The sequence below is a fragment of the Sphingobacterium spiritivorum ATCC 33861 genome, from assembly GCF_000143765.1.
In the GTDB taxonomy this organism is placed as follows: Bacteria; Bacteroidota; Bacteroidia; order Sphingobacteriales; family Sphingobacteriaceae; genus Sphingobacterium; species Sphingobacterium spiritivorum.
This window is the reverse complement of record NZ_GL379770.1, coordinates 1-57,671: the sequence shown is the minus strand read 5'-3', so window position 1 is coordinate 57,671 and position 57,671 is coordinate 1. Positions and strand designations below refer to the sequence as shown.

General features: G+C 40.2%; 57 protein-coding genes (1 of these 57 running past the window's edge). 30 read left to right on the top strand and 27 right to left on the bottom strand.

The window, feature by feature from the left end:
* Together HMPREF0766_RS00290 and HMPREF0766_RS00285 are read left to right on the top strand one after the other, a co-directional pair.
* A protein-coding gene (locus HMPREF0766_RS00290) for an MFS transporter (protein WP_002992722.1) crosses the window boundary here: on the top strand, positions 1 to 75 show its 3' portion. It extends 1,359 nt beyond the left edge of the window; only the last 75 of its 1,434 coding nucleotides appear in the window; the start codon falls outside the window, past its left edge; it ends in the stop codon at positions 73 to 75.
* 83 nt (positions 76 to 158) lie between these two features.
* Positions 159 to 1,778, top strand: coding sequence for an NADP-dependent glyceraldehyde-3-phosphate dehydrogenase (locus HMPREF0766_RS00285; protein WP_002992721.1), 1,620 nt, complete (start codon positions 159 to 161; stop codon positions 1,776 to 1,778).
* An 80-nt stretch (positions 1,779 to 1,858) separates the two neighbouring features.
* Here the strand turns inward: HMPREF0766_RS00285 and HMPREF0766_RS00280 are convergent, their stop codons facing one another.
* From HMPREF0766_RS00280 to HMPREF0766_RS00265, 4 genes are all read right to left on the bottom strand, one after another.
* Positions 1,859 to 2,641, bottom strand: a complete 783-nt coding sequence (locus HMPREF0766_RS00280; RefSeq protein WP_002992720.1) for a rhamnogalacturonan acetylesterase — start codon at positions 2,639 to 2,641, stop codon at positions 1,859 to 1,861.
* A 101-nt stretch (positions 2,642 to 2,742) separates the two neighbouring features.
* Complete coding sequence (locus HMPREF0766_RS00275) at positions 2,743 to 4,308, bottom strand: DUF5123 domain-containing protein (RefSeq protein ID WP_002992719.1); 1,566 nt, start codon at positions 4,306 to 4,308, stop codon at positions 2,743 to 2,745.
* Positions 4,309 to 4,329: 21 nt separating this feature from the next.
* On the bottom strand, positions 4,330 to 6,102 hold the full coding sequence (locus HMPREF0766_RS00270) for a RagB/SusD family nutrient uptake outer membrane protein (RefSeq protein WP_002992718.1): 1,773 nt from the start codon (positions 6,100 to 6,102) through the stop codon (positions 4,330 to 4,332).
* A 36-nt stretch (positions 6,103 to 6,138) separates the two neighbouring features.
* Positions 6,139 to 9,324 carry a SusC/RagA family TonB-linked outer membrane protein gene (locus tag HMPREF0766_RS00265; RefSeq protein WP_002992717.1) on the bottom strand — a complete coding sequence of 1,062 codons (3,186 nt, stop codon included), beginning with the start codon at positions 9,322 to 9,324 and terminating at the stop codon, positions 6,139 to 6,141.
* Positions 9,325 to 9,563: 239 nt separating this feature from the next.
* Here HMPREF0766_RS00265 and HMPREF0766_RS00260 point away from each other — a divergent pair, with 239 nt between their 5' ends.
* On the top strand, positions 9,564 to 10,574 hold the full coding sequence (locus tag HMPREF0766_RS00260; protein WP_002992716.1) for a LacI family DNA-binding transcriptional regulator: 1,011 nt from the start codon (positions 9,564 to 9,566) through the stop codon (positions 10,572 to 10,574).
* Between the two features lie 73 nt (positions 10,575 to 10,647).
* On the opposite strand, the gene HMPREF0766_RS00255 is transcribed toward HMPREF0766_RS00260, so the two are convergent.
* The 4 genes from HMPREF0766_RS00255 to HMPREF0766_RS00240 all read right to left on the bottom strand — a co-directional run bounded on the left by HMPREF0766_RS00255 (position 10,648) and on the right by HMPREF0766_RS00240 (position 14,006).
* Positions 10,648 to 12,288, bottom strand: coding sequence for an energy transducer TonB (locus HMPREF0766_RS00255; RefSeq protein ID WP_002992715.1), 1,641 nt, complete (start codon positions 12,286 to 12,288; stop codon positions 10,648 to 10,650).
* Between the two features lie 35 nt (positions 12,289 to 12,323).
* Positions 12,324 to 12,695, bottom strand: a complete 372-nt coding sequence (locus HMPREF0766_RS00250) for a BlaI/MecI/CopY family transcriptional regulator (RefSeq protein ID WP_002992713.1) — start codon at positions 12,693 to 12,695, stop codon at positions 12,324 to 12,326.
* Between the two features lie 154 nt (positions 12,696 to 12,849).
* A complete protein-coding gene (gene arfB, locus HMPREF0766_RS00245; RefSeq protein WP_002992711.1) occupies positions 12,850 to 13,260 on the bottom strand; it encodes an alternative ribosome rescue aminoacyl-tRNA hydrolase ArfB in 411 nt (136 codons plus the stop codon).
* 32 nt (positions 13,261 to 13,292) lie between these two features.
* Positions 13,293 to 14,006 (bottom strand): DUF1003 domain-containing protein, encoded by a 714-nt coding sequence (locus HMPREF0766_RS00240; RefSeq protein WP_002992709.1) that lies wholly within the window; start codon positions 14,004 to 14,006, stop codon positions 13,293 to 13,295.
* Positions 14,007 to 14,279: 273 nt separating this feature from the next.
* Between HMPREF0766_RS00240 and bshA the strand changes: the two genes are divergently transcribed.
* The 4 genes from bshA to HMPREF0766_RS00220 all read left to right on the top strand — a co-directional run bounded on the left by bshA (position 14,280) and on the right by HMPREF0766_RS00220 (position 17,874).
* The gene (bshA, locus tag HMPREF0766_RS00235; RefSeq protein ID WP_002992708.1) at positions 14,280 to 15,416 is read left to right on the top strand and encodes an N-acetyl-alpha-D-glucosaminyl L-malate synthase BshA; all 1,137 of its coding nucleotides are present in this window, start codon (positions 14,280 to 14,282) and stop codon (positions 15,414 to 15,416) included.
* A gap of 77 nt (positions 15,417 to 15,493) precedes the next feature.
* Positions 15,494 to 16,198 (top strand): UMP kinase, encoded by a 705-nt coding sequence (gene pyrH / locus HMPREF0766_RS00230; protein ID WP_037459803.1) that lies wholly within the window; start codon positions 15,494 to 15,496, stop codon positions 16,196 to 16,198.
* Between the two features lie 30 nt (positions 16,199 to 16,228).
* Entirely contained in the window at positions 16,229 to 16,792 is a 564-nt protein-coding gene (gene frr, locus HMPREF0766_RS00225) for a ribosome recycling factor (RefSeq protein WP_002992704.1), read from the top strand.
* Positions 16,793 to 16,893: 101 nt separating this feature from the next.
* Positions 16,894 to 17,874, top strand: coding sequence for a sugar phosphate isomerase/epimerase family protein (locus HMPREF0766_RS00220; protein ID WP_002992702.1), 981 nt, complete (start codon positions 16,894 to 16,896; stop codon positions 17,872 to 17,874).
* 42 nt (positions 17,875 to 17,916) lie between these two features.
* Here the strand turns inward: HMPREF0766_RS00220 and purE are convergent, their stop codons facing one another.
* The 9 genes from purE to HMPREF0766_RS00175 form a co-directional block, all read right to left on the bottom strand.
* Entirely contained in the window at positions 17,917 to 18,426 is a 510-nt protein-coding gene (gene purE, locus HMPREF0766_RS00215; RefSeq protein WP_002992701.1) for a 5-(carboxyamino)imidazole ribonucleotide mutase, read from the bottom strand.
* Positions 18,427 to 18,431: 5 nt separating this feature from the next.
* The gene (locus tag HMPREF0766_RS00210) at positions 18,432 to 19,574 is read right to left on the bottom strand and encodes a 5-(carboxyamino)imidazole ribonucleotide synthase (protein WP_002992699.1); all 1,143 of its coding nucleotides are present in this window, start codon (positions 19,572 to 19,574) and stop codon (positions 18,432 to 18,434) included.
* A gap of 15 nt (positions 19,575 to 19,589) precedes the next feature.
* Entirely contained in the window at positions 19,590 to 20,093 is a 504-nt protein-coding gene (locus HMPREF0766_RS00205; protein ID WP_002992697.1) for an NADH-quinone oxidoreductase subunit B, read from the bottom strand.
* Entirely contained in the window at positions 20,090 to 20,686 is a 597-nt protein-coding gene (locus HMPREF0766_RS00200; RefSeq protein ID WP_002992696.1) for an NADH-quinone oxidoreductase subunit A, read from the bottom strand. The genes HMPREF0766_RS00205 and HMPREF0766_RS00200 overlap by 4 nt, the downstream gene beginning before the upstream one ends.
* 123 nt (positions 20,687 to 20,809) lie before the next feature.
* The gene (gene ffh / locus HMPREF0766_RS00195; RefSeq protein WP_002992694.1) at positions 20,810 to 22,147 is read right to left on the bottom strand and encodes a signal recognition particle protein; all 1,338 of its coding nucleotides are present in this window, start codon (positions 22,145 to 22,147) and stop codon (positions 20,810 to 20,812) included.
* Positions 22,148 to 22,332: 185 nt separating this feature from the next.
* On the bottom strand, positions 22,333 to 23,025 hold the full coding sequence (locus HMPREF0766_RS00190; protein WP_002992692.1) for a zinc metallopeptidase: 693 nt from the start codon (positions 23,023 to 23,025) through the stop codon (positions 22,333 to 22,335).
* 271 nt (positions 23,026 to 23,296) lie between these two features.
* The gene (locus HMPREF0766_RS00185; protein ID WP_002992691.1) at positions 23,297 to 23,890 is read right to left on the bottom strand and encodes an RNA polymerase sigma factor; all 594 of its coding nucleotides are present in this window, start codon (positions 23,888 to 23,890) and stop codon (positions 23,297 to 23,299) included.
* 253 nt (positions 23,891 to 24,143) lie between these two features.
* A complete protein-coding gene (glyA, locus tag HMPREF0766_RS00180) occupies positions 24,144 to 25,415 on the bottom strand; it encodes a serine hydroxymethyltransferase (protein ID WP_002992688.1) in 1,272 nt (423 codons plus the stop codon).
* 178 nt (positions 25,416 to 25,593) lie between these two features.
* Positions 25,594 to 26,130 carry a DUF7935 family protein gene (locus HMPREF0766_RS00175; protein ID WP_002992686.1) on the bottom strand — a complete coding sequence of 179 codons (537 nt, stop codon included), beginning with the start codon at positions 26,128 to 26,130 and terminating at the stop codon, positions 25,594 to 25,596.
* 98 nt (positions 26,131 to 26,228) lie between these two features.
* Between HMPREF0766_RS00175 and HMPREF0766_RS00170 the strand changes: the two genes are divergently transcribed.
* The 7 genes from HMPREF0766_RS00170 to HMPREF0766_RS00140 all read left to right on the top strand — a co-directional run bounded on the left by HMPREF0766_RS00170 (position 26,229) and on the right by HMPREF0766_RS00140 (position 33,941).
* A complete protein-coding gene (locus HMPREF0766_RS00170) occupies positions 26,229 to 26,582 on the top strand; it encodes a HesB/IscA family protein (RefSeq protein WP_002992685.1) in 354 nt (117 codons plus the stop codon).
* 221 nt (positions 26,583 to 26,803) lie between these two features.
* A complete protein-coding gene (gene ileS / locus HMPREF0766_RS00165) occupies positions 26,804 to 30,259 on the top strand; it encodes an isoleucine--tRNA ligase (RefSeq protein WP_002992683.1) in 3,456 nt (1,151 codons plus the stop codon).
* Between the two features lie 3 nt (positions 30,260 to 30,262).
* Positions 30,263 to 30,649 carry a TraR/DksA family transcriptional regulator gene (locus HMPREF0766_RS00160; protein WP_002992681.1) on the top strand — a complete coding sequence of 129 codons (387 nt, stop codon included), beginning with the start codon at positions 30,263 to 30,265 and terminating at the stop codon, positions 30,647 to 30,649.
* Between the two features lie 54 nt (positions 30,650 to 30,703).
* Complete coding sequence (locus tag HMPREF0766_RS00155) at positions 30,704 to 31,354, top strand: lipoprotein signal peptidase (RefSeq protein ID WP_037459432.1); 651 nt, start codon at positions 30,704 to 30,706, stop codon at positions 31,352 to 31,354.
* Positions 31,355 to 31,508: 154 nt separating this feature from the next.
* Entirely contained in the window at positions 31,509 to 32,468 is a 960-nt protein-coding gene (locus tag HMPREF0766_RS00150; protein ID WP_002992675.1) for a M20/M25/M40 family metallo-hydrolase, read from the top strand.
* Positions 32,469 to 32,476: 8 nt separating this feature from the next.
* Complete coding sequence (locus tag HMPREF0766_RS00145; RefSeq protein ID WP_002992672.1) at positions 32,477 to 33,403, top strand: SDR family oxidoreductase; 927 nt, start codon at positions 32,477 to 32,479, stop codon at positions 33,401 to 33,403.
* Between the two features lie 10 nt (positions 33,404 to 33,413).
* Positions 33,414 to 33,941: an acyl-CoA thioesterase gene (locus HMPREF0766_RS00140; RefSeq protein ID WP_002992670.1), complete on the top strand. Its 528-nt coding sequence runs from the start codon at positions 33,414 to 33,416 to the stop codon at positions 33,939 to 33,941.
* A gap of 126 nt (positions 33,942 to 34,067) precedes the next feature.
* Here HMPREF0766_RS00140 and HMPREF0766_RS00135 read toward each other — a convergent pair whose 3' ends face one another.
* The 4 genes from HMPREF0766_RS00135 to HMPREF0766_RS00120 are packed head-to-tail and all read right to left on the bottom strand — an operon-like array spanning position 34,068 to position 36,446.
* Entirely contained in the window at positions 34,068 to 34,481 is a 414-nt protein-coding gene (locus HMPREF0766_RS00135) for an EVE domain-containing protein (RefSeq protein ID WP_002992668.1), read from the bottom strand.
* Positions 34,482 to 34,495: 14 nt separating this feature from the next.
* Positions 34,496 to 34,846, bottom strand: a complete 351-nt coding sequence (gene gldC / locus HMPREF0766_RS00130; RefSeq protein WP_002992666.1) for a gliding motility protein GldC — start codon at positions 34,844 to 34,846, stop codon at positions 34,496 to 34,498.
* A 5-nt stretch (positions 34,847 to 34,851) separates the two neighbouring features.
* Positions 34,852 to 35,094, bottom strand: coding sequence for a hypothetical protein (locus tag HMPREF0766_RS00125; RefSeq protein ID WP_002992664.1), 243 nt, complete (start codon positions 35,092 to 35,094; stop codon positions 34,852 to 34,854).
* Positions 35,094 to 36,446, bottom strand: coding sequence for a DEAD/DEAH box helicase (locus tag HMPREF0766_RS00120; protein WP_002992661.1), 1,353 nt, complete (start codon positions 36,444 to 36,446; stop codon positions 35,094 to 35,096). Before HMPREF0766_RS00120 ends, HMPREF0766_RS00125 begins: the two co-directional genes overlap by 1 nt.
* Positions 36,447 to 36,662: 216 nt before the next feature.
* Between HMPREF0766_RS00120 and HMPREF0766_RS00115 the strand changes: the two genes are divergently transcribed.
* The 4 genes from HMPREF0766_RS00115 (at position 36,663) to HMPREF0766_RS00100 (ending at position 40,256) form a co-directional block, all read left to right on the top strand.
* Positions 36,663 to 38,801 (top strand): S46 family peptidase, encoded by a 2,139-nt coding sequence (locus HMPREF0766_RS00115; protein WP_002992658.1) that lies wholly within the window; start codon positions 36,663 to 36,665, stop codon positions 38,799 to 38,801.
* Positions 38,802 to 38,925: 124 nt separating this feature from the next.
* A complete protein-coding gene (locus HMPREF0766_RS00110) occupies positions 38,926 to 39,105 on the top strand; it encodes a hypothetical protein (RefSeq protein ID WP_002992655.1) in 180 nt (59 codons plus the stop codon).
* 82 nt (positions 39,106 to 39,187) lie between these two features.
* On the top strand, positions 39,188 to 39,478 hold the full coding sequence (locus tag HMPREF0766_RS00105) for a hypothetical protein (protein ID WP_002992652.1): 291 nt from the start codon (positions 39,188 to 39,190) through the stop codon (positions 39,476 to 39,478).
* A gap of 88 nt (positions 39,479 to 39,566) precedes the next feature.
* Positions 39,567 to 40,256 carry a hypothetical protein gene (locus tag HMPREF0766_RS00100; RefSeq protein WP_002992650.1) on the top strand — a complete coding sequence of 230 codons (690 nt, stop codon included), beginning with the start codon at positions 39,567 to 39,569 and terminating at the stop codon, positions 40,254 to 40,256.
* A 55-nt stretch (positions 40,257 to 40,311) separates the two neighbouring features.
* On the opposite strand, the gene cysM is transcribed toward HMPREF0766_RS00100, so the two are convergent.
* The 4 genes from cysM to HMPREF0766_RS00080 form a co-directional block, all read right to left on the bottom strand.
* Positions 40,312 to 41,184 carry a cysteine synthase CysM gene (gene cysM / locus HMPREF0766_RS00095; RefSeq protein WP_002992647.1) on the bottom strand — a complete coding sequence of 291 codons (873 nt, stop codon included), beginning with the start codon at positions 41,182 to 41,184 and terminating at the stop codon, positions 40,312 to 40,314.
* Between the two features lie 2 nt (positions 41,185 to 41,186).
* Complete coding sequence (locus tag HMPREF0766_RS00090) at positions 41,187 to 42,014, bottom strand: serine O-acetyltransferase (RefSeq protein ID WP_002992644.1); 828 nt, start codon at positions 42,012 to 42,014, stop codon at positions 41,187 to 41,189.
* Positions 42,015 to 42,078: 64 nt separating this feature from the next.
* Positions 42,079 to 42,456, bottom strand: a complete 378-nt coding sequence (locus HMPREF0766_RS00085) for a DUF3037 domain-containing protein (RefSeq protein WP_002992641.1) — start codon at positions 42,454 to 42,456, stop codon at positions 42,079 to 42,081.
* Positions 42,440 to 43,237, bottom strand: coding sequence for a HipA family kinase (locus HMPREF0766_RS00080; RefSeq protein ID WP_002992639.1), 798 nt, complete (start codon positions 43,235 to 43,237; stop codon positions 42,440 to 42,442). Before HMPREF0766_RS00080 ends, HMPREF0766_RS00085 begins: the two co-directional genes overlap by 17 nt.
* Before the next feature lie 189 nt (positions 43,238 to 43,426).
* Between HMPREF0766_RS00080 and HMPREF0766_RS00070 the strand changes: the two genes are divergently transcribed.
* The 8 genes from HMPREF0766_RS00070 (at position 43,427) to gldG (ending at position 51,706) form a co-directional block, all read left to right on the top strand.
* The gene (locus HMPREF0766_RS00070; RefSeq protein ID WP_002992634.1) at positions 43,427 to 44,443 is read left to right on the top strand and encodes a hypothetical protein; all 1,017 of its coding nucleotides are present in this window, start codon (positions 43,427 to 43,429) and stop codon (positions 44,441 to 44,443) included.
* Positions 44,444 to 44,596: 153 nt separating this feature from the next.
* Positions 44,597 to 45,142, top strand: coding sequence for a DUF1599 domain-containing protein (locus HMPREF0766_RS00065; RefSeq protein ID WP_002992633.1), 546 nt, complete (start codon positions 44,597 to 44,599; stop codon positions 45,140 to 45,142).
* 7 nt (positions 45,143 to 45,149) lie between these two features.
* Positions 45,150 to 46,349, top strand: a complete 1,200-nt coding sequence (locus HMPREF0766_RS00060; RefSeq protein WP_002992631.1) for a BT_3928 family protein — start codon at positions 45,150 to 45,152, stop codon at positions 46,347 to 46,349.
* On the top strand, positions 46,349 to 46,882 hold the full coding sequence (locus HMPREF0766_RS00055; protein WP_002992629.1) for a shikimate kinase: 534 nt from the start codon (positions 46,349 to 46,351) through the stop codon (positions 46,880 to 46,882). Before HMPREF0766_RS00060 ends, HMPREF0766_RS00055 begins: the two co-directional genes overlap by 1 nt.
* Complete coding sequence (locus HMPREF0766_RS00050) at positions 46,879 to 47,823, top strand: glycerophosphodiester phosphodiesterase family protein (RefSeq protein ID WP_002992627.1); 945 nt, start codon at positions 46,879 to 46,881, stop codon at positions 47,821 to 47,823. The genes HMPREF0766_RS00055 and HMPREF0766_RS00050 overlap by 4 nt, the downstream gene beginning before the upstream one ends.
* Positions 47,824 to 47,832: 9 nt before the next feature.
* Positions 47,833 to 48,540, top strand: coding sequence for an ATP-binding cassette domain-containing protein (locus HMPREF0766_RS00045; RefSeq protein WP_002992625.1), 708 nt, complete (start codon positions 47,833 to 47,835; stop codon positions 48,538 to 48,540).
* Positions 48,541 to 48,607: 67 nt separating this feature from the next.
* Complete coding sequence (locus tag HMPREF0766_RS00040) at positions 48,608 to 49,186, top strand: hypothetical protein (RefSeq protein ID WP_002992622.1); 579 nt, start codon at positions 48,608 to 48,610, stop codon at positions 49,184 to 49,186.
* Between the two features lie 99 nt (positions 49,187 to 49,285).
* Positions 49,286 to 51,706, top strand: a complete 2,421-nt coding sequence (gldG, locus tag HMPREF0766_RS00035) for a gliding motility-associated ABC transporter substrate-binding protein GldG (RefSeq protein WP_002992621.1) — start codon at positions 49,286 to 49,288, stop codon at positions 51,704 to 51,706.
* A gap of 25 nt (positions 51,707 to 51,731) precedes the next feature.
* Here gldG and scpC read toward each other — a convergent pair whose 3' ends face one another.
* Positions 51,732 to 53,222, bottom strand: coding sequence for a succinyl-CoA:acetate CoA-transferase ScpC (gene scpC / locus HMPREF0766_RS00030; RefSeq protein WP_037459423.1), 1,491 nt, complete (start codon positions 53,220 to 53,222; stop codon positions 51,732 to 51,734).
* A gap of 358 nt (positions 53,223 to 53,580) precedes the next feature.
* On the opposite strand from scpC, the gene HMPREF0766_RS00025 reads away from it, so the two are divergent.
* Both HMPREF0766_RS00025 and HMPREF0766_RS00020 read left to right on the top strand, forming a co-directional pair.
* The gene (locus tag HMPREF0766_RS00025) at positions 53,581 to 54,393 is read left to right on the top strand and encodes a helix-turn-helix transcriptional regulator (RefSeq protein ID WP_002992616.1); all 813 of its coding nucleotides are present in this window, start codon (positions 53,581 to 53,583) and stop codon (positions 54,391 to 54,393) included.
* A 60-nt stretch (positions 54,394 to 54,453) separates the two neighbouring features.
* Positions 54,454 to 55,305, top strand: coding sequence for a 3-keto-disaccharide hydrolase (locus HMPREF0766_RS00020; RefSeq protein ID WP_002992615.1), 852 nt, complete (start codon positions 54,454 to 54,456; stop codon positions 55,303 to 55,305).
* Positions 55,306 to 55,417: 112 nt separating this feature from the next.
* Here HMPREF0766_RS00020 and rpsT read toward each other — a convergent pair whose 3' ends face one another.
* The gene (gene rpsT, locus HMPREF0766_RS00015) at positions 55,418 to 55,672 is read right to left on the bottom strand and encodes a 30S ribosomal protein S20 (RefSeq protein WP_002992614.1); all 255 of its coding nucleotides are present in this window, start codon (positions 55,670 to 55,672) and stop codon (positions 55,418 to 55,420) included.
* 108 nt (positions 55,673 to 55,780) lie between these two features.
* Here rpsT and HMPREF0766_RS00010 point away from each other — a divergent pair, with 108 nt between their 5' ends.
* Positions 55,781 to 56,314 carry an RNA methyltransferase gene (locus HMPREF0766_RS00010; RefSeq protein WP_002992613.1) on the top strand — a complete coding sequence of 178 codons (534 nt, stop codon included), beginning with the start codon at positions 55,781 to 55,783 and terminating at the stop codon, positions 56,312 to 56,314.
* 82 nt (positions 56,315 to 56,396) lie between these two features.
* On the top strand, positions 56,397 to 57,269 hold the full coding sequence (gene sucD / locus HMPREF0766_RS00005; RefSeq protein ID WP_002992612.1) for a succinate--CoA ligase subunit alpha: 873 nt from the start codon (positions 56,397 to 56,399) through the stop codon (positions 57,267 to 57,269).
* Positions 57,270 to 57,671: the final 402 nt, after the last annotated feature.

Genomic DNA, 57,671 nt, shown 5'->3' with positions numbered 1-57,671 from the left:
TGTGCCATAGCCTATCTTATTGCATGGGTAGTGATGAAGACTTTGGTTCCTAAAATGAAAATCGTAAATTTCTAAAAATAAAGATTATTCGGCATCCTTAATCTCCGTATGCCGAATACCTCATAACATAAAAATATATTAATCAACCTTTAAATATTATGTCCTTAAACCTAGAAGACATATTCCTTCAGGAGGAAGATATTCCTGACGAGTATGCACTGCATGAGCAGATTGACCAACGTGAATATCTCTCCAACGGAGAGATGAAAGCCTGGAATGGCCCTGTCAACGAAGTCTTTTCACCCATCTGTGTCAAGACCAAAGATGGCTTGCAGCGAAAGCGTATCGGTAGTTTTCCGGTATGTACGGAAAAAGAATCTCAGGAAGCACTGGATGCTGCTGTAGCCGCATATGACAACGGCAGAGGTCAATGGCCGACAATGAGTGTGGCTGACCGTATCACTTGTGTAGAGAACTTTACACATAAGATGATCGAGCAGAAAGATATCGTCGTCAAACTGATCATGTGGGAAATCGGGAAATCGTACACCGATTCCGTAAAAGAATTTGACCGCACGGTAGAATATATCTATGCTACTATAGATGCGTTAAAAGATATAGATCGCCAGTCATCGGGCTTCACAATCGAACAGGGGATTATCGCACAGATACGTCGCTCACCACTGGGAGTGGTACTTTGTATGGGACCATTCAACTATCCGTTGAATGAAACCTTCACGACGCTGATCCCTGCACTCATTATGGGTAATACGCTACTCTTCAAACCGCCTAAGCATGGTACACTTCTGCACTATCCTTTATTGGAAGCATTCCGTTCCAGTTTTCCGCAAGGAGTAGTCAATACCATCTATGGACGTGGTAATAATATTGTTCCGGGGCTAATGCAGTCTGGCAAGATCAATGTGCTGACACTCATAGGATCCAGTCGTGTAGCGGATGAACTGAAAAAGCTGCACCCTAAAGTAAACCGTCTGCGAGCTATTCTGGGACTTGATGCTAAGAATGCGGCTATCATCACCAAAGATGCGGATCTGGATCTTGCTGTATCCGAGACTTTATTAGGCGCTCTGTCCTTCAACGGACAGCGTTGTACAGCGATCAAAATCGTATATGTACATCGTAGCCTTGCGCAGGAATTCCTCAAAAGACTCTCTGCAGAAGTAGCCAAATTAAAATACGGTATGCCTTGGGAAAAAGGAGTTGCCCTTACTCCTCTTCCGGAAGTTGGTAAACCGGCATATCTGGAGTCCTGTATTGCAGATGCGATAGCTAACGGAGCCAAAGTTGTCAATGAGCATGGTGGAGAGACTCTGGAATCATTTGTATATCCGGCGATTGTATATCCGGTAAACCATGCCATGAAGCTGTATCGAGAAGAACAGTTCGGTCCTATTATTCCTGTAGTCCCTTTCGATGACCTGGAAGAGCCTATAGAATATCTGATCGGTTCACCTCATGGTCAGCAGGTTTCTATATTCAGCAACAATGCTTCTGTGGTATCATCCCTTATAGATCCATTAGTCAATCAGGTGAGCCGTGTCAATATCAACTGCCAGTGTCAGCGCGGGCCGGACGTCTTTCCGTTCACAGGACGAAAAGACAGTGCCGAAGGAACGCTTTCCGTAGTCGATGCACTTCGCTCCTTCTCTATCCGTTCATTAGTAGCCACCAAATTCACCGATAGCAACAAAAAGCTATTCAATGAAATTGTGAGTGAAAATGAATCTAATTTCCTAAGCACGAAGTATATCTTCTAATATTTAATTGTTTTAAAAATCAGAGCCTCGTTTACGATTGTAGACGAGGCTCATTTTTTGTTTATAACAGCAGAAATTTACTACCGAAGTGCAGTTGCAAGCGTAAGATTTAATTCCCGAATGCCATCAACTACCAGCTTCGCAAGTTGCTCTGCTCCTTTGGGTGATAAGTGCGTATTGTCCTGAATACCCTTTGGGTAATTCTCGTGACCCGGAGGCAGATGATTGAATAAGGAAACAGATCCTTCCTCTCCTAAACGGGAAAGTAAGCTATTTGTTTTAATCTGCATATCAATTAAGGGTACATTTAACTGTTTTGCCACCTCACGGGTTACATCAGGGTAACCGCCATGCGTCTCAATCAGCTTGCCGTTTATCCAGTTGCGTCGTTCTATAGGAGTCAACAGTACCGGAATAGCCCCTTTCTGACGCGTCTCTTCCACATACTCCGTAAGATTGGCTTTAAACTTTTCCAGAGAAGTACCTACAGTAGGTTTATGAATTTTTTCATCGTTGTGTCCGAATTCGATAAATACATAATCTCCGGGTTTTATTTTTTCCAGCACCAGCCTCCAATGATTGACCACCGTATGGGATTTGGTATTGTAATCATGCTTAAAGGAAGCCGTACTGCGACCATTCAAAGCCCTGTTGTCGACAATCACCTTCTGCTCATTAAACAGCTCCTGAAGTTTCATCCCCCATCCGGTTTCAGGGTAAGTTTTAGCCGTCTTATTTGCAGCTGTAGAATCTCCGATAATGTAGAGTGTAACAGGTTCCTTATCAGCAAAAGCATACAAACCGATGATCACAGCGATCATAACAAGGACCGATAATCCTCTCTTTAGTGTACAATAATTCATATTAACAGGTACTAAATCTTTTCTTCAAGCAATAAACAGATAAAGGAATATCCGATATGCTGAATACTCCTTTAAATTTATATGGATAACTAACTAAATCTCTATCTGATCCAGCGCGGATCTCCTATTCCATTTCCTTTGAGTGTATTGTTACTGATTGTAAAATCACCGTTTGCAGCATTTGCAAATCCCGGATCCAGGCTTGTACCATTTGCATCCACTTTAACAGTCCCTGATGAGGTAACCTGCAGACTTGTAGCATTGAAATAGTTATTTCCACTCAATGTCGTAATATTAGTCTGCGATTGATTGGCTAATAAACCTACTGTACCCGTAACTATATTTTTTGTAAATGAAATACTGTGATTTGCTGCCGGAATACGTACATAGAAAAATCTCCTGCTGGATGCATTGGCCAGTCCGACCAAAGTATTATTGCTCACCGAAATACTGACTCCACCAGCCGGATATACATTAGTGCCCGCCGCATCTATACGAATAAATTCCCGGTCGGCAACCCCATAAACCGTATTATTCGTAAAAGAGAGATTTAACGGAAAGCCGGTACGAAAATCAATAAACTCGCCACTGTTTCCATAATTGCGGAAAATATTATTATTCATCTTCAATGCTGCAACAGTACTTGATGAAGTTCCTGAGGTATTCATAATAATGACACCTGCTTTGTAATTCCGTATCTCGCTGCCTTCGATAATGATTTCCCCATATACCCCATTTCCGACAGTGATTGCATTATTCAGATTATTCCCTCCGTCAACAATTACATTTTGAAACTTCAACGCTGCTCCTGCGGATAACGTGAATCCGACATTATTCAATACAGGTTTTTCCGATACACGTGCAGCCACGATAGCTACAGGTTTGGATAATGCCAGTGATACACCGGTAGCTCCGACAAAATCATAGTTACCTCCCGTCAGCGCAAAAGTTTCCCCTCCTTTGGCAGATGCAATACCAGCTGTTAATTCTGCAACAGAAGTCACCAGAATAGCATCTCCTATATCTATCCCCGTTTTAAAGATCGCAGTACCTCTTGTTTTTGTTCCATTCAGCAATATCGCACTATAGCTTGTCTCCGGGATCAGGCCTTCAATCAATGCCGAACCTTTCGCTATCTCATTAGCCGTCAGTGTGCGTTGGATATTACCGGGAGAAAGACTTATACTGGTAACCGCAGCAGCGGCAGGCCAGCTCAATACCACAGACTTAGCTGTAATAGTGGTCAGATCCACCGGATTAAAAATCTGCTCAGATGCAGTCTTTAATGTTGTTGACACCCACTTCGAATCTTCCTTACCGGTCATAGTTCCCTTAACACGAATATGGTATTCCGTATCTCCGGACAGACCGGGAATAGTGTAAGGCAATTCGCTGATCTTAATATTTTCAATGGTCTTAAAAGGAGTTCCTTCAAAATTTGCACTTTCAGACAATTCAACCGTATAAGCCTCTGCATTGATCGCCTTTGTCCACGTCAATACGATAGAAGTCTTACCATCCAGAATAGCGGTTAAACCTACAGGTGAAAAAGACTGATCCGTATCCAGTGTTTTGATCACATCCAGAGCGTCTTTGGAACAACCCGATAAAGAGAGAGAAACTCCTAACAGCCCGTATATAGCGTATTTTTTTAAATGTACTTTCATAATATCTAATCTTTAAAACAGTTAGAAATTGTAACCACTATTTGTCAGTTGTCCGTTACTGGCCTCAATAAAGAACTGCCATATAGGCCAGAACTGCTGCAGATTCGGATCCCGAAGGAACATCGCGTCCCAGTAAGCGACCTGATCATTATCAGCAGCCAGCTTCCAGGTTTTAGATGTGCCGTATGTAGCTCCTATTGCATCCGTATCTCCGGATTCCAGACCATAAATTCCCACAGACTCACCATCTGCCAATGTTTTATAGTATATATTTTTAGGATAGCCTGCATATCTGCCCTGGCGGTTTTCCAGTAGTTGAAGCTTTTGTTTGGCTTCATTAAGCTTGGCAGAGAGCAGGTTCCAGCGGATCAGGTCTCCCTTTCTCAGCATCTCTCCTGTAAACTCTAAGGAGCGCTCGTCAACAATGGCATTAAAAAAGGCTTCTTTACTCACCGTTACAGCAGACATATATGCCGTTACTTTTTCGGGATGTGTCGGGAATGCACGATCCCGGATCATTTTGAGATATGCAGCAGCAGCCTGCGGACCATCCAGCTCATTTACCGCTTCTGCAGCCATGAGTACTACATCTGAATACCGCATATACATCCAGTTGAGCCCGTCATCATTGGTAGAAGTTACCACGCGCTTCATCCATTCATAACGGTACTTTCCAAAATACCACTTATTCAGATTTGTAGGTACCTGTTTGCCATTTGTCCACTCATAAGGCACCACAGATACAGCACGTCTTACATCATCCTTATCATACTCATACCACATAATCGGATTCGGACCATTGGTACCGCCTTTATTCTGCATAGTATATTTATCTGTAGTCGTATGTTTTACACCCAGATCAAACAATACACGCCCGCGGCCTTCAGAGAACGGGATCTCCCACATAGACTCTTTACCCGCCAGATTCGTTTCCTGACATAGTGTTCTGAACACTTCTTCAAAACCTAAAAGTCTCAATGTGCCGCTATTGATCACATCCAGACATTCTTCTTTCGCTATCTGATACATCTTTGTGCGTTCCAGATCCGGATCACGGCTCAGGCGCACCCCGTCGGCATGCTGTGCATATCCACCGGCAGCCAGCGCTATACGTGCGCGCAATCCCTTTGCAAATGCCTTATTCACCTTCTCTACAGACTGTGTCTTTGTATTGCCGTTAGGCCATGGAAGATAATTTTCGGCCTCTTTGAGATCGGCCAGTATTTGTTTGTAAATAATATCCCTGTCACTTCTCGGAACATACGTATTGGCAGATGTTAAAGGCTCAAATCGTGCCGGTACATCTCCCCATCCCTTTACAAGATCGTTGTAAACCACAGCACGCAAGACCAGCACTTCCCCAAGAATCTGAGCCAATTGTGCATTATTTTCAATATTTCCGTATGCACGCAATCCACGGATAGCCAGATTAGCACGCTCAATAGCCTCGTAAAATTTAGCCCAGGCATTATTGTCTGTATTCATCTGGGTATTATTTGCATTCGTCTGATAATTAGCTAACAGACTTTTTTCATCAGTCGTATTTTTCAGTGAATTTCCAACTTCATTATCGGTATTGATACCGTAATAAACAAGGTAACGCCCACGATATGAATTTGTCTCTCCGAATGACTGCAGGATTCCTGCTACTGCACCTTCTGCCAGTACAGGTGAAGAAAAAATAACAGACTCATCCATCGCTGACTGTACAGGTGCATCCAGAAGTTTATTACAAGACACCAGAGAAGTCCCCAATACTGCTGCAAATGCTATTTTATAAAATGTCTTTTTCATCTCTAAAATTTTTTGATCATTAATTGATATCAATCCTTAGAAGCTCAGATTTATCCCTACCACATACAAGCGACTTTTAGGATAAGCAGAGTAATCTACTCCCGGTGTAAGTGCAGATTGTCTTCTGGTAGATACTTCCGGATCAAAGCCACTGTAGTTTGTGATACGAAACAGATTATACCCTGTACCATATATACGCAGGTTCTTTACTTTGACCTTTTGTAGCAGTTCATTCGAAAATGTGTATCCCAATGTCAATGTACCCAACCGCAGGAACGAACCGTCTTCTACAGCCCAGTCACTGAAAATAAACTGTTTGGTAAGTGGCGACCACAGCGTTGTATTTGCATTCATGGCTGCCAGCTGAACAGGATCATTACTGATGGTTCCGTCAGGCAGCAGATTCGTCCAGCGCTGACCTTCTTCCATAATAGAGATCATATTACGGGAGTGATACTTACTGGTCTGGGTATATTCAATCTTATTGGCATTATAGATGTCATTCCCGAAGCTCCAGTTGAAAAGTGCTGTAAGATCAAAATTCTTATACCGTGTATTGATCGAGAAACCTCCGGTATGTTTAGGATTGGCATTACCAATAATCGTCTTATCACTTTCGTTTATTTTACCATCTCCATTCAGATCCTCCAGTTTCATAGATCCCGGACGAATCGTACCGATCACATCATTAGCTGTAGCAACTCCTTCTTTGAGTGTCCATATACCTTTTGCAGCATCGTATCCGGTAAAATCAGATACCTCATATCGGCCGGCTGACTTATAGCCATACATCTGGCCGACAGCAGCGCCCGGTTGCACCCAGTAATCCGACCCGATCTCTGTAGAAGCCCATCTCGAAGGCCAGTTAATCGCATTCAGAAGTCCCAGAGAATTAACACGGTTTCTGTTGAAACTAATATTTGCCGATACATTGAGATCAAAATCTTTAGATTTGACAGCAGCCCAGTTTAAAGCAACTTCAATACCTTTATTCTGCGTTTCTCCCATATTACGGTACTGGCTGTCATATCCCACTCCTGCAATAGGATAGTCTATCAGCAAATCTTTCGTTTTATTGAGATAAGCTTCTACTGTACCTGTTACACGACTATTAAATAAGCTAAAGTCTAATCCCAGATTTCGGGTAATAGTTGTTTCCCACTTCAGGTCCGGATTGGACATGATCTTGGAAGTAGACCAGAAACTGCTGTATCCGTTAATCCAGGAGGTAGGTGTTACGGTAAATGTAGGATCGATCTGTCCTGTAGGAATATTGTTATTACCTGCAGTACCATAACTCAGCCTTAGTTTCAGATCATTCAGCCAGGATTTTGAAGCATCCATAAACGCCTCATCAGAGATTCTCCATGCTCCGGAAACGGAAGGGAAATATCCCCACTTATTACCCGGACCAAATTTAGATGAACCATCAGCACGGAAGGTAGCGCTTAACAGATACTTTCCGCGAAAATCATAGTTAGCACGACCGAAGAAGGATAATAAAATATCATTTGCATTGAAAAAATTCTCGGTAGAAAATGGTTTACCCTGAGCGGTTAGTTTTCGGCTTTGATCAAAAGTAAAGGTCGACGGAAATCCGTGAACCGTATTTGTCAATGCATTGGATTTCGTAAAAATATATTCCTGACCCAACAGTACATTCAGATTGTGATCCTTATTCAGCAGGCTTTTGAAATCATAGTTCAGGGTATTCGCCGTCCGGATAGATTGCCGGGATATCTTAGACAAGATCACAGCAGGCAGATTTTGATTCTTATCTTCAGGAGTATTTCGCACATAGTAGGTCGTTTTACCATAAAAACGATCATTGGAATTGTTTCCGTCATCAAAGGTAAAATCAGTCTTGAATCGGAGATTATCCACGATCTCCCAACCTATACTACCATTTAAATTGTAACTGCGACGCTTCTGAAGCTGATCATTGTCAGCGATAAAAGTCAGCGGATCAAATAAATTAAAGCCCTCATCAGTCTCTTCCGAATCCGTTAAGCCCTGCACAGGGATACCGGGATATACCATTACCGCTTTCAAACGCGAATCTGCAGACGATTTTTCATTCTGCTCATTAGCACCTCCCCCGTCAATCTTCATATCCGAAAAACGGAAACCAAGATCCAGTGTTACGCGCTTATGCAGCTTATGATTGAGCTTAAAATTGATATTCTGGCGATTGTATCCTGAAGACACCATAATAGCCTTATCCTTGATAAAATTATGACTAAAGCTGTACTTCGTCTTCTCACCACCGCCACTCAGACTCACATTCTGATTAAAAGTATTACCTGTACGACCAAATACAATATCCTGCCAGTCATTCGTTGCCACTCCGTCATAGAGGTCTATATCCTGAAAGTTGCCAAAATATTTGGTATAGGTATCGATACTCCTGGTCAGTAAAGCACGTTCATACTGCCACCTGGCATAGTCCAGCGGCTGCAATACATCCAGCGTATTTGCAATATTACGAACACCGCCAAAAGCATTGTAACTCACAGAAAATTTACCTGTTTTGCTGGTCTTCGTCGTCACAATAATAACCCCATTCGCACCTCTGGAACCATAGATCGCAGTTGAAGATGCATCCTTGAGGACATCAATAGATTCGATATCCGACGGTGCAATATCAGCGATAGTCGTTACCGGGAATCCGTCCACAATGTAGAGTGGCGAGTTATCTCCTGTGATAGAGCCCCCACCCCGTACACGCACCGTCATTTCGGCATCCGGGGAACCTTCCGTACTGGAAATATTCACACCGGAAAGACGCCCTTGTATAGCTTCCAAAGCCGATGCGACCGGAGCTTTAGAGATGACATCCGCATTCACGGACGCCACAGCACCTGTCAGATCCTTTTTCTTGACAACGCCATACCCCACATTGACGGTCACTTCTTCCAGTGCATTCGTCACAGTCTGCAGAGAGATGTTGAGAGTTGACTCGGTTTTGAAGGGTACGGATTGTGTGGTATACCCCACATAGGAAAATTGAAGTGTCCCGCCCTGAACCGGCACATTAATTTTAAAATTCCCCTTATTGTCAGAACTGGTACTGACATTGGTACCAAGAACTTTTATACTGACGCCGGATAACGTTTGCCCCGAGTCTGCAGCCTTGATTGTACCTTGCAATTGTCTGTTCTGGGCAAAAGAAACCCCTATCGACAGACAAAAAGCAGTTAATAGCATAAGCACTTTACTCATAAGTGATTAGTTTGAATTAATAGATGTTATTATTTTTTTAATAAGAAGAAGGCAATTAGTTACGGTTATCTGTCTAATTCTTATAATCGGTTATCATATCACAAAAATGCGAAGTAAATTCCAGTAGAAGCCGTTTTTGAACCAAAAGTTATGCAATCGTTCCCGACATCGATTGCGGTCAGAAAATACGAAATCCCATTTTGCCGTAATCTTGCCAACATTGCTTATATTTGTTAGGAATGAAATTTGAAAACTATACGATCAAGGATATTGCTCAGGCACTTAATCTATCTACTTCTACAGTCTCCAGAGCACTAAGAGATAGCTATGAAATTAGTCCGGAAACTAAGAAAATCGTATTAGAGTATGCCGAAAAAGTTAACTACCGTGCCAACCCTATAGCCAGAAGTCTCAAAGAAAAAAGAAGCTATTCTATCGGGATTGTACTCAGTGAAATTGCAAACAATTTTTTCTCTCAGGTCATTAACGGCGTAGAGTCTGTTGCCTATCAGAAAAATTATAATGTGATGATCTCCCAGACCCATGAATCGGCTGAAAGAGAAAAACTCAATGTAGAATATCTGAGTTCCAGATCCGTAGATGGATTGCTGATCGCCTTAGCTTCCGAGACAGAAGATATCTCGTACCTAAGAAAACTATATGAAAGAGGATTTCCTATCGTATTCTTTGACCGGGTGCCGGAGGATTTCGATACGTTCAAGGTCATTGTCAACAATTATAAAGGAGCTTTTGCGGCCACAGAACAATTGATCCTGTCCGGAAAAAGAAAAATTGCACATCTCAACAATGCCAAAAATCTTTCTATTACACGGGAACGGTTAAAAGGCTATCAGGATGCATTGAAAAAATACCACATCCCGTTTAATGAGGATCTGGTAAAACATTGTTTGTACGGAGGTATGAACCTCAATGAACTGGAAAATGTTGTAGATGAACTTTTAGAACAGAATTTCGATGCCATATTTATATCAGGAGACCGTCTGTCTACCGGTTTCTTAATGGCTTTGAAATCTAAAAATCCCGAACTGGCTAATAAAATTGCGATATCAGGCTTTACCAATTCAAATGTCGTGAGTCTTTTCTCCCCGACTATGAATGTTGTCAGACAACCTGCGGTAGAGATGGGTAAAATAGCAACAGAACTGCTTATCAAAATGATAGAATCCAATTACCCAATTGAGGAATTTGAAACTATTACACTACAGACCGAATTAATCAAGGCCAACTAAAAATAAAAGCCACTACCATAAAAAATCCCGATACAATTCGATTGTATCGGGATTTTTTCAGCTAAGCACAAATTTAGTCCACTGTATTGAGTTGTATTGGCAGCGTATACATTACCCTGACCGGTCTCCCGTTTTGAACCCCGGGAGTCCATTTCTGATTGTATTTTTTTAACACAGCCAGTCCAGCTTCACCTGTTCCATATCCCAGGTCTTGTGCGATTTTGAAATCTGTCAGTGAACCATCTTTCTCCACGACAAAAGTGAGTAGTATTTTACCATTTACACCTGATTTCACGGCTTCACTTGGATACTGATAATTATTCCCGATAAACATCATAAATTTCTGAAAACCTTCTGTCGGCTCCGGACCTTTTTCAACTTTCGTTAAAACTATATACTCATCCGGAGGGCTAGGTACACCTGCTTTTGGAGAAATATCCCGCTGTTCTGTTTCGGTATTTTGTGCGGCGCTGGCAGCCGCTAATCTCAAAGGAATTGTATAAGCAACTCTTACCGTTTTACCATTATTTAATCCCGGCTTCCATTTCTCCGCCATTTTAAGTACTCGTATAGCTTCCTCTCCTGTACCATAGCCCATATCTTTTGTAATCTTAAAATTTGACAGAGACCCATCTTTTTCAACAATAAAGGCAATATTTACAAGCCCTGTTACTTTATTGTCAACAGCAGCTTTTGGATAGACATAGTTTTGTCCTATAAATGTCATAAAGGCTTTCATACCCCCCGGAGGCTCAGGAAGAACTTCGGCAGTCTTTACGACCGGTTCTTGCTGTTGCGCAGGTTTATCATACTGTAAATCTACCGCTTGTTGCTGCAGACCAGACGCATCTGGTAGAGGAAGATGCACATCCATTACCTTAGATACCAGATCTGTCTTGACAACATCTGATGTCTTATTAAAAGCTAATGCTGTAACGCCTAAGCCAACGGTTAAAGGAAGTAGCAACACGTATTTTATCCTATTGATGGATTTTGATCTGTTCTGAAATAACATCATAATTCTTTTCTTTAAAAATGATTGATTAGAAAACTCATGAAACATTACATGAGCAGGCACACTCATTGCGTTCGCTACCAATACTTCCGCATAGGAACGCTTGTCCTGTCCGGAGCAGATTTGATCAGCAATGCATTCGTGCTGAAATTTTAATTCCTTAATATAAAAGTATAGTACAGGGTTGAACCAGTTGAAAATGCGGACAATCTCTACAAACAGGATATCGTAAGTATGTCGTTGTTTCACGTGGACATCTTCATGTGCATAGATCAGAGAAGCATTTGCGACTGCATCACCAACATAGATCTGTTGCAAAAACGAAAAAGACATGTTCGGATTTTGCTTTTTGAATAATCTGAAAATACGCAGTAATCTGATTAGAAAATAAACAACGGCCACAGCTACAGTTATCCAGTACACCACAGTCATGCTGAATGTGAAAGGTTTAGGATTCAACACAATGACGTCTCCCTGCACAGCGATCATATTCATTTTGATTACAGGAATAATATCGGCGGCATATACGCTATCGGAAAAATCCATAAACTGCAGTGCTGGTACAATCAGGGAAACTAATAATGCTCCTATCAGATAAACTCTGTTCCACTGAAAAAAAGTAAGTTTTCTTAGCAGCAGGTAGTACAACATATACAATACAAGCATACTGCAATTGGCCATGATCAGGTAAGTCATCATAATACTTTTGTTTATAATAATGTAGATCCGCTTGGTTATTTTTTCTGTTTGGCGATTATCTCCAACAATTCATTTACATCTTTCAGATTCAGTTTATCCTCTTCAAGAAAGAAGGACAACATACTCTTCGCTGAATTATCGAAATAATTGTTCAACAATTTACCCGTAATTACTTTCTTATACTCTTCTTTGGAAATCTTAGGCAGATATTGATGACTCTTGCCATAGGATTTGTGCATCAGGAAACCCTTGGTTTCCAATATCCGCACGATAGTAGACACGGTATTATATGCAGGCTTCGGTTCCGGAAGGCGTTCGATAACGTCTTTTACAAATCCGCCATTTATCTCCCAAACCTCATGCATAATTTGTTCTTCTGCTTTTGTAAGTTCTTTGATTTCGTCCATAACTCTATGAATAATAAGACAATATTGCCAGTAATCGATTATAAAACAAGTTTAAAACTAAAAAAATAGTTTTACAACTAATTTTTTAGTTTTATTCATAACAAACTGAATATCAATAAAATAAATTTAAAAAAGAATTTTATTGTATCAACGATTAGTCATCAAATTTCTTGCTTCTGGATTTTTTTAGTTCAGACTGTCTCTTCTTCCTGTCCAGACGGTCAACGACTTTAGAATAAGGGATTCTCGTTTTTTTTCTGGCTTTAACTGGTATTAGCGCCGTGTCTACAATGGTCAGAAACCGCTGAATTGCGATTTCTTTATTTTTCAGCTGAGAGCGGTCATTATCACTTTCCAACTGCAATACTCCATCTTTATTAATTCGATTAGAGAGCGCATGAAAAAGAATAGCTTTTTGATCCTCAGAAAAAACTGTACTCCCGGCCACATCCCACTGCAGAAGTACCTTGGAAGATACCTTGTTGACATGCTGACCTCCGGCACCACCGGATCTGGAAAATTTGAATACAAGCTCTGTAAGCAGAATCTCTTTATTAGCTATCATTACACAAAAATAGAAAGTTTAACAGGCAGTTCCTATTTATTCAGTTTGCTTTCAAGTTTATCGATCTTTTCAATCAGATTTTTAATAACATCCACCTGAAACTGCTGCATTTCTACCAGCTCTTGTTCCTTATGGATAATCAGATGATCGATCTTCTCATGCAGTGCACGGATTTCAAGTTCAGCTTTCAGATTGACCATATAATCGTTCTTAGCCCTTTCACGGTCCTTCTCCTCCTGCCTGTTCTGACTCATCATAATCACAGGAGCCTGCAATGCTGCTATACAGGACAGGATCAGATTGAGTAAAATAAATGGATAAGGGTCAAAACCTTTGTTACTTAACCAGTATATATTCAGCAAAATCCACAAAATCAGAAAAGCAATGAAAGAAAGAATAAATGTCCAGCTTCCACCAAACTCAGCAACTTTGTCTGAGACTTTATCTCCAAAATTCATGGTATCCTGTTCCTGATCTAGAGACGCAGATATAAGCTCATTATTCTTCAGACTATCCAGTACCATCTGATCAAGTTGCGTGAGCTCTCCGATTTCCTTTTTAAGAATAGAAGACAGATATTTTTCTTTATAATAATCCAATTCACCTGTAGACAAGCATTTATCACGGTCAAATCCCTGATGATCTTCCTGAATCAATTGCACAATTGCATTTCTGAGAGTAGAGCCAAGCACCTTATCTCTTATAGGATACGGATTGCCTGAAAGATCGCTGACGAATGTTTTCATATATAATTTACTTTTCAATAGGCATCCACTAACCGGCAGATGCAGTTTATACGTGTAAGCGTTCATTCAGACACACATACATGTTTCATAAACAGATAAAATAATATCCCAATTTACATAATAAATCCTGTTAGCAAGTGGATTATATATTTACTATTTTAATCTATAGACCCGATTTACGTTACGATCTCAAAAATTTTGCAGAATTATGGCAATTAAGTTATCCTCTCCTGTCCAAAATAATCTTTAATTTGCATCAGATAAATTTTGAACATGAAAATAGGAATAGTTTGTTACCCTACATTTGGAGGAAGTGGTGTGGTTGCTACAGAATTAGGTAAAGCTCTGGCCGCAAATGGTCATGAGATACACTTTATTACATACCGTCAACCTGCCCGTCTGGATTTTTTCTCTGAGAATCTGTTCTATCATGAGGTTGCCGTATCACAATATCCACTCTTTGATTTCTTACCATACGAATCTGCCCTTGCCAGTAAACTGGTAGATGTCGTCAGGTTCGAAAATCTCGATGTACTACACGTACACTATGCTATTCCACATGCTTCAGCAGCCTTTATGGCAAAGCAGATCCTGGCCACTTATGGTATTAATATACCTGTCATTACGACCCTGCATGGTACGGACATTACCCTGGTAGGTAAAGATAAAAGCTTCAGCCCTGTCGTGACCTTCTCTATCAACCAGTCTGATGGTGTAACTGCAGTATCTGAAAATCTAAAGTCACAAACACTGGAATACTTTGATATCAATAAAGATATTCAGGTCATTCCTAATTTTATTGATCTGGAAAGATTCAGCAATAAAGATCGTTCACACTTCAAAAAAGCTATTGCTCCTTCTGATGAGCGTATCCTAATACACACATCCAATTTCCGTAAAGTAAAGAAGACAGATGATGTGATTCGAATCTTTCAGAAAGTTAATGAAAAAATCCCAAGCAAACTGCTCATGGTAGGCGACGGACCGGAAAGAAGAAACGCGGAAGAATTATCCCGTCAGCTCAATGTATGTCAGGATGTACGTTTCTTAGGTAAACAGGATGCTATTGAAGAAATACTTTCCGTTTCCGATCTGTTTTTGATGCCGTCCAGCTCCGAAAGTTTCGGACTGGCAGCCCTGGAAGCTATGGCCTGTAAAGTGCCTGTCATCTCGACCAATACCGGAGGTCTGCCGGAACTGAATGTCAATGGTGTGACCGGATATCTCAGTGACGTAGGTAATGTGGACGAAATGGCCGCAAATGCCATCAGCGTACTGGAAGACTGTGACAGACTTCTACAGTTTAAAGAGGCCGCACTCAACCGCGCTAAAGACTTCCAGCTGAGCAATATTATGCCCAAATATGAGAGTTACTACAATGAAGTAATTGAGAAGGTCAAAAAAGGTTGATTTTCTTCAAACAGGCAATAAAGGGATTAAAAAAATTATCATATCTTTGGCTTTTGGAAAACTTCCAAAAGAAAATCATGAAATATAAACGCATCCTACTCAAACTCAGCGGAGAAGCCTTAATGGGCGAACAGAATTACGGCATCGACATTCACCGTGTCAGACAATATGCCAATGACATCAAAGAAATCCATAGCCTGGGTATGGAAATCGCAATCGTTATTGGAGGAGGTAATATCTACAGAGGATTAAGTGCTGAAAAATCTGGTATGGATCGTGTTCAGGCAGATTACATGGGAATGCTGGCAACAGTGATCAACAGTATGGCTCTTCAGGATGCACTTGAAAAAGTCGAGTTAAAAACACGTCTTCTTACAGCGATCAAGATGGAACAGATCTGTGAACCTTTTATTCGCAGAAGAGCAGTAAGACATCTGGAAAAAGGAAGAATTGTCATCTTCGGAGCTGGTACTGGAAATCCGTACTTCACAACAGATACAGCAGCTTCATTAAGAGCTATCGAAATCAATGCAGATGCAGTACTGAAAGGTACACGTGTAGACGGTATATACACAGCAGATCCTGAAAAAGATCCTTCAGCCACCCGTTTTGACGAGATTTCTTTCACCGAAGTTTACGAAAGAGGATTGAATGTGATGGATATGACAGCATTCACACTTTGTCAGGAAAACAACCTGCCTATCATTGTATTCGATATGAACAAAGAAGGCAACCTGAAAAAACTGGCTAACGGAGAACACGTAGGAACTGTTGTCCGCTAATAATACATAAGAAAATATAACAAACATAATATGAACGAACTGATTTCTCTTCAACTTGATGACTGTAAGGATTCAATGACTAAAGCAGTATCATTCGCGGAGTCTGAATTGACAAAAATCCGTGCAGGTAAAGCATCCCCGTCTATGTTAGATGGTATTTCTGTAGATTATTACGGAAGCCCTACCCCATTAGCACAAGTAAGTAATGTCAATACCACAGATGCACGCACAATTGTTATCCAACCTTGGGAAAAATCATTGATAAGTGCTATCGAAAAAGCAATTATTGACTCTAATCTGGGTCTTAATCCACAAAATGACGGTATTGTAATTCGTCTGGTAGTACCGGCATTAACTGAAGAAAGAAGACGTGACCTTGTAAAAAAAGCGAAAGAAGAAGCTGAAAAAGGACGTATAGCTATTCGTAACATCCGTAAGGATACAAACGAGTCTATCAAAAAACTTAAAAATGACGGTGCTTCAGAAGATGAAATTAAAGTTGGTGAAGCTGAAGTACAGAAACTAACAGATAGTTTCATCGTACAGGTAGATAAACTGGCCGAATTGAAAGAAAAAGATATTATGACTGTCTAAGTCCTGATATTTCAGATAATGAGAGCCCTTAAAATTAAGGGCTCTTTTTATTTAGTTTTATATTGTGTAAATTGACATTGGATTATCTTAAAAAACAAACTATGAACAAATCTAGGAGAAAATTCTTAAAACAAGCTGGTGTCGGTGTTTCAGCAGCTTTTTTAAGTCCGTATCTTCTTTCCTGTGAATCCAAAAAGATCGCAGAAGGACCTTTCCAGCATATCGGAATCCAATTGTACACCCTAAGGGATGAATTGGCAAAAGATGCAAAGGGAACAATTGAGAAGATCGCAAAAATTGGTTACAAACACGTCGAGACATTTGGTGTAGATGTGGCCAAAGGAGAATTTTTCGGATTACCGATCAAGGATTTTAAAAAGCTATTAGACGATAATAATCTGGAAACACACAGTGGACATTATGATCTGTCAAAATACCTGAGCAAAAATCATGAAGATAAAGAAAGCGTCGAACGCTATGTAGAGATTGCCAAAGAATTAGGCCAATCTTATGTCGTCGCTCCGGTAACGCCTATGTTTGACATCAATGCTTTAAAATCTGCAGATTACCAATACGCCGCAGAACAACTCAATAAAGCCGGAGAAATATCCAAAAAATCCGGTATTAAGATGGGTTATCACAACCATTTCTGGGAGTTCAGAGATCAGCCTAACGGAACAAAAGGATTAGATATCCTGATTGCATTTACAGAACCAGAACTTGTAGATTTTGAACTCGATCTTTACTGGATTGAAAAATCAGGATTAAGCCCTCAATCTTACTTTGAAAAATATCCAAACCGCTTCTCTATGTGGCACGTGAAAGATATGGACAAAGCCTTTACCAAACCAATAGTAGGAGGTGAACAGGACAAACTCGGATTCGGGGATATTATAAAGGAAATCAAATATGCGGAAGTTGGTACCGGCAATATAGATTTTACGAACATTGTCAAATACGCAGACAAATCGGGTCTGAAGTATGCTTTCGTAGAGCAGGACGACATCTATATGGCTGACAAATTTGCCAGCATCAAAAAGAGTTACGATTACGTAGAAAACACCTTAACAAAGGTCAGATAAAAACAAAAAAGGGAAGTTCGCACTTCCCTTTTTTGTTTCTATTTAGAATTTCATGTTCTCGACTTCAAGGGCCGTTTCCTCAACCTTGTCTCCCAATTCCTTTTTGAATCGGATAAGTGCCTGCGTCAGTTCAGAATCCGATGTACCCAGAATCTGAGCTGCAAGAATACCGGCATTCTTTGCCGCATTCAACGCTACTGTTGCTACAGGTATACCATTCGGCATCTGCAGAATGGATAGTACGGAATCCCAGCCATCAATGGAATTTGAAGATTTAACAGGTACACCGATAACAGGCAAATGTGTAATAGAAGCTACCATACCTGGCAAATGAGCAGCTCCGCCTGCACCTGCCACTATCACTTTGAGACCACGCTCCGCAGCACTTGCAGCATAGTCAAACATACGCTGAGGCGTACGGTGTGCTGACACGATAGTCACTTCAAAAGATACACCCAATGTCTTAAGTACATCAACCGCATCCTGCATAACAGGAAGGTCTGATTTACTCCCCATTATTATACCCACTAAAGGCTTATTATCTAAACTCATTATTTTTATGCTTTTACTTTTAATATTTCCTGAACTTTGCGGGCATTACTGATCGCCAGTTCTCTGTTATCATTCACGATACAGACATGTCCCATCTTTCGGAATGGCTTTGTATATTTTTTACCATACAAATGCAGATATACACCTTCCATATCCAGGATCTCTTCTATTCCTTCATATTTTGCCAATCCTTCGTATCCTTCTTCTCCCAGCAGATTGATCATCACGGCATTGCTACGCGTACTGGTATTGCCTAAAGGCAAATTAAAAATAGCCCGCAGATGTTGCGCAAACTGAGAAGTATAGTTTCCTTCTATTGTCTGATGTCCGCTGTTATGAGGTCTTGGTGCAAGTTCGTTGACCAGAATCTCACCTTGCTTTGTCAAAAACATTTCGACAGCCAGTAACCCTACGATCTGCAGATCATTGGCGATCTTCTTAGCGATTTCCTCAGCCTGTTGCTGAATTTCAAAACTCAATGTTGATGGAGAGATCAGAAACTCGACCAGATTAGCTTGTGGGTTGAATTCCATTTCAACTAAGGGAAATGCAGAAATGTCCCCCTTATCATTGCGGGCAACGATTACAGCAATCTCCTTTTCAAAGTCAATCCACTCCTCAATCATGCTTGGTTCCTCAAAAGCATGTTCCAGATCCTCTTGTGAAGCAATCTTTTTCACACCTTTTCCATCATATCCGTCCTTTCTCAATTTTTGGATATACGGAATATTAATATTCGCATTCAGCAGATTTTCTTTTGTAGAAATCAGCTGAAAAGGCGCTGTAGGAATATCATTCTGTTTGAAGAACTGCTTCTGTAAGCCTTTATCCTGGATCAATCGGATAACACGTGACTGCGGAAATACCTGCACGCCCTCCTCCTCCAGTTTTTCCAGTGCATCCACATTTACCTTTTCAATCTCAATAGTAAGCATATCAAGATCTTTACCAAAATTATATACGGTATGGAAATCGCTTAATGATCCTACCTCAAACCGGTTACACAATTTGCGACATGGAGCATTCTTGTCCGGATCGAGGACGTGTATATTAACATTATAATTAATTGCTTCCTGGATGACCATGCGTCCCAATTGTCCGCCGCCCAAAATCCCTAATTGCAACTCACCATAAAAATCTTTTGCCATAAATAATTTTATCTTTTATACGCTAGCGTGAAACAAGGTTTCACCTAAAATACTTTCTTTTTCTATTTTCTTTTGTAATTCTAAAAATGCACCAATTAATGCTTCCGGACGTGGAGGACAGCCCTGTACATATACATCCACCGGTATGATCCTGTCCACCCCTTTTACCACATGATAACCATGCTGCCAGTAAGGACCTCCGCAATTAGAACATGAACCCATCGAAATTACATACTTAGGTTCAGGCATCTGCTCATAGAGCTTACGGATACGATCCGCCATTTTGAAGGTAACTGTACCTGCAATGATCATAACATCCGATTGACGCGGAGAAGGTCTTGGAAATACACCCAGCCTATCCAGATCGTATGTAGAGGCCATTGCCCCCATCATCTCAATTGCACAGCAGGCAATACCAAAACTGACAGGCCACATGGATGACAGTCTGGCCCAGTTAAGCAGGTCATCCAGCTTTGCGACTACTACACCGTTATTCTGTAATTGATTTTCTATGCTCATGATGATGCTCCCGGTTTTTTAAATGCAGGTCTGAACCCGATTTTCGGTTTGCTTTCTACCTTAGGTTGATCGGATGTCTCATCTGCAGTTTCTGCTGTCGCTTTATAATCACGGACAGCGTACGTCTTATTATTCAATGCTTCATAAGCTCCGGCGGGAATATTCACCTGTACGGATGGTGTCACATGCGTGGGTTTCACCCAATCCAGATCTCCTTTACGCCAAACATATACTAATCCTAAAACTAATATACCCAGAAACATAGCCATTTCGACCATCGTAAACCATCCCCAACGCAGGTCAGCATTGATAAATTCACTCTGACCGAACACAGTAGCCCAGGGGAATACAAAGATCAATTCGACATCAAATAATAAAAATACTAAGGCGATAACATAAAAACGCGGATTAAACTGAATCCAGGCGGTTCCCTGAGATTCCTCACCACATTCGTATGTACTCAATTTTTCGGGATTAGGCTTTTTAGGAGAAATTAATTTCGCAAGAAATATGGTCGCACACACCAACAGGATTCCTACCAAAGCAATGATAAGGATCTTGCCGTATTCTGATAACTGTGCGGGATCATCCATAACACAAAATTAGCATTTTTTTATTACTAAAATAAGCAAAGTCTGACAGACTTTGCTTATTTCCTGTAATTTTATAATCTCGTTTTTTAATGACTTAAAAAAACGTGTCCGTTGTTATATCATCTATCTGCCCGGCATTTTAGGCATATTACGCATCATTTTAGCAGCCATAGCCGGATTAGACATCTGCTTCATTACTTTACGCATATCCCCAAACTGTTTCATCAGTTTATTGACTTCATTAATGTCTGTTCCGGATCCTTTGGCAATACGAATTCGGCGTTTCTGATCGATAGCATCCGGATTTTCACGCTCAAACGGAGTCATAGAGTCAATAATCGCTTCAATAGGCTTGAATGCATTATCATCTACCTCTACATCTTTCAGCGCCTTACCTACTCCCGGAATCATGCCCATCAGATCTTTCATATTACCCATTTTCTTGATCTGTTGAATCTGGGATTTAAAGTCATTGAAATCAAATTTATTCTTACGGATTTTTTTCTGAAGTTCGGCTGCCTGTTTCTCATCAAACTGCTGTTGAGCACGTTCTACCAAAGATACAACGTCACCCATCCCCAGAATACGGGAAGCCATACGATCCGGATAAAAGACATCCAATGCTTCCATCTTCTCCCCTGTACCGATAAACTTGATAGGCTTATTGACAACAGATTTAATAGATAAAGCTGCACCACCGCGGGTATCACCGTCTAACTTAGTCAGCACCACACCTGTAAAATCCAGACGATCATTGAATGCCTTAGCCGTATTCACAGCATCCTGTCCCGTCATCGAATCCACTACAAACAAGATCTCCTGAGGTTTGGTCGCTTCTTTTACCGCAGTAATTTCAACCATCAGTGCTTCATCAATAGCCAGACGTCCTGCCGTATCGATGATCACTACATTATGACCGTTACGTTTTGCCTCTTCCACACCGGCCTGAGAAATAGCAATAGGATCATTAGATTCACGATTCACAAATACAGGAACACCGACCTGACCACCCAATACTTCTAACTGGTCAATCGCTGCAGGACGATATACGTCACCTGCAACCAACAAAGGTTTCTTTCCTTTTTTATCTTTCAGATAATTGGCAAGCTTTCCTGAAAAGGTAGTTTTACCTGCCCCGTTAAGACCAGCAATAAGGATAACGGTCGGATTTTTTGATGTATCTAATTCCGTAACTGCACCGCCCATAAGTTCGGTCAGCTCATCATTCATGATTTTGGTCAGCAACTGACCCGGAGAAATACTGGTCAGTACATTCTGACCAAGCGCTTTCTGTTTTACATCATCTGTAAAACTCTTAGCTGTTTTATAGTTAACGTCCGCATCCAGTAAGGCCTTACGGATTTCCTTCATTGTCTCCGCGACGTTGATTTCTGTAATATTACCCTGACCTTTTAATACTTTAAAGGCTCTATCTAGTTTATCCTGAAGATTCTGAAACATGATAATTGAAAGTCTTTTTCTTGATAAGGGACAAAGTTACAAAATTGCCTTGAAATGAATAACATACTTTACACGTAAAGATTTGCTTCGGACAGCTCTGTATCAATCAACCCTTGTCTGTTTTGAAAACAAAAAGGCAAATGATAGTCATTTGCCTTTTGAATATTAAACAATGATGAAGGAGTTTAGTCTCTTCGTCCCCCCATCAGAATGGACGCATAATAAAGTAACGTGACTAATGCAGATAATGCAGCAACTACGTAAGTCATTGCAGCCCACTTCAGTGCATCTTTTGCTCCGTCATGTTCTTCCCTGCTATGCGTAATACCAGCGGTATTCAACCAGGCCAGTGCACGGTTAGAAGCATCAAACTCAACTGGAAGAGTGATAAAACTAAATACTGTCGTAATAGCCAAAGCACCTACACCAATTGCAAGCAACCAGTAGTTACCTCCCTTAGATATGGCAAACATAATAACACCCGCCATCAGAATCCAGGAAGTCAGTTTAGATGCAAATCCCACTACCGGCACCATCGCCGATCTGAACTGCAGCCATGAATAAGCCGTAGCATGCTGAACGGCGTGACCGCACTCATGGGCAGCAACAGCTGCCGCAGCCACACTTCTACCCTCGTACACTTCAGGGCTTAGGTTTACAGTTTTATTCTGTGGATTATAATGGTCAGTCAGCTGTCCGTCCACAGATATCACCTGCACATCATAAATACCATTATCATTTAACATCTTCTGCGCGATCTCTTTTCCGGAAAGCCCGCTGGATAAAGGTGTCTCCGAATACTGCTTAAACTTATTCTTAAATCTCCACTGGACAACAAAACTAACAATCATGATGCCCACAAATAATATTATATACATATCTTTTCTGTTTTCTGTTTATATCTAAATCTTATCAAATCGTATTCCAATCCTTACAGATCGCAACTTTTGCAACCCCTAAGATACAAAAATGACAGAATGTCTCAAAAAGAACTCTTACTTGTGAGTTACACATGACGAATGTTCATCTTGTCCTATTCCGAAAATGATGAAAATATAAGGAGAGGTAAAAAAAATCGTCCGGCAGAATTATCAACCGGACGACCTTGATCATTAAATACTTAATAATACTAATATCTGAAATATATTCTTATCCTGTCTGAAGAATCATATTATGTTCTTCAATCATTCGTCTGAGATTGCTCAATGCGTAGCGCATACGTCCTAAAGCTGTATTGATACTAACTTCAGTAATATCCGCAATCTCTTTAAAACTCATCTCACAAAAATGACGCATAATCAGCACCTCTTTCTGATCGTCAGGCAACAGTTGTATAATTTTACGCAAGTCGATATCACGTTGATTTTTCACCATCCTGGACTCTGCATTATCATCTGCAAACTGAAGCACTTCGAAAATATCGAAACCATCTGCATTTACAACAGAAGGAGCTCTCTTTTCGCGTCTGAAATGGTCGATTACCATATTGTGTGCTATACGCATCACCCAGGGTAAAAACTTACCCTCGTCATTATAACGACCAGCCTTTAATGTATTGATTACCTTAATAAAGGTTTCCTGAAAGATATCTTCCGCAAGATGTTCATCCTTAACCTGAAGATAAATAGAAGTATAGATTTTTGATTTATAACGGTCCAGCAAAACTTCCAAACCCGATTCATCACCACCTATATAAGCATGAATTAACTCTTGATCACTCTTCTTTTTATTTAATAGTTTCATAACGTTTTCCCCAACATTTAACAGTTAGCATTCTATTAATAAGCACTGAATTTTAAGAGTAAATTTTCCCTATAGGCGATTTTATTTTAGTTTTTTGTTCTGTTTGATACTTCAAATCAAAAGAAAATAATTGGTTATTCAAATTTAAGAACTGTTTTTTAACATTTCTTCACATTTGCTTTACACTTGTATTTTATCAAAAAAGGCATTGTAACGTATTACAATGCCTCTTTCATTAATGTATCGCTATTCCTTATTTGTAAAGCGGAAATTCAGCCATCATTTCTCTCACTTTGCTGTGGATTTTATCCAGTTCAGCATCGTTAGCATGGTTGTTGATAGCACTGTCGATCAGTTCACCGATCTGAATAATCTCTGTTTCCTTGATTCCGCGGGTAGTGATAGCAGCAGTACCAAAACGTACACCTGAAGTGACGAAAGGTGAACGCGTATCAAAAGGAACCATATTTTTATTTGTTGTGATTCCGGCTTTACCTAATACAGCTTCAGCCTCTTTACCTGAAATATCTTTATTACGAAGATCAACCAACATTAAATGGTTGTCCGTACCACCTGAAATAATATTATAATCTCTTTCTACGAAAAACTGAGCAAGAGCTGCAGCATTTTTCTTCACCTGCACGATGTAGTTCATATAATCATCAGATAATGCTTCGCCGTAAGCAATAGCTTTTGCAGCGATAGTATGCTCCAATGGTCCACCCTGTGTACCCGGGAATACAGCCAGATCTAACAATTGAGTGATCGTACGGATTTCTCCTTTTGGAGTCTTGATTCCCCAGGGATTTTCGAAATCTTTCCCTACCATAATCATTCCTCCGCGTGGTCCGCGAAGTGTTTTGTGAGTAGTAGTAGTAACGATATGACAATGAGGAAGCGGATCATTTAACAAACCACGTGCGATCAATCCCGCAGGGTGAGAGATATCGGCAACAACCAGCGCTCCGATCTCATCCGCTATGCTACGAATACGTGCATAATCCCAGTCACGTGAATACGCTGAAGCACCACAGATAATTACTTTTGGTTTTTCGCGACGTGCTGTTTCTTCCAATTGTTTATAATCGATAAGTCCTGTTTCTTTTTCTACACCGTAGAATACAGGCTCATACAATTTACCTGAAAAGTTTGCAGGAGAACCGTGAGTAAGGTGTCCGCCGTGAGAAAGATCAAAACCTAAAATCTTATCTCCCGGTTTTAAAATAGCAAGGAAAACCGCAGCATTCGCCTGTGCTCCTGAATGTGGTTGAACATTTACCCATTCAGCACCAAACAATTGCTTTGCGCGATCGATGGCAATCGTTTCAATTTCGTCAACGACTTCGCATCCGCCATAGTATCTTTTGCCCGGAAGGCCTTCTGCATACTTGTTGGTCAATACTGAACCTGCCGCTTCCATAACTTGCTTCGAAACAAAGTTTTCCGATGCAATTAATTCAATGCCCTCTTCCTGACGCTTCAACTCGTCGTTGATAAGATTAAATATGGCCTGATCTCTTTCCATTTTATTCTTTTAAATAGTGAATTATTATACTTTTAGATTGAAAATGCAAATATAGTACAATACTTAAAAATATTCAGTGTCAAGATTTTATTTATTTCAATCAATCGTCAAAATAATTTTGATTTTGGCATAAAATCATCTTTTAACAAATTTTCTCTAACAGCAGCAAGGCTACGTTTTATCGGTTAGCTTCCTGTCTGATGATCAATTGGGTAGTCTGGTAAGGATCAGGACGCAAATTACTCAGAAATTTCAAAACCTCTTCCGCATATACTTCCTGTGTATCTGTATGATCTTTCATCGCATTATTCAACAGAATCACTGTATTTTCTTTTAGCAGTCTGACAGCTTCCCACGCATCTGCAGAAACATACAGCTGCTGTGTAAAATTATATTGAAATTCATTTTCCACTTCCTGGATCAACCGTAAATGCAAGGTTCGCACATGCTGATTATCCTCCAGATGACGGGCTATTAAGTTACGGGGTTCTATTCGGCTTGTAAACAACAGCAACCTTTCATATGCTCCGGCTTTTAACTGTTCTCTTTCTCCTCCTGTACTTCCCTTTTGCCCCGACATTTTCTTATCCAGCATTTTTGTTTTGATAATCAGCGCTTCTACCTTGGGCCACACAAGCCTGAATGCAAGGATTAATCCTGCACAAACGCCAAAAGCAATTAAAAATAAATTCTTAAAAAATTCAATATAATCCATACTCCCTATAATGTTTACAAAGTGTCAAAAATTGTGTTTCATCACAAAACTGGCTAAAAATATGTATTTTTGTTTAGTTGACTTTAAAATAAATAACGATGAGTACAGAGAATATTGTTGAGAAAGCTCCGCTTACCCTGACAGAAGGTGCTGTTAAGGAATTAAAGAAGCTAAGAGACCAACAAGAGATTTCGGAAGACTTCGGTTTACGTGTTGGTGTCGAAGGCGGTGGATGCTCAGGCATGAGCTATATATTAGGTTTTGACCAAAAGAAAGAAGGAGATAGTGAATACGAGATCGAGGGGATCCGTATTTTTATGAATAAAGCACACGGCTTATATCTGGCTGGTATGGAAGTAGATTTCAGAAATGGTCTGGATGCAAGAGGATTTACGTTTAACAACCCCAATGCGACCAGTACCTGCGGGTGCGGAAGTTCATTTTCTGCATAAAAAGTAATTTTACATAAAATAAACAGCGCCCTGAATTTAAAGTTCAGGGCGCTGTTCGTTTATATCATCGCAGTCTCTTAAAAAATAAAAGGATTTAAAACCCTGTTTATCAAGCAATATTATTGATTATCTGGTTAGCTCAACACAGCAAAACCCCTTGTTTTTATTAATAATTTGTTTTTTCATGGATATTCATCTAAACTTAGCACCTTTCATTAAAAATGCGTAAATTTGCAACCTTAAAAACAGAAGACAAATTACTGATGTACAAGGAATATAAGCAGCTCAATTTGCCTGAGATCGGCAAAGAAATATTAGAACGATGGGAACGTGAAAATATCTTTGAAAAAAGTATTAGTAACCGTCCCGCGAGTAAACCATATACTTTTTATGAAGGACCTCCGTCTGCAAATGGTATGCCCGGAATTCACCATGCCATGGCTCGCTCTATCAAAGATATTTTCTGCCGCTATAAAACACTGAAAGGCTATCAGGTCAAACGTAAGGGAGGATGGGATACTCATGGACTTCCGATAGAACTGGCTGTTGAAAAAACATTAGGTATCACAAAAGAAGATATTGGCAAAAAAATATCCGTAGAAGAATACAATGCGGCTTGTCGTAAAGAAGTCATGAAATACACTGATGTATGGAATGATCTTACGATTAAAATGGGATATTGGGTAGATCTTGAAAATCCATATATCACTTATGAAAATGAATACATTGAGACGCTGTGGTATCTGTTGAAGGAACTGTATAAAAAAGGACTTTTATATAAAGGATATACGATACAACCCTATTCACCTGCTGCAGGAACGGGACTTAGTTCTCACGAACTGAACCAGCCGGGAACATACAAAGATGTAAAAGACACCACAATCGTTGCGGAATTCAGACTGATCAAAGATCAGATCCACCCGGCAATGGAAAAACTGGTGGAAGATGCTGTAGAAGATGTGGCATTTATTGCCTGGACTACTACACCATGGACTTTGCCATCGAATACAGCTCTTGTAGTTGGCAAGAAAATCTCTTATGTCAAAATAAAAACGTTCAATCAATACACCGGAAGTCCTGTATCTGTTATCCTGGCAAAAGATTTGATTACCAAACACTTTAAAGCTGAAGGTAAAGAAGCCTCCTTTCAGGATTACAAACTAGGGGATAAAATCATTCCATGGGAAATTGCAGCAGAGTTTACGGGCGAAGAGCTGGTAGGCTTACGCTATGAACAGTTACTGCCTTATATCACAAGTGAAGAATTACAGGAAAAAGCTTTCCGTGTCATTCCGGGCGATTTTGTAACAACGGAAGACGGTACAGGTATCGTACACGCTGCTCCTACCTACGGTGCGGATGACTTTAGAGTCGCCAGGGAGAATGATGTACCCGGCATTCTGGTAAAAGATGAAAATGGTAAGGAAGTTCCTACAGTAGACAGAACAGGACGTTTTGTAAAAGAGATCACTGACTTTGCAGGACGTTTTGTAAAAGAAGAATATTATTCGGATGCAGTACGTGCAGACAAAGACTTCAGACCTACAGATGTATTGATCGCCATCAAACTGAAAGAGGACAACAAAGCATTTGATGTAAAAAAATACGAGCACACCTATCCGCATTGCTGGCGTACAGACAAACCCGTATTGTACTATCCGCTGGATAGCTGGTTTATCCGTACGACTGCCGTAAAAGAAGATCTGGTATCATTAAATAAAACGATCAACTGGAAACCCGAAGCAACCGGATCAGGACGATTTGGTAACTGGCTGGAAAACCTGGTTGACTGGAATCTTTCCCGTTCACGTTATTGGGGAACACCGCTTCCGATATGGAGATCTGAAGATGAAAATGAAGAAATCTGCATAGGTTCACTTCCGGAGTTAAAATCATTACTCGAGGCTTCTTTGACTTCAGCAGTACTATCGGAAGATGAAAAAGCAAAAAATAAAGCTTATCTGGATAAGTTCGGTACTGAAACGCTGGATCTTCACCGTCCTTATGTAGATGATATCGTATTGGTATCTGATGGCGGTCAGAAGTTGTTCCGCGAACCCGATCTGATCGATGTCTGGTTTGATTCCGGAGCAATGCCTTATGCACAATGGGGACTGGATCACGACAAGCTGGCTCGTGGTGAAGAATACCCGTTCAAAGAGGGCTTTGAGTCCGCATTCCCTGCAGATTTCATTGCTGAGGGTGTCGATCAGACCCGCGGATGGTTCTTTACCCTTCATGCTATTTCTACAATGCTGCGTAAATCCGTGGCCTTCAAGAATGTAGTTTCTAATGGACTGGTACTGGACAAAAACGGCAATAAAATGTCCAAGCGTCTCGGAAACGGGGTAGATCCGTTTGCCACAATCGACCATTACAGTGCTGATGCTACGCGCTGGTATATGATCAGTAATGCCGCTCCATGGGATAACCTTAAGTTCAATACAGAAGGACTGGATGAAGTACGACGTAAATTCTTCGGAACATTGTATAATACTTATGCGTTCTTCGCTTTGTATGCAAATATTGACAAATTTGCCTATACAGAACCTGATATTGCAATTGAAAACCGTCCTGAAATAGACCGTTGGATTATTTCACTGTTAAATAGCCTAACGAAAGAAGTAGACGAGTATTTTGCGGACTACGAACCTACAAAAGCAGCCCGTGCAATTCAGAATTTTGTGGATGAGCACTTAAGCAACTGGTATGTACGTCTGTGTCGCAGACGCTTCTGGAAGGGTGAATATTCAGAAGACAAGATCTCCGCTTACCAGACACTGTACACCTGTCTGAATACGATAGCCAAACTGATGTCTCCGATCTCGCCGTTCTTCTCGGATCGTTTATTTCTGGATCTGAATGAAGTAACGAAAAAAGAAACCGTTGAATCTGTACATCTGGCCAATTTCCCGGAATACCATGAGCATTTGGTAGATCGTGAACTGGAAGAGAGAATGGCTCTTGCGCAGGATATTTCGTCATTGACCTTATCGTTAAGAAAGAAAACGGGTATTAATGTACGCCAGCCGTTAAATAAAATACTCGTTCCGGTACTGGATAATGCGTTTCAGGAAAAAGTTGAAAAAGTAAAGGATCTTATTCTTTCTGAGACGAATATAAAAGATATAGAGTTTATCACAGACACGACGGGGATTATTAAGAAAAAAATAAAACCCAATTTCAAAGCTCTTGGCTCGAAAGTTGGTAAGGATATGAAGTTAGTAACAACGGCAATTAATAATCTGACTCCTGACCTTATAAGTGCACTGGAAAAAGAAGGGTCAATTGCATTAGCAGATACGCCTTATACCATTACAACGGAAGACGTGGAAATCATTGCAGAAGATGTGGAAGGATGGCAAGTGGCTAATCTGGCTAAATTGACTGTTGCGTTAGATGTACATATCACGGAAGCATTGAAAAAAGAAGGATTGTCCCGTGAACTGATCAACAGACTTCAGAATCTGAGAAAAGACAAAGGACTGGAAGTAACGGACAGAATTAAAGTAACCTTAACTTCAGATGCGGAAATAACTGCAGCAGCCACAGAAAATTTATCGTATATTTGCGCTGAAATTCTGGCAGATACACTGGATTTTGAAGAAACTCTTGTATCAGGAGACAAAATAGAAATTGACGAAAAAGAACTAACAGTATTAATCGTAAAAGTTTAAATTATGGCAGATAACACAGAAAAAACTCGCTACAGCGATGTAGAACTGCAAGAGTTCAAAAGCATTATTTTGGAAAAATTGCGTGTTGCTAAGGAAGAACTTTCTTCGTTAACAAAATCATTAAACAACAGCAACGCAAATGGTACTGATGATACGGCTGGTACGTATAAAACATTAGAAGATGGTTCTGCCACTTTAGAAAAAGAACAGACAAATCAGTTAGCGGCCAGACAGAAGAAATTTATTGACAATCTGGAAGCAGCATTGGTACGTATTGAAAACAAGACTTATGGTATATGCCGTGAAACAGGAAAATTGATTCAGAAAGAAAGACTGAAGGCTGTTCCTCATACCACGCTAAGTATTGAAGCAAAAAACAAACAATATTAATTAAACAAACCCTAAGTGGATCCGGCGGATAGCCGGATCCACTTTTTGACATATATGAAAGGCTATACCAAACCCATTCTTCTTATTGTTATTATTCTGCTGATAGATCAGATCTCCAAGTTCTGGGTCAAACTCAACATGACCATTGGTCAGAGTTACAAGATTCTGGGAGAATACTTTCAAATACATTTTATTGAAAACAATGGAATGGCCTATGGTATGGAATTCGGTGGTGAAGCAGGCAAGTTATTTCTGACACTGTTCAGAATAATAGCTGTAGCCGGTATCGGATACGGACTTCATTACATGATCAAGCACAAATACAACAGAGGGTTTATTATGAATGTGGCACTGATACTGGCCGGAGCTACCGGAAATATCATTGATTCCACTTTCTACGGAATGATCTTTAGCGAAAGCTCCTGGTATAATACGGCAACATTGTTCCCTGCAGGAGGCGGTTACGAAACCATCTTCCATGGAAAAGTTGTAGACATGCTTTATTTCCCGTTGATCAGCGGACACTTCCCTACCTGGTTTCCGGTATGGGGAGGAGAAGAGTTCTTATTCTTCCGTCCTATCTTTAATATAGCTGACTCGGCTATATCAGTAGGTGTGGTGTTAATACTCTTGTTCCAGAAAAGATACTTCAAAGTAGAACACGAGGAAAAATCAAGTGTCCACAGCGAAATGCTGGAAGACTAAATTCCTCTGAAACATAATCCATGAATATTCAGGATAATTTGATACCCCATAATTGTCCTGAATATTTATCCTTATCAGGTAAAAGAATTGCAACAGTTCTGTTAAAGCAATCCTTTATTCTCCATCAATCCGCTAACATTCCTATCTTTGCGCTATGTTAAAACGTCATCTAACCCTAACAACTGTTTTTATTTTTTTCCTGTTACAACTGGGAGTAAAAACGGGCTATGCACAAGAAATCGATCAAAGTATATTGAAGAAACACATTTATTTTCTGGCTTCAGACAAGATGAAAGGACGAGGTACAGGGAGTAAAGAAGTGAAAAAGGCTGCTGATTATATTGAAAAACAATTCAGGAAGTACGGACTGACCCCGAAAGGAGAAAAAGGCTACCGTCAGACATTTACAGCAAAGGTACGCCGTGTAGTAGTGCCGGACAGCATCCGAAAGGCAGACAATATCATTGGATTTATAGATAACGGAGCACCATATACAGTAGTAGTAGGCGCACATTATGACCATCTTGGCACCGGACATCAGGGAAGCTCAAAAGATTCTTTGGGCGTAGGCAAAATCCACAATGGTGCTGACGACAATGCCTCAGGTACAGCAGCTCTGCTGGAAATGGCTCGTCATTACAGCACAAATAATATAAAAGAAAATTACAACCTGCTGTTTATAGCTTTCGGTGCGGAAGAGTTAGGACTCGTCGGCTCCAGATATTTTACAGAACACCCTACCCTGCCATTAGATCAGATCACAGCTATGCTGAATATGGATATGATAGGACGCTATAATCCGCAACAGGGAGTAGCTGTAATCGGATATGGTACGAGCAAAAAATGGCCGGAAATATTTGAAGGGATCAAACCTGCTATCAAATATTATACAGGTCACGACGGCAATGGCGGATCAGATCAGACTTCTTTCTACAAAAAAGATATTCCGGTACTATTCTTTCACACCGGAGGACACCCTGACTATCATATGCCGACAGATGATGCTGACAAAATCGATTATCTGTCCTTAAAAGGTATTATCGAACTGGAACTTATGGTTATAGATAATATCATGAAACAGCAACAAAAATTAGATTTTCAGTTTACCAATTAATCCAGCAGATGAGCAAGACTACAGTACTGATCACCGGCGCAAACGGCTTTTTAGGACAAAAACTGACAGATCTCTTATCTGCAGATTCCCGGTATAAAGTCATTGCTACTTCTAAAGGAGAGAACCGTAATCCCAATAAAGCAGATTACACATTTAGACAGCTGGACATTCTGGATACAGAGGCATTAGATAATATACTGCAACACTATAAGCCGGCATCTATCATCCATACCGCAGCATTAACAAGCGTAGAGGCCTGTGAGGAACAACCTGAACTATGCCAGCGTCTGAATATTGATGTTGTAGCACAATTAGGAAGATATGCAGCTCTGAATAACAGCTATATTGTCCATCTCTCCACTGATTTCGTATTTGACGGAAAAAACGGCCCTTATAAAGAGGATGATCCGACGAATCCCTTAAGTGCTTACGGTAGAAGTAAAGTCAATTCGGAAAGCGCTCTTGCGCTGACTCAATGCAAGTATGCAGTACTTCGTACTATCCTGGTATATGGGATTATTGCCGATGAGAAAAGATCTAATCTGGTATTATGGGCCAAAGATAAACTCAGTAAACAAGAAGCGATAAAGGTGGTCAATGACCAGTGGCGTATGCCTACATTTGTGGATGATCTGGCAAGAGCCTGCAAATCTGCTATTGAAAAGCAACCAACAGGTATCTTTCATATCTCCGGTGAAGAAATGATGAGCATTGCAGAGGCCGTATACACGATAGCTGATTTCTGGAATTTTGACCGTACATATATCAGCGAGATATCAGCCGCTACGATAGGACAAACAGACAACAGACCCCGCAAAACCGGATTTGATCTGTCAAAAGCAAAACGTCTGTTAGACTACCGGCCTACTCCTTTTAGAGAGAGTCTGCATCTGATTGACCAGCAATTCAAAACATTCAGACCATTGAATGGTTAAGTAAAAATATATGAAATCAAAAACTGCAAAGGAATCTTACATGGTGATGAACGAGCTTGTTCTTCCCAATGATACCAATACATTTAATAATCTGATGGGAGGGCGTCTGCTCTACTGGATGGATATATGTTCTGCAATGGCAGCTCAGAAACATGCAAATAGTCCTGTGGTCACCGTGTCTGTGGACAATGTATCTTTCAAAAGATCCATCAAACTGGGAGAAGTGCTAACAATAGAAGCTCAGGTGACACGCGCTTTTAATACATCCCTGGAAGTCCGGATGGAAGTATTCGCTCAGAATCTGCCATTAGGTACAAAAGTAAAATCTAATGAAGCGTATTATACATTTGTAGCTGTAGACGAGCATACACAACCACAGCCTATACCTGAGCTGATTCCGGAAACAGAAAAAGAACATAAACTATATGATGAAGCTTTGCAACGTCGGGAGCTCAGACTGATACTTGCGGGAAAAATCAAACCTCAGCATGCTACGGGGATCAAAAAGCTGCTGAAAATGCTGGAACAAAAGGATTAAATCAGACTATAGATATGAGTATTCTATAATGATATATACTCATACCTATAGCTTTTTAAAAGTCAGAAGACCTGCGGGTGGAAATTTATATTAAGCGACGGAGAAGACAATTCCCCCATCATCATACTAAATACCCTGATTACCCAGCTCTACTATTCTGTCGAATTCTTCCGGCTTCAACGGCATAACCGAAAGTCTTCCCTGACGTACTAATGCGACATCCTGCAACAGAGTATCACTTTTAATCTGTTCCAGTGTCACGGGATTTTTAAACGTCTCCACAGGAGCAAGATCCACCACTACCCAACGTTCATCTTCCGTCGTTGGATCATGATAAAATTCTTTGACTACTTTAGCGATACCGACTACTTCTTTTCCTTCATTGCTATGATAGAAAAGTACCAGATCACCTTCTTTCATAGCCTTTATATTATTTCTGGCCTGATAATTACGCACTCCGTCCCAAAAGGTCTGTCCGTCTTTATTAAACTGCTCCCAGCTATATTTGAAAGGCTCAGACTTTACTAAAAAGTAATTCATATACTAAATATCTACTATTGTTGTTGTTCCAGAACTTCCATTTTCTCTGCAAAATGCGCGCAATAATCACGAAGATCACCGATCACTTTATCAGCCATAGGATCGCCGCCAGCCGAACGGATAAACGTATCTCCTAAAGTCTGCAAGGTCTCATAAAAGAAACGTTTCATTTCATCATATGGCATATCCTTGGTCCAAAGATCAATACGCATGGAGTTTTTATACTGCGCATCCCACAGTGCCAAAAACATGGCCTTAGCAGGAAGCTCATCTGAAGACTCACCATCACTGGATGTCCAATGAATAGTCTCAGGGACATTCTGTTCGTCTAGTTCTATCTGTAATTTAATTTCTGCCTTTTTCATATTCTTTATATTCTTATCAATACGGTGACAATACCTACCACCAAAATAAATCCTATTTCAAACATCCACACACGTTTCAGATCCTTTATCCACACTCTGAATAAAAGATCCACAACAGCCAGCACTACCACCAGCACTCCTAACCAGGGGATGGAGATCATCGCTGTTTCCGGATGTCCCAGTTCACTAAAAAACCAAACCAGAATACAGGCAAGCGTGATATTTAACGGTGTAAGTTTCAGTCCCATTATTTACTAGGCTTGAAAGCCTTTCCTTTTTTCTTTTTTCCTGTTGCTGTCGTCTTCTTTGCCCCTGTTTTCTTGACAGGCTTAGGTTTTCCGCCTCCATTGAGCATATATTTTTTCTCATGAAAGGCTCCTTTGAAATCAGGATCATCTTTTTTCTTCTGATTGTCGATTTCACGGGCAATAGCCTGACGTTCCTCAAAGCCTGTTTTTTCAACAAAAACTTCTTCAGGAATTTCGAGAACCGGAATCGATTGACGGATAAGTTTTTCGATCTTCCGAACATAATAATCTTCGGCAGGATTACTGAACGTGATTGCATCTCCTTCATTGAATGCACGTCCTGTACGTCCTATACGATGCACATAATCTTCAATAACTATAGGCACTTCAAAATTGATCACATGACTCACATTAGAAACGTCCAGCCCGCGTGCAGCTACATCTGTAGCAACCAGGATCCTGATATTACCTTCTTTAAATGCATTGATTGAATTGATACGTGTATTCTGCCCTTTGTTGGCATGAATCACTCTTACCTGCTCTGTACCATATTTGCGTTCCAGAAAGTGGAATACATTATCTGCTACTGTCTTTGTTTTACAGAATACAATAAGACGGTGAAAAGATTCATCATCCTTCAGAAGATGCTGTAAGAGATTGAGCTTTGTTTTTTGATTAGGCACTTTATAGACAGCCTGCTGTACTGTCTTAGCCGGAGTAGCCTGTTCTGTAACTTCTATTACTGTAGGAAAGGCCAGAAAATCTCCTGCAATTTTGCGGACAAGTTCACTCATTGTTGCTGAAAACAACAGATTTTGTCTTTTCCGGGGTACGACTTCCAGTATACGGTGAATCTTGGAGATAAACCCCATATCCATCATTTTATCGGCTTCGTCCATGACCAGAAATTTCAGTGACTTGACATTGATATGCCCTTCCAGATAAAGATCTAAAAACCTTCCAGGTGTAGCTACAATAATATCTACCCCTTTTTCCAGGTTTTCAATTTGCGTTTTAGGTCCCAGGCCACCATAAAGTACTACAGTACGCAGATCAAGATATTTTGAAAACAATTGTATATGTTCTTCGATCTGCATGGCCAACTCCCGCGTAGGAGATAAGATAAGCGCACGCATATCCTTACCTTGCGCATATTTCAGCTTCATCAACATAGGCAACACGAACGCGGCTGTTTTACCCGTTCCCGTCTGCGCTATCCCCATAATATCCTGCCCTGCAAGAACAGGGGTAATAGCCTTCTGCTGTATCTCCGTCGGAACGGAATAACCAGCTTCTGAGATAGCATTGAGGATCTGTTTATTGAACTTGAAATCTTCAAAAGAGTTTTGCATTTGGCAAAGATAGCGAAAAGCATTTATATGAAAAGGTCACATTACCATCAGATTTGACGGAGTAACTACACAATAAAGTACTACCACAGGCTACGGACAGTGATTTGAGAGCCGATATAAAACTCAGATTTTTCTGATTATGCAACCCTCAGATTTTGATTTACACCTATTTTAAAGCAACTTTGTCCTAGATATAAAAGAACTTAAAAGGTTGATATGAAAAAATTATGGATTTTCGTACTGCTATTTGCAGTAAGTCTAAGCTCATTTGCCGACGAGGGGATGTGGTTTTTAATGCACATCAAACGCCTGAATATGGCAGATATGCAGAAAAAAGGCTTAAAATTAACAGCTGAAGAAATTTACAGCATTAACAATTCCAGTCTTAAAGATGCGATCGTACAATTCAACGGAGGATGTACAGCAGAGATCGTGTCTAATCAGGGCCTGGTATTTACCAATCACCACTGTGGTTACGGTGCTATCGCTGAGCTGTCTACACCAGAGAATGACCACCTGACTAACGGTTTCTGGGCTAAAACAAAAGCGGAAGAATTAAAGCCTAAATCTTTATTTGTACGCTTTTTCGTACGCATGGATGATGTTTCAAAGCGTATTCTTGGTCTTGTAAATGATAAAATGACCGAAAAGGAACGTGAGAAAATCATTAATCAGGAGATTGCAAAAATCCAGACAGAAAACAGCGAAGGTGGTAAATATGTAGTATCTGTAAGATCTTTCTACAATGGAAATGAGTATTACTACTTCGTTTATCAGGATTATACAGATGTTCGTCTGGTAGGTACGCCTCCTAACAGCATAGGTAAATTCGGTGGCGATACAGATAACTGGGAATGGCCACGCCATACCGGGGATTTTTCTATCTTCCGTGTCTACGGAGACAAAGACGGTAATCCTGCACAGTATTCCAAAGAGAATGTTCCGTTGAAACCAAAACACTTTCTTCCTGTCAGTCTGAAAGGTTTTAAGGATAACGACTTTGCAATGATTCTGGGATATCCGGGCCGTACAAACAGATGGATGCCTTCAGCAGGTATTGAGCAAAATGTAAAATTTGCTTATCCGGCATGGGTGGAATCTTCAAAAACAGGTCTGGATGCCATGAAAAAATACATGGATCGGGATCAGGAAGTAAAAATCAACTATGCTTCCAAATACTCGGGTGTAGCCAACTACTGGAAAAACCGTCAGGGTATGATCGATGCACTGACCTTCCATAAGACAGCAGCTACAAAAGCAGTAGAAGAAGCTAAATTCAATAAATGGGCTAACAAAGCAGCTAATAAGGCTAAGTATGGGGATGTTATCAAAACCATCAACGATTATTACGCAGCTACTAATGAAAAAGCAAAACACGACAATTACCTTACCGGTATGATCCGTTCTTCAACTTTCGCTGCACTTCCGGCAAATCTGGGTGGAGGTCTTGCTCAATATGCAAAAGAAAATGAAGCAAAAAGAGCAGAGATGCTTCCTAAGCTAAATGCTTTCGTTCAGGATTCTTATGAAAAACTGTATCAGCCTCTGGAGATAGAAGTATTGACACAAGAACTTAATCTGTATGCTAAGAAAGGTGGCGCTATTGCTCCTTACATTGCAACATTAGCAAGCAAAAATGGCGGAGATTTCAGTAAGGATATAGAGCAGGCATTTGCGACAAGTATCTTTGCTTCATCTGAAAAAGTAAATGCTTTTCTTGCCAACCCTGATGCTGCAGCCGTTGCACAAGATCCGTTGTTCCTTATTTCTTCAGCTTTAATGACCAAATACCGTGAAGTATTACCGGGTCAGGAAGAAGCCGAAGGAAAATTCCAGGCCGCACACCGTAAATACATCGCCGGAGTACTGGAATCAAACCCAAAAGGAAAATATTATCCTGATGCGAACAGTACTTTACGTTTAACATATGGTTCGATAATGGCACTCCCTCCAAATGCAAAAAATGATGCAGCGGAAAATTACTATACCACACTAAAAGGAACGATTGCGAAGTACAAAAAAGGAGACGAAGAATTCGACCTTCCGCAGCGTCTGATTGATCTGTACAATACAAAAGACTTTGGTCGTTATGCAGACAAGAAAGGATACATGCCTGTTAATTTCCTGAGCAACAACGACATTACCGGAGGAAATTCAGGATCTCCTGTAATTAACGGCAATGGTGAATTAATTGGCCTGGCTTTTGATGGTAACATTGAAGCAATGGCCGGAGATGTGATCTTCGATCCAAAACTACAACGTACAATATCTGTAGACATCCGTTATGTATTATTTATCATTGATAAGTTTGCTGGAGCTACAAATATCATTGAAGAACTGAAAATTGTAGAATAACTGCTATTAAATAACTTTTTCAGCAAAAAAAGATGAAAAAATATTTATGCTTTCATTGCTTTTTGTATATTTATAACATCGTTTGAGGATTAATTAAAGAAAACTATAATTATATTAATTAAAAATGGAAAACTACACTAAATTAAAAGAGCTGGTAGCTTCAATCGAAGCAGATGCGGACAAATTTTTCAACAACGGAAACGCTGCTGCAGGTACGCGTGTACGTAAAGGTTTACAAGAAATCAAAACTTTAGCGCAAGACATCCGTAACGAAGTTACTGCTAAGAAAAACGACGGAAAATAATTTCAATTTTCGGAGATAGAAAATCCTTATCCTTTACGGGTAAGGATTTTTTATTTTAAACGAGTTTGTCTAATTTAATCCTATGAAACGTTCTACATTTGATGCGTCTCTGTTGCATCCTGAACCACCCGCAGATTTTTCTGTTCATCTTCAATCATTATGGTATGATGCTAAAGGGGATTGGCAGACCGCCCATGATCTTATAGATCAGTTACACGATACGGTATCCGCACATATACATGCTTATCTCCACCGCAAAGAAGGAGATCAATGGAATGCCAATTACTGGTATAACAGAGCAAAACAACCTGTTTTTTCCTCATCTCTGTCAGCAGAATGGGAGCATTTGTTCGATCTGTACGGCGGCAGATAGCAAGCTCAGATTCTTCATTCCCTTCTCTTCCGGCAAACAAAAGCATAGCTTCATTCGTATATTAATGGATAACCAATAACTATACGTCATGAGAACTTTGCTTTTTACACTTATCATTGCGCTATGTAGCCTGTCTCCTGTTTCTGCTCAGCAACCAACGTTAGAAGGGGCTTATCTATCAACAAAGGATGGCACTACGGAGCTCTGGTTATTTAAAGATCAGTATTGTACCTATACTCAATTCAGTGAAAATAATTTTGTTTACACATGGGGAGGGCCCATTCAGGCTGATAGCAAGGGAATACAGGTAGCGGTAGAATTTAATTCTCAGGATTCTGACAAAGTGGGTAGTAAGCAGCTATACAAATCAAAAATGACCGGAAATAAGTTGACGCTGAATGAGCAAACCTATACAAAAGCGGTCGGAAAACCCCAAAATTTGGATGGTTTATGGAGAATCACAGGCAGAAAAGAAGGAGAAAACATCAACAGCATTAAAAGAGGGGACCGCAAAACCATTAAAATATTGGTAGATGGTTATTTTCAGTGGATCGCTATCAATCCTGCTCAAAAAGGATTCTACGGCACAGGAGGTGGTAACTACTCTTTCCAGGATAACCAGTACACAGAAAAACTGCTATTTTTCTCCAGGGATAATAGCCGTGTGGGCGCTACGCTCAGCTTCCGGGGAGAAATAAAAGGTAATGACTGGCATCACAGCGGCAAAAGCTCAAAGGGTGATCCGATCTTTGAAATCTGGAGCAGAGAAACAGAATAAACCAAAAGCGCTGCCCGGTAAACGGACAGCGCTTTTAGATAAAACGTCATTTATTTTATCCGAATAGGTCAGAGCTCAGATACCGGTCTCCGCGATCACAGGCAATAAATACAATTACCCCTTCCTCAAGTTCATTAGCAACCTTGAGTGCTGCAGCAAAAGCACCCCCTGTACTCATTCCTGCAAATATTCCTTCTCTTTTTACAAGCTCACGGGCCATCTGTGTAGATTCAGCCTGTGAAATATCAATGACCCTGTCCACACGGGAAGCATCAAATATTTTAGGCAGATATTCCTGAGGCCACCTGCGAATACCGGGAATAGAAGATTCCTCCGTAGGCTGACAACCGACAATCTGTATATCTGCATTTTTCTCTTTCAGAAACATTGAATTTCCCATAATCGTGCCTGTCGTTCCCATTGCACTCACAAAGTGGGTAATCTTTCCTTCTGTATCTCGCCATATCTCTGGTCCGGTTGTCTTGATATGTGCTTTATAATTATCCGGATTCGCAAATTGATTAAGAATAAAATACTCACCTGAAGCCGCTTTATCCTCCGCATAATCCCTGCAAACCTCCATAGATTCCAGAAGTGTCACTTTAGCTCCAAAGGCTTCCATTGTGAGTGTCCGTTCACGAGTAGAAGTACTCGGCATCACCAATTCCAGACTTAAGCCATACATACCTGCAATCATAGCCAATGCAATACCAGTATTACCACTGGTCGCTTCTATAAGTTTGGACTCCCCTGTAATCTCACCCCGTTTCAGTGCCGAGCGGATCATATTCAATGCAGCCCTGTCTTTAACGGATCCGGCCGGATTATTTCCCTCCATTTTGGCGTAGATTTTTACCTTTGGATTGTTATGAAACTTGGTAATCTCGACTAAAGGTGTATTTCCTATGGTATCTATTATATTTCCCATAATTATGTAAGTGGTTTAGCGTCTATAAATTTAGAATTAGCCTGATGGTAGACGGTAGTGTATGGATCTATACTGGAAGTCAGCCATACATTACCTCCGATAATGGAATGGTGCCCGATAACGGTCTCCCCACCCAGAATCGTTGCTCCGGAATATATGATCACATGATCTTCTATGGTCGGATGACGTTTCAGATTAGCCATATTTTTTTCCACACTTAACGCGCCCAGAGTAACGCCTTGATACAGTTTGACATGATCTCCTATCACACTGGTCTCACCGATTACTAATCCCGTCCCATGATCGATATACAGATACTGTCCGATCGTCGCGCCCGGATGAATATCTATGCCAGTCTTGGAATGTGCATACTCCGTAAGAATCCGCGGGATCAGCGGTACACCTTGCTTATGAAGCTGGTTGGCTAACCGGAATACACTGATCGCCATAAATCCGGGGTATGTACGTATCACCTCACGAATACTTTTCGCAGCAGGATCTCCGGCTAAGATAGATCGTGCATCCGTCAGCATAATTTCATAGAGCCCGGGTAAACAGGTAAAAAACACACTTGAAATCTCCTGGTTATCACATTGTGAACAAGCCTTTGTACGGATCAAAAGATCAAAAAGTTCATTTTCAGATTGCTGAAAAGCAACTCTGATCTCTTCTACAGACTGGTAACTATTGGAGTTTCGCTCCGGAAAAAGCAGGTGTAAAAGATTCATGGCCCACTGGGCTATCCGTTTGTTAGAAGGCATATCCTGTACTTCCAGTTGTTTTGCATACAAATGGGTGTAGAAGCTTTCCATATTTTTATCAGCAGACATATTTTATTTTTTTGAACAAGTCAGCTATTTCCCATTATCAATGGTGAATACCTTCCATCTTGTCTCAGATTACTAGTTTTTCAAAAAGGTCCTGAAGTGTATCTGCAGGATTTTCCGTTAAGCCCGGATGTACAGGCGAGCACTGTATAAGTGTACTGCGTCGGGCGGTCAGCCATCGAAACCGTTCCGCCTGATCTAATTCAGCCAGTTTACCCCCATCGCTTGAACCATTACAGATCTGTTCAAATGAATGCAAATGCTGACGAATCATGGCAACATCCAAATCTCTGCACAATACACTGCATTTATCGTCATTCAATTGCCATAAAAATCCGGAATAGCGCGTCCTCTTAGAATACAATATCACACCGACATTGATAAACTCTTCCCTCTCCACTCTCGGTACGAGTCTCACTACAGCATATTCAAATACGTTCTTCACGTGCTTCTATAATTTGATTAACAAACAATTCTGAATGTGCCAGCCTGTTACATAAAAACTGAATATAGACAGAACGGGCATCCTCCGCACTCAACTCTCTTACTTCATCCTGCAGCCATTCATCCGGCACGACAGATAACACTTTACGGATGATTTCTTCAGTAAATAAAGGTTTGTATATCTCATCGGTCTTCTTTACCTCCGTCGCATATTTCAACAATACATGATCTTTAATCTGCACAAAAGGTTTTACGGATTGTTCCTCCCAATTGTCCCAGCTATGATGAAAATATAGCGAAGCACCATGATCAATCAGCCACAGTTCTTTGTGCCAGATCAGCATATTCGTATTCTTTACCGTACGGTCTACATTCATCAGCAACGCATCCAGCCAGACAATTTTTGAGGCTTCTTCACTACCTATATGATCTACATTAGCATCAAAGGTAATAGCTCCGTTCAGAAAATGTAAACCCAGATTTTTACCAACACTGAATTTGAGGAGATCCTGTATCTCTTCATCAGGTTCTGTACGACCGAAAGAATCATCCAGCTCAGCAAAGACAATTTCAGGAACACGAAGTCCCAGTAGCCGTGCCAGTTCACCTCCTATCAATTCAGCAATCAAAGCTTTACGCCCCTGCCCCGCTCCGCGAAATTTGATAACATAACTAAATCCGTCATCTGCATCTACAAGAGCCGGTAAAGATCCTCCTTCCCGGAAAGGTTGTACGTATCGGATAATGTTTACTTCACGGATATCCAATTCTTTAATATTCATCTGCAATTACTTATGTAATAAACGACCTTATATTTATACGCACTTCCCGCAGGAACTATGTATAGAAGGCTCATTTTGTAAATATCATAAAAATAAAACATAAGCGTAGTAAGAATTCTGCAGATTTGTCCCTCACCCCTCTTCATCGATTGTAAAAATCCGTACTTTAGATATAATAAACAGATCTTTATGAAATCCATAAATTATGCTTTCCTATTATTACTAAGTCTTTCAGGTAGTGTGGTCAGTGCTCAATCTAAAGAAGAGCTGAAGAAAAAATATGAAAACAGTGACCTTCATAAAGAAACAGAGAAGAAAATGAGAAATACACACAACTACCCCGATAGTGTTATTCTCCCACCTCTTCATTTTACTAATTCTTTTGTTCAGTTAGACAGCACTATAACGGATTTTCAGTCCTTCAGTATAGATGTAGATATCCTAAATGATATTCCGGACGAATATGCATTCTATATATCACCTTTCAATATTCAGCTAAATGGCATGCCTGTTTATGGAGGTATACAGACCCATTCTGATGGTTACAGCGTCAAAGATAATGTCTATCAGCAAATCGGACGCGGAGGAATATTCTCCCGCTGGTACGAACGCAGCAAAGAGGCAACAAATTCTGCCGGATACTACAATAGCAGTGATGGTGAAGGTGATTTTATAAGTGTGCGCAACAAACTAAACTGGAATAAAGGGAAGTACAGATTAAAGCTTACAAAAACAAAATACGAGAAAGGAAAAAGTATAGCTCCAGATTTCATTCCTAAGGATTTATATTTCTCCTGGGGAGATGTAGAGCATTCATGGGTAACCTATACAGTCGAAAACTTACAGACCCACCGCACAGACACTATAGGTTCATTGGCCTTTCCCGGCAAAAAAATCCGTATGGATAAAACTATCGTTTATTTCACGGAGCAATACCATAAATACTTTGATTTTGGAACTCCTGACCGACATTTAGGAGACAACTTTATCTACTACAAAGACATTCCTGTGATTGACATGACCCTCAGCAATCTGACCATCAACGGAAAGGTATTTATTCCTAAAGAAATCAAAACATACCACAACCGCACTCACCATCCGGATCAGGATCAAATCAAAATGCCTATGCCTGTACTCTCAAGAGACAAATACGACCCCGCAACAGGTGTATTGACCTATCGTATCGGAGAATTGGTCCATTGGTAGTCAAAAATATTACTGTTTTAATTCTATAGCATCATATTTTCCGGTAATATGATGCTATAATTACAAAGCCCGCCCCTGCTTTATCCGCAAATTTTACTTATTCTACTTATATTTGCTAGTCAACAAATTATTAAGAGCATACAATCACCGTTCATGGATACGATTCAAGAATATAACAGTGTTATCGAGCATTGTCAAAACCTTTTTATCAGGAAAACAAAAGATTATGGTACAGCATGGCGCATCATGCGGCTATCATCTATTACCGACCAAATTTATATTAAGGCTCAACGAATCCGTACATTGGAGGTAAAACAAGTTTCCAAAGTCGGAGAAGGTATTGCCGACGAATATATAGGTATCATTAATTACTGCGTTATAGCAATGCTGCAGATCGAATTGGGAGAAGATGGAGAGGAAAATCTCGATCCGACATTTGTGAATCAAAAATATAACGAAAAAGTAGAGCAAACGCGTGATCTGATGCTGGCCAAAAATCACGACTATGGTGAAGCCTGGCGCGATATGCGGATTTCTTCCCTGACTGATCTTATTCTGATGAAAATACATCGTGTCAAACAGATCGAAGACAACGGCGGACAAACTATCGTTTCGGAAGGAATCAATGCCAACTATCAAGATATGTTAAACTATGCCGTATTCGCCTTGATCAAAATGGGTTTGGCAACACAAAAATAAACCAGATATGCAAAGCACTTACATTCAACCTGCTAAACAAAAGACAAACTATCTGTTAGGATTTTCAAGAATCATCACCGGACTACTTTTTATCTTTTCGGGTCTGATAAAAGCCAATGACCCTACCGGATTCGGATATAAACTGGAAGAATACTTCCATGTGTTCAACATGAATTTTCTTAACGATTACAGTACCTATCTGGCTATCCTAATCTGTGGATTGGAAATTATTTTCGGTGCATTGTTATTATTAGGTTTCCATGGCCGCAAGGTTGCCTGGGGATTACTGATTCTTATTATTTTCTTCACATTCCTCACCTTCTATTCTGCCTTTTTTGAGGTAGTGACATCCTGCGGATGTTTTGGAGATGCTATTCCTTTGACGCCCTGGGAGTCCTTTTCCAAAGACCTCGTTTTACTGGCACTGATTCTGATCATCTTTATCTACCGCAAACAAATAAAACCTATTATTGCAGATCCTTTCACCAGTAACCTGCTGACAACAGCCATAGTCGTTATTTCCATGGGTATAGGTATATACACCACACATTACCTCCCTTTTATTGATTTTCTTCCTTACAAAAAAGGCAATAATATCCCTTCACTGATGGTCTTGCCTGAAGGTAAAGAAGGAGATGTATACGAGACCATCTATTCGATGAAAAATGTAAAAACCGGAGAGACAAAGGAAGTTACAGACAAAGTGTACATGTCCGAAAAAATATGGGAGGACAGTGATTGGGAAATTGTGGGAGATCCTAAAAGCAAACTTATCAAAAAAGGATACGCTATCCCGATTCCGGATCTGATGATTACAGATGTAGACGGAAATGACAAAACACAGGAAATTATCAGCAATCCTTACTACAACTTTGTGGTTGTCAGTAAAGATCTGACTAAAATGGGAAAAGGCGAACTGGAAGCATTGGGTAAAATCAATCAGACCGTCAAACAAATTGCAGAAGACTATAACCTTAGAGCCGTTTTGCTGACCGCGAGTTCTTCGACAGACGCTGATTACCTGAGTGAACATATGGATCTGATCTTTGAGATTTTTTATGCCGATCAGGTTCCGCTTAAAAGTATGGTCAGGTCTAATCCGGGAGTACTCCTTTTACAAAATGGGACAGTGATCAACAAATGGTCGCATAATAACTTTCCATCTGTCGAAAAATTAGAAAAAAAATATTTCAAGGAAGATAAATAATGAATTTGCCTGTTTTTTTAATCGGTTATATGGGAAGCGGTAAAACAACTATCGGTAAAAAGCTTGCCAATAAAATGAATGTACCGTTTATCGACCTTGACGAAGAGATAGTGAAACATATTGGTATGCCAATTGCTCAGTATTTTGAAACACACAGTGAAGAAGCTTTCCGAAATCTGGAACGTGAATTTTTGCAAAAGCAAGAAGGAGTCAGCGGTATCATTTCTACAGGAGGAGGCACCCCCTGTTTCCATGACAATATGAATTGGATCAACGAAAGAGGAATCTCTCTGTATCTGAAAATGACTCCAAAATCGCTCTGGGACAGATTATCCAAATCAGATGTAAAAAAACGGCCGATTCTGCTCGGGCTAAAGGGAGAAGAGCTGTATCAGTTCATTGAATCTAAACTTCAAGAAAGGGAGCCGTTTTATAATCAGGCTCATATTATCTTCGAAAAACTGGATCGGGATCTGGATGAAATCATTCAACTGATACATACACACAATAAAGAAAATAGTCCTGCTATATGAATAAAAGAATACTGATATTTCTACTCGGATTTATACTGTTTACAACTGTCAGCAGTTGCATAGAAATGGCTTCATCGAATAAGCCATCCCTGACTCAGGGTACCGTTTTTAAATTCAAATCCGTAGATGATTTATATCAGTTTCTGACTTATGATGAAAAAAGATATCCTCTTGTCAGTGCTCACCGCGGCGGACCATATCCGGGATATCCGGAAAATGCGATTGAGACCTTCGATTACATCGCCAGTAAACAACCTTCCATTATTGAATGTGATGTAAGACTGACTAAAGATTCTGCTCTGGTACTGATGCATGATGACAAACTGGATCGTACAACCAATGGCACAGGTAAGGTTAGTGATTATACTCTTGCTGAATTAAAAAAACTCAAGCTCAAAGACAACAACGGAAAGTTGACATTGTATAGGATTCCAACTTTAGAAGAAGCACTTGCATGGGGAATAGGAAAGGTAATTTACACCCTGGATGTAAAACAGGAAACACCCTATAGTCTGGTTATTAATGCAATCCGTAAGACCAGAGCTGAAGCGCATGTCATTATCATTACGTATAATCCAAATCAGGCAGACCGAATATTCAGTCTGGCTCCCGACCTTATGATTTCAGCCTCTATACGCAACTCAGGAGACCTCTTGCGTCTTAATGACCGGGATATACCAGACAACAGATTAGTAGCCTTTGTAGGCACCAGAGAGGCTGACAAAGGTCTTGTAGACCTCCTGCATGGTCATGGCATCCCAATTATCCTTGGCACTATGGGTAACCTCGATAAACAGGCAAAAGCAAATGGTAATCAGGTCTATGCAGAATACGTGGATAGAGGAGCAGACATATTAAGCACAGACAGACCATTAGAGGCAGGAAAATCACTGAAATATTACATCCTGAAAAGAGGAATAAAATCTCCGTTTATCAATTAAGCACCACACATGTCTATTGTACTCAGGCAAATTACCAAAACGTACCATCAGCAAAAAGCATTAGACGAAATTTCGTTTGATGTATCGTCCAATACTATAGTTGGTTTTCTGGGACCTAACGGAGCAGGAAAGTCAACTACTATGAAAATTATGACCGGACTGATCCCAGCCGATTCCGGCACAGTAGTTATCAACGGGCTTAATTTGAAAAATTCACACCGGGAGATCAAAAAATTGATTGGTTACCTTCCGGAGAATAACCCGCTGTATGGAGAAATGTATGTGCGTGAGATCCTTGCTTTCGAAGCAGGAGTACATCAGATCCCGAATAAGTCTCAGCGTATAGAAGAGGTCATGCACCTTACCGGCCTGGAAAGCGAACAACATAAAAAGGTACAACAACTCTCCAAAGGTTACAGACAACGTGTAGGATTGGCAATGGCTATTATCCATGATCCCCAGGTGCTCATTCTGGACGAACCGACGACCGGATTAGATCCTAATCAGATTCTCGAAATCAGAAGTCTTATCAAAACACTTGGAAAGGAAAAAACCGTTATATTCTCCACCCATATCATGCAGGAAGTAGAAGCGATTTGTGATGCTGTCATTATCCTAAAAAAAGGAAAAGTAATGGAAAATTTCCCATTAAAAGAATCAGACATAAAATACCCAGGTTTAACAATGGAAGATATTTTTGTTCAAATAACTAAATAAAATTCTTAAAACTTTCTTTCTGTTTGACTGTTATTACTATATTGAATATCAATAAACACAGGAAAACATGAAAAAATTATTTTTACCTTTTATTCTTTTATTGGGTACAGTTGGTGTTACTCAAGCTCAAAAAATCGAAACTAAGCCTCAGACATCAGCAGATGTAGGTATGAGACCGATTCAGACAGGCAACTGGATGGTAGGTGGTTCTATCGGAAGCCTGGGCTATAGTTTTGAAGGCAAATCTTTCAATGCAGCACTTAATCCTCGTGCAGGATATTTTGTATCTGATGGTATTGCTATTGGTGCTGAAGGTATGTTGGGACTGACTACCATTAAAGACGGAGAAAACGATTGGAGATATGGTATTGCTCCGTTCGTAAGATACTACTTCCCTGAGGGAGCTAGTTCTACAGGTCGCTTCTTTGGTCAGGGTTCTGTTGGTATTGCAGGCAGCTCATTAGGAGATGGTGCAACATTTACTGCAGGAGCTAACCTTGGATACGCACATTTTATTACACAAACAGTGGCTTTGGAAGCAACGTTTGGATACAATTACTCCAAAGCAAATGTGAGCGGTGCTGATAAATCTACCGGCCTTGGTTTTGGTGTAGGTTTCCAGATTTATCTTCCGGGAAAAAGATAGTTTTAACTTAATCCATTAAGAAAGTACCGGTTGATCAGCCGGTAATTTCTTGTTTTACCGCCTTCTATTTGCTATTTTCGAAGCAAAAAACAAGACATTTTGCTTAGTATTTATAAAAAAGAGGTATCCTCGTATTTCAATGCACTTATCGGATATCTTGCCATAGGCTTATTTCTCTTAGTTACCGGTTTATTGTTTTGGGTATTCCCGGAAACCAGTATTCTTGACAATGGCTATGCTACCCTGGAAGGTTTTTTTTCGCTTACACCTTACCTCTTTATATTTCTTATACCTGCCGTTACAATGCGGTCTATTGCCGGAGAAAAGGCGGATGGTACATATGACCTTCTTCTAAGTCGTCCGGTTACAGTAAGACAGATTGTTCTGGGTAAGTTTTTAGGTGGTATTACCATCACCACATTAGCAATTTTGCCAACTATTATCTATGCTATTTCCGTTTACTTTTTAGCAAACCCTACCGGCAATATAGATATCGGTGCGACTGTTGGTTCATATATCGGATTAATACTTTTAGGGATTGGATTTGTTGCTATAGGACTCTTTTGTTCCTCCCTTTCAAAAAATGCAATTGTTTCATTTTTACTGGCTGTCTTTTGTAGTTTCATTGCGTTTTATGGTTTTAATGCTGTCAGCCAGTTAAGTGCCCTTAATTCTTATGAGACGTTTGTCAAAAACATCGGATTTCAGGAACATTATCTGGCTATCAGCCGCGGTGTACTTACACTATCTGATTTTCTGTATTTTATTTCTGTACCCCTGTTCTTTTTAGTATTGACCGTAGGACATCTCCGTCGTCGATTCAATCCAAGAAAGAAGACCTTTACCTATTATGGAGCCACCATAGCTATTGTCATTCTTCTCAATTCAGGACTTCTGAATTCAGGGTTTGACCGTATTGATTTCACAGCAGACAAGCGGTTTACCCTGACTGATACATCCAAAAACATTGTCAAGAAATTAGATAAAGACATATATATTACCATCTTTCTTGATGGAGAATTACCCAGTGGATTTGACCGCCTGAAAAAAGCAGCTATTGATATGGCATCAGACTTACGCTCTTATTCCAATGGCAGGATTAAATTCAATATATTAAATCCATTGACAGGTACGCCTGCGGAACAACAGGAATTTACACAGGCATTGGTCGGAAGAGGATTATACCCCACCAATCTCAGTGTAAAATCAGAATCCGGATTCAATCAAAAAATGATTTTCCCCGGCGCCATTATTTCTACCGAGGACCGGGAAATTGCGCTCAATCTCCTGCAGAACAGAAGCAGTGCAAGTCCGGAACAGATCCTGAATAATTCTATTCAAAATCTGGAATATGCCTTTATATCCGCTATTACTAAAGTTACAAAAAAGGATTTTCCATACATAGGATTTACAGAAGGACATGGGGAAGCCACAGACCTGCAATTGTATGATGCCATGCATTCACTTATGAACGGGAATGAGGTTGGACGTATCCTTCTGGACTCCCTCGATTATGAAGGTCTGAAAAAGCTGGATATCATGGTCATTGCCAAACCGGTTAAAGCATTTTCAGAAAGTGACAAATACAAGATAGATTATTTTATAAGAAATGGTGGAAATGTCATATGGGCAATCGATCAGATAGATGCAAGTCTGGATCAACTTAGAGCAACAGGAGAACAGCCCATAATAGGACGACAACTCAATCTGGACGATCAGCTCTTCCTGTATGGCTTACGTTTTAATTATAACCTTGTAGCAGATATGAACTGCGGACAGATTCCAATCAGTGTAGGCAATGTTGGCGGACAATCTCAAATAGAGCTCGCTCCCTGGTTATTTTATCCTATTCTTATGCCGGTATCCACGAATCCTATTGTTAAAAACCTGGACGGAATACGTACCGAATTCACAGGAACTATAGATACTATTGAAGCAAATGGCATTAAAAAAGAAATCATACTCCAATCCTCTCCCTTTACACGTATACTCAGCACCCCGGCCACAATATCATTGCAAATGGTAGAAGAACAGCCAGATCCTGCACGCTTCAAAAGCAATCCGGCTACCGTAGCCGTGTTGCTACAGGGGAAATTTCCTTATATTTTTGGAAATCGCCCGGCTCCGGCAGGAATTCAAAATCCTGCAGACTTGTCTTCGGTATCTAAGCCCGCAAAAATGCTGGCTATTGCAGATGGTGACTGGCTCATCAATCAGGTTAACGCATCGGATCAATCTCCTTTCCCACTGGGATGGGATCGCTATACCAATCAACAGTTTGCAAATAAAGCATTTCTGGAAAATGCTGTGGACTATTTATTAAATGATACCTCTCTGATATCACTCCGCAACAGGGAGGTCAAACTGCGTATGCTGGATCAGGCGCTTGTTCGGAAAGATAAATTGCAATGGCAGTTTATAAATGTAGTATTACCCGTTGTAATTCTGTTTTTGGCAGGATTGCTGCAACAGCTGTTACGAAAAAGAAAGTATACAAAAAAAGCCGCCCCTGGTATTTAGTGACGGCTGTATATTTAGTTCATTATTATTTCTTCATGGTACCGGTCTCGCTGAGACGGATATGCCAGCTGAAAGCCTCTTCCAGCAAGTGAGGAGTATGACCTCCTCTTTCCTTTGCGCGGTCAAAATACGACTGCAATTCTTCTCTGAAATCAGGATGTACACAATTGTCTATAATAACCTGTGCCCGTTCACGGGGAGCCAATCCTCTTAGATCTGCAAGACCTATATCGGTCACCAGTATATCCACATCATGTTCTGTATGATCCACATGCGATACCATTGGCAACACATGAGAAATAGCATTCTCTTTGGAGGCTGCCTGCGTCACAAAAATACTTAGGAAAGCATTACGTGCAAAATCTCCGGAACCGCCAATACCATTCATAATCTTCGTACCACTGATATGTGTAGAGTTAACATTACCATAGATATCAAACTCTATTGCAGTGTTGATTGCGATTACTCCGAGACGACGAATCAATCCGGGAGTATTGGAAATATTCTGCGGTCTCAGCACAATACGATCTCTGTATTTTTGCAGGTTATCAAATACCCTGCTGTAACATTCTTTGGAAACAGTGATAGAAGAAGCTGAAGCAAATGATAATTTACCGGAATCAATAAGATCAAAAGCACTGTCCTGCAATACTTCCGAAAACATAGTCAGATCGTAAAAATTGCTATCCTTAAAACCTGTTAATACAGCATTTGCTACTTTTCCGATACCAGCCTGCAAAGGAAGTAAACGGTCTGTCAAATGGCCTAATTTCACCTCATTTTCAAAGAATGCCATAATATGATTGGCAATAGCTGTAGTCTTCACATCAGGTTCGGCAATATCTGCCGGGCTGTCTACAATATCTGTAAATACGATAGCTGCGATTTTGTCAGGATTAATCGGAATCGTCTTTCTTCCAATTTTATTCCAGGGAGCTACAATTGGAATCACATTACGATATGGATAATCTTCTGCCTGATAGATGTCATGAATACCTAATACATCCAACGGAACAGCAGTATTGATTTCTAAAATAACTTTATTCGCCAAAGCTGCAAACGTAGCCGAATTACCTACCGATGTAGTAGGGACAAGACTTCCGTCACGATCGATATAAGCAACTTCAAGAACAGCAATGTCGACAGGAGGAAGATTTTTATTATGTAAAAGCTCTGCACTTTCGCTCAAATGCTGATCTATAAAAAGAACTTCACCATCATTTATCTTTTTACGCAACACACGATCTACCTGAAAAGGCATTCTTTTCTTCAGTGCCCCTGCTTCAGCCAGTTTGCCATCCGTATCATGACCAAGTGAAGCTCCGGTCATTAATGTAATCTTTATTTTCTCCTTCTGCGCCCGCTCTGCTAAGGCTGGCAATACCACTTTACTATCTCCGGCTTTTGTAAAACCACTGGAACCTACAACCATATTATCTTCGAAGAGAAGAGCTGCCTCAGCAGCACTGACTACTTTATCTTTAAGACTTTCTAACCGAATTCTTTCCTCTGTCATATTTATAAATAAAAACTTATCAAACCTCATTTACAACCCGCTCATAAAGAGCACAGACAATATTAACCATTTATTTATTTGGCATTTTATTGCGTTTTGCCACAAAATTATCCAATAAAGACGATATATTTGTAAATATTTATGAATCAGTGATTAATATCATTTTATTAACTTCTTTTTTACCGGAATAAGACATTTTTATCTGTGTAAAATATTGATAGTATGACCGTTATAATCAAGAGGACAATCCTCAGAAATGAGTATCAACTAACTTTTGAGCAGTTTACAGGTAAGTACAGACTTACTTTTATACATTATAATTGTTAATCAAGGATTTAATCATTAAAATTTCTCCAAGATGGAAGCCAAATATGTAGATCGGTATTACATGACAGAAGTAGATGCATTTGAAGACAGCATCTATTGTCATCATAAAGTGATGGGTGAAAGCTTTATTGCTGAACATATGCATCAAAAAGGGCAGTTTCTATATACTGAAGGGGGAGTTGTATTTCTGAAGACACCAGATAAATCCTTTTTTCTTCCGGCACGTCATTACATCTGGATACCATCCGGTATGAAACACAGCATTCATCCCAGCAGTCCTGAAGTGATTATGCGAAATCTGTATTTTCCCAAATTTGAAACAGATACAGATTTTTTCGATAAGATCAACATCTATCCCGTAAACGATCTGCTGATTGAACTGATCATGTTTACTAACAGATGGAATGGTAATATCTTTCCCGTTGAAGAGCCTAAGTACTCTATTGCCAAAGCATTCAAACTAATTCTGCCGGAATTGTCTCAGACAGAACTTCCTCTGGCTTTGCCTTATCCCAGTCATACCAAATTAAAGGATATTATTACTTATCTGGATAGCAGAATTGAAGAAAACGTAAGTTTTAAAGATGTAGCCAAACAGTTTGACATCAGCGAACGTACGCTTGCCCGTCTCTTCCAAAAAGAACTTAATATGTCCTTCATACAATACTATACCATTCTAAGGATGTTAAAGGCACTGAAATTGTTACTGGATGAAAAATTAACGGTCAATGAAGTGGCTCTCAAAGTCGGATACAGCAGCCTTCCTACTTTCAGCAATACCTTTAATAAAATAGTGGGATTGCGCCCAAGTGAATATGTCAAGCACAAAAACCATTTGCTGTAAGCCTGGCCTCTGCTTCCTGTTATTTTTTCACTATCTTTAGCGAAAGACACAAACCATACTATGAAACTAAAGAATGCATTTGCAGCTCTAAGCATAGGAGTTTTATTATTCTCCTCTGCTCCCTTAGCTGCACAAACTGTAAAGACTCCAAAACCTATCCAGTTATTCAACGGAAAAGACATGAAAAACTGGATCATTAAGATCCGTCAACACGAAGTAGGCGATAATTATGCGAATACATTCAGAGTTGAAGACGGGCTCCTAAAAGTAAGATATGATGGTTATAAATCCTTTGACAAACAATATGGTCATATTGCCTACGACAAACCATTCAGTGCTTACGTCCTGCGGGTACAATACCGCTTCGTAGGGGAACAGGCGCCGGAGGGTGAAGGTTGGGCATGGCGTAACAGCGGGGCAATGCTGCATGGTCAGGATCCGCGTACAATGTTGAAAAATCAGGACTTTCCGATATCCATTGAAGGACAATTGTTAGGTGGAGACGGAAAAAATGAACGTACAACAAGCAACCTGTGTACACCTGGTACCAATGTCGTTATGAATGAGAAATTATTCACTCCACACTGTATCAGTTCTAAATCCAAAACTTACCACGGAGATCAATGGGTAACAGCAGACTTTGTGGTATTAGGAGATTCTGTTATTCAGCATATCCTGGAAGGTCAGGTAGTATTGGAGTATAATAAACCGCAGATCGGAGGAGGAAGTGTATCTGATTATGATCCGGCTCAGAAAAAAGACGGGCAGTTGCTGAAGCAGGGATATATTTCTCTTCAGAGTGAAAGTCACCCTATAGATTTCAAAAAGGTCGAATTATATAATCTGGAGCCTTACATGAAAGATCCTAAAAAACTGGATAAGATCGTACAACAAATCATTAAACAGAAATAAAACAGAGGGCCTGATTAGCTATAATCAGGCCCTCTGTCGTATCGCAACGAGAAAAGGGATACATTATTCATGTATCCCTACTATATCGCTTTTAAACAGGTCTAACGAGGAATTAACCTAATTTGTTAACCAATTTAGTCAATTTCGATTTGTTGTTAGCAGCTTTTTTCTTGTGAATTACGTTTTTCTTAGCCAAACGATCCAACATAGAAATTACACGAGGTAATAAAGTTTTAGCTTCTTCTGCTGAAGTAGTGTTACGTAATTTTTTGATTGCGTTACGAGTCGTTTTTGCTTGGTAACGGTTTCTCAAACGCTTAGTTGCATTTGCTCTAATTCTTTTGATCGCTGATTTATGATTTGCCATTTCTATTAGCTAAATTTATTTCTTTACTTAAATTTCGGACTGCAAAAATAACCCATATTTTTCATATATCAAAATCTAAATTAAAGTTTTGCTTGCTTATCTTTGCATATGCAAAAATTATCCATGGACCAATTGCAGCGTCCTGATGTCGAAACGTTTAAAAAGCAATCTAAAATACCGGTTGTACTGGTATTGGATAATGTAAGAAGTATGCACAACGTAGGCTCAGCCTTTCGTACTTCAGATGCTTTCGCAGTCGAAAAAATTATTTTGGGAGGTATCACCGGTACTCCTCCTCATCGTGAAATAGAAAAAACAGCACTGGGTGCCACTTCATCTGTAGATTGGGAACATGCTCCTGATTTAGTCAGCAGACTTCAGAAATTAAAAGCGGAAGGATATCAGATACTGGCAATCGAACAGGCTGAAGGTAGTGTGATGCTACATCAGTTTGAACCCTCATCAGATCAGAAATATGCCTTTGTCTTTGGCAATGAAGTACACGGTGTAGATGAAGAAATCATGAAGATCTCGGACGGATGTCTGGAGATTCCTCAATTCGGCACCAAGCATTCTTTTAATATTTCTGTCACAATCGGTATCGTCTTATGGGATTTTGTTGTAAAAAACAGATTTAATTGAAAAATAGTTCAGAAGTTCGCTATTTAAACTTTTAGATATCATCGCAAAACAGTAGATTTGTGATGCAAAAAACAAGACAAAAATGAGTGTACTAGTTAATAAAGATTCAAAAGTTATCGTACAAGGCTTTACAGGAACAGAAGGTACTTATCACGCTACTCAAATGATTGAGTATGGCACAAATGTCGTAGGTGGTGTAACACCCGGCAAAGGTGGTCAGCAACATTTGGACCGTCCGGTATTCAACACTGTTCAGGATGCTGTAGACAAAACCGGTGCTAACGTATCTATCATCTTCGTACCACCGGCATTTGCTGCTGATGCGATTATGGAAGCTGCTGCTGCAGGTATCGAAGTAATCGTTTGTATTACTGAAGGTATTCCTACAAAAGATATGATTCAGGTTAAATCTTACCTGAGCGACAAAAACTCTCGTTTGATCGGTCCAAATTGTCCAGGTATTATTACTGCAGATGAAGCTAAAATTGGTATCATGCCAGGCTTTATTTTCAAAAAAGGTAATGTAGGTATCGTTTCAAAATCTGGAACATTAACATACGAAGCAGTGGATCAGACTGTGAAAGCAGGATTAGGAATTACCACAGCTATCGGTATCGGTGGTGACCCTATTATTGGTACAACTACTAAAGAGGCTGTAGAATTGTTAATGAATGACCCTGAGACTAAAGGTATCATCATGATTGGTGAGATCGGTGGTGGTATGGAAGCTGAAGCTGCTCGTTGGATCAAAGAACACGGTACAAAACCTGTTGTTGGTTTTATCGCAGGTCAGACAGCGCCTCCGGGACGTCGTATGGGACACGCCGGTGCTATCGTAGGTGGTGCAGATGATACTGCTGCTGCTAAAATGAAAATCATGGCAGAATGTGGAATTCGTGTTGTAGAATCCCCTGCTGAAATCGGAAAAGCAATCGCTGAAGAATTAGCTAAATAAGCCTTCTTACTGAAATATTTAAAAGCCGGAGTAGTTTACTCCGGCTTTTTTATTATCCCCCCCTATACCATTAGTTTCACTATTATGTGCCTGACATAAGCAAGTTCCTTGTGCCTGTATCGTATTGCCAGTGGGGATACCGGCAAATGCAGTTGACGTGTCTGTTAGTGTGCTCACCAACAACATAGAAGTGGAGTAGCCTAAAAAGTAACAGAACTGTATACTTAGAATATCGGTTCTCAACCTCTCTCCCGATAAACGGGATCTCTCCTTGAAAAGGAGAGAATTAATCTGGTTAGTCGTTGTTATTTGGATGGCGCAAGCATGAGCGCAGCGATGTTTGTGCCTGGATCATATTGCCGGTGGGGACAGCAGCAAATGCAGTTGATGCGTCCGTTGGTG

Excerpts from the sequence above, each read along its gene's own strand:
- scpC (WP_037459423.1), bottom strand. The coding sequence starts at position 53,222 with ATGACAGAGGAAAGAATTCGGTTAGAAAGTCTTAAAGATAAAGTAGTC.
- HMPREF0766_RS00010 (WP_002992613.1), top strand. The coding sequence starts at position 55,781 with ATGCAAAAATTATCCATGGACCAATTGCAGCGTCCTGATGTCGAAACG.
- sucD (WP_002992612.1), top strand. The coding sequence starts at position 56,397 with ATGAGTGTACTAGTTAATAAAGATTCAAAAGTTATCGTACAAGGCTTT.
- pyrH (WP_037459803.1), top strand. The coding sequence starts at position 15,494 with ATGAAATATAAACGCATCCTACTCAAACTCAGCGGAGAAGCCTTAATG.
- HMPREF0766_RS00220 (WP_002992702.1), top strand. The coding sequence starts at position 16,894 with ATGAACAAATCTAGGAGAAAATTCTTAAAACAAGCTGGTGTCGGTGTT.
- arfB (WP_002992711.1), bottom strand. The coding sequence starts at position 13,260 with ATGATAGCTAATAAAGAGATTCTGCTTACAGAGCTTGTATTCAAATTT.
- bshA (WP_002992708.1), top strand. The coding sequence starts at position 14,280 with ATGAAAATAGGAATAGTTTGTTACCCTACATTTGGAGGAAGTGGTGTG.
- HMPREF0766_RS00250 (WP_002992713.1), bottom strand. The coding sequence starts at position 12,695 with ATGGACGAAATCAAAGAACTTACAAAAGCAGAAGAACAAATTATGCAT.
- HMPREF0766_RS00120 (WP_002992661.1), bottom strand. The coding sequence starts at position 36,446 with ATGCAAAACTCTTTTGAAGATTTCAAGTTCAATAAACAGATCCTCAAT.
- HMPREF0766_RS00200 (WP_002992696.1), bottom strand. The coding sequence starts at position 20,686 with ATGGATGATCCCGCACAGTTATCAGAATACGGCAAGATCCTTATCATT.
- rpsT (WP_002992614.1), bottom strand. The coding sequence starts at position 55,672 with ATGGCAAATCATAAATCAGCGATCAAAAGAATTAGAGCAAATGCAACT.
- HMPREF0766_RS00275 (WP_002992719.1), bottom strand. The coding sequence starts at position 4,308 with ATGAAAGTACATTTAAAAAAATACGCTATATACGGGCTGTTAGGAGTT.
- HMPREF0766_RS00065 (WP_002992633.1), top strand. The coding sequence starts at position 44,597 with ATGGATACGATTCAAGAATATAACAGTGTTATCGAGCATTGTCAAAAC.
- glyA (WP_002992688.1), bottom strand. The coding sequence starts at position 25,415 with ATGGAAAGAGATCAGGCCATATTTAATCTTATCAACGACGAGTTGAAG.
- HMPREF0766_RS00270 (WP_002992718.1), bottom strand. The coding sequence starts at position 6,102 with ATGAAAAAGACATTTTATAAAATAGCATTTGCAGCAGTATTGGGGACT.
- HMPREF0766_RS00070 (WP_002992634.1), top strand. The coding sequence starts at position 43,427 with ATGAAATCCATAAATTATGCTTTCCTATTATTACTAAGTCTTTCAGGT.
- HMPREF0766_RS00205 (WP_002992697.1), bottom strand. The coding sequence starts at position 20,093 with ATGAGCATAGAAAATCAATTACAGAATAACGGTGTAGTAGTCGCAAAG.
- HMPREF0766_RS00285 (WP_002992721.1), top strand. The coding sequence starts at position 159 with ATGTCCTTAAACCTAGAAGACATATTCCTTCAGGAGGAAGATATTCCT.
- HMPREF0766_RS00040 (WP_002992622.1), top strand. The coding sequence starts at position 48,608 with ATGAAAAAATTATTTTTACCTTTTATTCTTTTATTGGGTACAGTTGGT.
- HMPREF0766_RS00260 (WP_002992716.1), top strand. The coding sequence starts at position 9,564 with ATGAAATTTGAAAACTATACGATCAAGGATATTGCTCAGGCACTTAAT.
- HMPREF0766_RS00160 (WP_002992681.1), top strand. The coding sequence starts at position 30,263 with ATGGCAGATAACACAGAAAAAACTCGCTACAGCGATGTAGAACTGCAA.
- HMPREF0766_RS00265 (WP_002992717.1), bottom strand. The coding sequence starts at position 9,324 with ATGAGTAAAGTGCTTATGCTATTAACTGCTTTTTGTCTGTCGATAGGG.
- HMPREF0766_RS00100 (WP_002992650.1), top strand. The coding sequence starts at position 39,567 with ATGAGAACTTTGCTTTTTACACTTATCATTGCGCTATGTAGCCTGTCT.
- ileS (WP_002992683.1), top strand. The coding sequence starts at position 26,804 with ATGCGTAAATTTGCAACCTTAAAAACAGAAGACAAATTACTGATGTAC.
- HMPREF0766_RS00185 (WP_002992691.1), bottom strand. The coding sequence starts at position 23,890 with ATGAAACTATTAAATAAAAAGAAGAGTGATCAAGAGTTAATTCATGCT.
- HMPREF0766_RS00150 (WP_002992675.1), top strand. The coding sequence starts at position 31,509 with ATGTTAAAACGTCATCTAACCCTAACAACTGTTTTTATTTTTTTCCTG.
- HMPREF0766_RS00110 (WP_002992655.1), top strand. The coding sequence starts at position 38,926 with ATGGAAAACTACACTAAATTAAAAGAGCTGGTAGCTTCAATCGAAGCA.
- gldC (WP_002992666.1), bottom strand. The coding sequence starts at position 34,846 with ATGAAAAAGGCAGAAATTAAATTACAGATAGAACTAGACGAACAGAAT.
- HMPREF0766_RS00190 (WP_002992692.1), bottom strand. The coding sequence starts at position 23,025 with ATGTATATAATATTATTTGTGGGCATCATGATTGTTAGTTTTGTTGTC.
- HMPREF0766_RS00255 (WP_002992715.1), bottom strand. The coding sequence starts at position 12,288 with ATGATGACTTACCTGATCATGGCCAATTGCAGTATGCTTGTATTGTAT.
- HMPREF0766_RS00280 (WP_002992720.1), bottom strand. The coding sequence starts at position 2,641 with ATGAATTATTGTACACTAAAGAGAGGATTATCGGTCCTTGTTATGATC.
- HMPREF0766_RS00115 (WP_002992658.1), top strand. The coding sequence starts at position 36,663 with ATGAAAAAATTATGGATTTTCGTACTGCTATTTGCAGTAAGTCTAAGC.
- HMPREF0766_RS00045 (WP_002992625.1), top strand. The coding sequence starts at position 47,833 with ATGTCTATTGTACTCAGGCAAATTACCAAAACGTACCATCAGCAAAAA.
- HMPREF0766_RS00055 (WP_002992629.1), top strand. The coding sequence starts at position 46,349 with ATGAATTTGCCTGTTTTTTTAATCGGTTATATGGGAAGCGGTAAAACA.
- HMPREF0766_RS00105 (WP_002992652.1), top strand. The coding sequence starts at position 39,188 with ATGAAACGTTCTACATTTGATGCGTCTCTGTTGCATCCTGAACCACCC.
- cysM (WP_002992647.1), bottom strand. The coding sequence starts at position 41,184 with ATGGGAAATATAATAGATACCATAGGAAATACACCTTTAGTCGAGATT.
- HMPREF0766_RS00090 (WP_002992644.1), bottom strand. The coding sequence starts at position 42,014 with ATGTCTGCTGATAAAAATATGGAAAGCTTCTACACCCATTTGTATGCA.
- HMPREF0766_RS00145 (WP_002992672.1), top strand. The coding sequence starts at position 32,477 with ATGAGCAAGACTACAGTACTGATCACCGGCGCAAACGGCTTTTTAGGA.
- frr (WP_002992704.1), top strand. The coding sequence starts at position 16,229 with ATGAACGAACTGATTTCTCTTCAACTTGATGACTGTAAGGATTCAATG.
- ffh (WP_002992694.1), bottom strand. The coding sequence starts at position 22,147 with ATGTTTCAGAATCTTCAGGATAAACTAGATAGAGCCTTTAAAGTATTA.
- HMPREF0766_RS00135 (WP_002992668.1), bottom strand. The coding sequence starts at position 34,481 with ATGAATTACTTTTTAGTAAAGTCTGAGCCTTTCAAATATAGCTGGGAG.
- HMPREF0766_RS00140 (WP_002992670.1), top strand. The coding sequence starts at position 33,414 with ATGAAATCAAAAACTGCAAAGGAATCTTACATGGTGATGAACGAGCTT.
- HMPREF0766_RS00210 (WP_002992699.1), bottom strand. The coding sequence starts at position 19,574 with ATGGCAAAAGATTTTTATGGTGAGTTGCAATTAGGGATTTTGGGCGGC.
- HMPREF0766_RS00155 (WP_037459432.1), top strand. The coding sequence starts at position 30,704 with ATGAAAGGCTATACCAAACCCATTCTTCTTATTGTTATTATTCTGCTG.
- HMPREF0766_RS00125 (WP_002992664.1), bottom strand. The coding sequence starts at position 35,094 with ATGGGACTGAAACTTACACCGTTAAATATCACGCTTGCCTGTATTCTG.
- HMPREF0766_RS00175 (WP_002992686.1), bottom strand. The coding sequence starts at position 26,130 with ATGGATTATATTGAATTTTTTAAGAATTTATTTTTAATTGCTTTTGGC.
- HMPREF0766_RS00240 (WP_002992709.1), bottom strand. The coding sequence starts at position 14,006 with ATGAAAACATTCGTCAGCGATCTTTCAGGCAATCCGTATCCTATAAGA.
- HMPREF0766_RS00020 (WP_002992615.1), top strand. The coding sequence starts at position 54,454 with ATGAAACTAAAGAATGCATTTGCAGCTCTAAGCATAGGAGTTTTATTA.
- HMPREF0766_RS00050 (WP_002992627.1), top strand. The coding sequence starts at position 46,879 with ATGAATAAAAGAATACTGATATTTCTACTCGGATTTATACTGTTTACA.
- HMPREF0766_RS00025 (WP_002992616.1), top strand. The coding sequence starts at position 53,581 with ATGGAAGCCAAATATGTAGATCGGTATTACATGACAGAAGTAGATGCA.
- purE (WP_002992701.1), bottom strand. The coding sequence starts at position 18,426 with ATGAGTTTAGATAATAAGCCTTTAGTGGGTATAATAATGGGGAGTAAA.
- HMPREF0766_RS00170 (WP_002992685.1), top strand. The coding sequence starts at position 26,229 with ATGAGTACAGAGAATATTGTTGAGAAAGCTCCGCTTACCCTGACAGAA.
- HMPREF0766_RS00060 (WP_002992631.1), top strand. The coding sequence starts at position 45,150 with ATGCAAAGCACTTACATTCAACCTGCTAAACAAAAGACAAACTATCTG.
- HMPREF0766_RS00080 (WP_002992639.1), bottom strand. The coding sequence starts at position 43,237 with ATGAATATTAAAGAATTGGATATCCGTGAAGTAAACATTATCCGATAC.